Origin of the sequence: Pseudomonas sp. p21 (genome assembly GCF_001642705.1) — a bacterium.
In the GTDB taxonomy this organism is placed as follows: domain Bacteria; phylum Pseudomonadota; class Gammaproteobacteria; order Pseudomonadales; family Pseudomonadaceae; genus Aquipseudomonas.
On the sequence record NZ_LWBV01000001.1, the window covers coordinates 1 to 56,496 of the forward strand.

Below are 56,496 nucleotides of genomic sequence, written 5' to 3' on the forward strand. Positions count from 1 at the left end.
AGTTGTTGAATCTCCTCAAGGATGGCCGGTTCCATTCCGGAGAAGCTCTGGGGGCAGCTCTCGGGGTGAGTCGCAGCGCCGTTTGGAAGCAGCTGCAGCACCTGGAGAGCGAGCTGAACCTCACCATTCACAAGGTTCGTGGGCGCGGCTACCAGCTGGCAGCGCCACTGGCTTTGCTCGATGCCCAGGCGATCGCCGGGTTTGCCGAAGGCGAGCAGTGGCCCGTTTTCATCCATGAAACCATCGATTCGACCAACGCCGAAGGCCTGCGGCTCGCCGGGGAAGGGCAGACCGCTCCATTTTTGGTCCTGGCCGAGCGCCAGAGCGCTGGCCGTGGCCGGCGCGGTCGGCAGTGGGTCAGCCCGTTTGCCGAAAACCTTTATTACAGCCTGGTACTCCGTGTGGATGGCGGCATGCGCCAGCTTGAGGGCTTGAGTCTGGTGGTGGGGCTGGCGGTAATGCGTACCCTACAGGCGTTCGGGGTAAAGGATGTGGGACTCAAATGGCCCAACGATGTCCTCGTTCGGGGGCAGAAGATCACCGGGATTCTCCTGGAGTTGGTGGGCGACCCGGCAGATGTCTGTCATGTGGTGCTGGGTATCGGCATCAATGTGAACATGCAGGCCAACGACCAGGTCGACCAGGTGTGGACCTCGATGCGGCGTGAAGTGGGTGCGACAATCGACCGTAACCGGCTGGTAGCGTTGCTCAGTCAGCAGTTGCAGCACGAATTGGCACGGCATCGTCGCTACGGTTTTGCCGCATTCCAGGAAGAATGGGAGCAGGCGCACCTCTGGCAGGGGTGCAAGGTTTCTCTGGTTGCAGGTAGCACGCGCATTGATGGCGTGGTTCTTGGCGTCGACGGGCAGGGCGGCTTGCGCCTTGAGGTGGACGGGGTGGAAAAGAGCTTCAGTGGTGGTGAGCTCAGTTTGAGGTTGCGTGATGATTCTTGAGCTCGATTGCGGTAACAGCTTCATCAAGTGGCGGGTGATCCATGTTGCTGATGCAGCGATTGAAAGCGGCGGTATCGTCGACTCCGATCAGGCGCTGGTGGCCGAAGTGGCTGCACTGGCTTCGGTGCGTCTTACCGGCTGCCGCATTGTCAGTGTGCGCAGTGAGGAAGAGAACGAGGCACTTTGCGCGATGATTGCCCGGGCGTTTGCGGTGCAGGCGCGTGTGGCGCACCCGGCCCAGGAAATGGCAGGTGTGCGCAATGGCTATGACGACTACCAGCGCCTGGGCATGGACCGTTGGTTGGCGGCGCTGGGAGCATTTCATCTGGCCAAGGGCGCCTGCCTGGTGATTGATCTGGGGACCGCTGCAAAAGCGGATTTCGTTGCGGCGGATGGCGAGCACCTGGGGGGCTACATCTGCCCGGGTATGCCATTGATGCGTAGCCAGTTGCGTACGCACACCCGGCGTATCCGTTATGACGACGCCTCCGCCGAGCGTGCATTGGCCAGCCTGGCGCCAGGGCGCTCGACTGTCGAGGCCGTCGAGCGCGGCTGCGTGTTGATGCTCCAGGGCTTTGCGCGTACCCAGCTCGAGCAGGCGCGTGCGTTGTGGGGGGAGGATTTCACGGTATTCCTCACAGGTGGCGATGCGCCGCTGGTGAGGGAGGCCGTACCACAGGCGCGTGTCGTGCCTGACCTGGTTTTCGTAGGCCTGGCCATGGCCTGCCCATTGGATTGAGGTGCCTATGCGTTGGTTGTTTCTGCTGTTACTGGTGCTCAACGTCTTCTATTACGTGTGGCACCAGCAGGAAGCCCCGCTGAAGGTCAAGGAAGTCGCACCCCTGTCGCTGTACAAGGGGAGTCAGCAAGAAATTCGCCTGTTGCGTGAAACGGGTGTGTCGGCGCCCCCCAAACGCCGGGATGAGTGCCTGGTAGTCGGCGGTGTAATGGGGCAGGGCCAGCTCGATGCGCTGCGTCAGCGCCTGTTGAGCCTGGATATTGCCACGCTGCCGGTAGTGGGGCAGCTACCTGGGGCGGATGGTCGTTGGCTCAAGGTTGCCCCGGAAAGCGAGCGTTTGCTGGACCAAACCGTCCTCGCAAGTCTTTCCAACGATTTCAAAGACTTAAAACAGAAAATTATTTTCTGCCAGGGTATTGCAACTGGCGAATAGCTTGATAGAATGGCGCCCGCTTCACAGGGAACACCACTCAGGTGGTAGAACTGGAAGCGGTGTCAAAGCAGCTAAGTTTCAGATTTGATTGAAAAAATTTGAAAAAACGCTTGACACTAGGACGGCAGACAAATAGAATGCCGGCCACATCTGGAGGGATTCCCGAGCGGTCAAAGGGGACGGACTGTAAATCCGTTGCGAGAGCTTCGAAGGTTCGAATCCTTCTCCCTCCACCAGTTTTAGCGAGAGCCGCAAGCTCCGCGGGTATAGTTTAGTGGTAGAACCTCAGCCTTCCAAGCTGATGATGCGGGTTCGATTCCCGCTACCCGCTCCAAGTTTGCTGGATTTTGCACAAAGTGTTTCGCTCTTGTAGCTCAGTTGGTAGAGCACACCCTTGGTAAGGGTGAGGTCAGCGGTTCAAGTCCGCTCAAGAGCTCCATATAAACAAGGCAGATATGAAAATATCTGCCTTTGTTTTATCAGCGCAAGACTATTTCTTCTGCGGAGGATTGTATCGATGGCTAAGGAAAAGTTTGATCGTTCCCTTCCCCACGTTAACGTCGGCACTATCGGCCACGTTGACCACGGTAAGACCACTCTGACCGCAGCTCTGACTCGCGTCTGCTCCGAAGTTTTCGGTTCGGCAGTCGTTGAGTTCGACAAGATCGACTCGGCTCCGGAAGAAAAAGCGCGCGGTATCACCATCAACACCGCTCACGTCGAGTACAACTCGAACATTCGTCACTACGCTCACGTTGACTGCCCAGGTCACGCTGACTACGTGAAGAACATGATCACCGGTGCTGCCCAGATGGACGGCGCGATCCTGGTTTGCTCGGCCGCCGATGGTCCGATGCCACAAACCCGTGAGCACATCCTGCTGTCCCGTCAGGTAGGCGTTCCTTACGTTCCCTTCCCCACGTTAACGTCGGCACCCTCGGCCACGTTGACCACGGTAAGACCACTCTGACCGCAGCTCTGACTCGCGTCTGCTCCGAAGTTTTCGGTTCGGCAGTCGTTGAGTTCGACAAGATCGACTCGGCTCCGGAAGAAAAAGCGCGCGGTATCACCATCAACACCGCTCACGTCGAGTACAACTCGAATATTCGTCACTACGCTCACGTTGACTGCCCAGGTCACGCTGACTACGTGAAGAACATGATCACCGGTGCTGCCCAGATGGACGGCGCGATCCTGGTTTGCTCGGCCGCCGATGGTCCGATGCCACAAACCCGTGAGCACATCCTGCTGTCCCGTCAGGTAGGCGTTCCTTACATCGTGGTCTTCCTGAACAAGGCTGACCTGGTAGACGACGCTGAGCTGCTGGAACTGGTCGAGATGGAAGTTCGCGACCTGCTGTCCACCTGCACCGGTGTCGAAATGTTCCGCAAGCTGCTGGACGAAGGCCGTGCTGGCGAGAACTGCGGCGTTCTGCTGCGTGGTACCAAGCGTGACGACGTTGAGCGTGGCCAGGTTCTGGTCAAGCCAGGTTCGGTCAAGCCGCACACCAAGTTCACCGCAGAAGTCTACGTTCTGTCGAAGGAAGAAGGCGGTCGTCACACTCCGTTCTTCAAAGGCTACCGTCCTCAGTTCTACTTCCGTACCACTGACGTGACCGGTAACTGCGAACTGCCGGAAGGCGTTGAAATGGTAATGCCAGGTGACAACATTCAGATGACTGCCACACTGATCAAGACAATCGCAATGGAAGACGGTCTGCGCTTCGCTATCCGTGAAGGCGGTCGTACCGTCGGCGCCGGCGTCGTAGCAAAAATTATTGAATAAGTAGTTGATTTACTTGATCAGGCCGGTATAATGGCCGGCCTGATACAGCGTTACAGGTCAGTAGCTCAATTGGCAGAGCGACGGTCTCCAAAACCGTAGGTTGGGGGTTCGATTCCCTCCTGACCTGCCATTTCACCTCGGTGTGATGGCTTTCTTCTCACAGGATCCTCCTCGATGACTCCCAAAACTGAAGCCCAAGAATCGCGTTTTGATCTGTTCAAGTGGCTGGCTGTAGTGGCTTTGGTGGTTGTCGGCGTAGTGGGTAATCAATATTACTCCGCCTCCCCGATCCTGTATCGCGTGCTCGCACTTCTCGTCCTGGCTGCTGTCGCGGGCTTTGTAGCTCTGCAGACTGCGAAGGGCAAGTCGTTCTTTGCGCTGGCGAAGGAAGCTCGTACCGAGATTCGTAAAGTCGTGTGGCCGACCCGCCAGGAAACCACCCAGACCACGCTGATTGTCGTGGCTGTCGTGCTGGTTATGGCACTGCTGCTGTGGGGTCTTGATTCCCTGCTCGGCTGGGCGGTCTCCTTGATCGTTGGCTAAAGGTGTCCCGTGGCTAAGCGTTGGTATGTTGTGCATGCTTACTCGGGTTACGAGAAGCATGTAATGCGCTCCCTGATCGAGCGCGTCAAGCTGGCTGGCATGGAAGACGGTTTCGGCGAGATCCTGGTCCCGACCGAAGAAGTCGTCGAAATGCGCAACGGCCAGAAGCGCAAGAGTGAGCGCAAATTCTTCCCTGGCTATGTACTGGTCCAGATGGAGATGAACGAAGGGACTTGGCACTTGGTCAAGGACACCCCTCGAGTGATGGGCTTTATTGGTGGCACTGCAGACAAGCCTGCACCGATCACCGATAAAGAAGCTGAGGCTATTCTGCGTCGCGTTGCCGACGGTAGCGACAAGCCGAAGCCGAAGACGCTGTTCGAGCCAGGTGAAGTGGTTCGAGTCATTGATGGTCCGTTCGCTGACTTCAATGGTAGTGTCGAAGAGGTTAACTACGAAAAGAGTCGCCTGCAGGTGGCGGTGCTCATTTTCGGTCGCTCTACTCCGGTGGAGCTCGAGTTCAGCCAGGTCGAAAAGGTCTAGGCGGACGAAGCATCCCATACCCCGCAGCCCTGTGTGCTGCGGGGTTTTGTCGTCACTGGGATAAAACGCAAGTCATCCGGGGAGCCATCAGGCGTTCGTACCCGATTTTGGAGTAGCTCATGGCTAAGAAGATTCAGGCTTACATCAAGCTGCAAGTTAAGGCCGGCCAGGCCAACCCAAGCCCACCCGTTGGTCCAGCACTGGGTCAACACGGTGTGAACATCATGGAATTCTGCAAGGCCTTCAACGCCCGTACCCAGGGTCAAGAAGCCGGCCTGCCGACTCCTGTGATCATCACTGTCTACAGCGACCGTAGCTTCACCTTCGAGACCAAGAGCACCCCTGCCTCGGTTCTGCTGAAGAAAGCTGCTGGCCTGACCAGTGGTTCGGCTCGCCCGAACACCGTTAAAGTCGGTACCGTTACCCGTGCTCAGCTGGAAGACATCGCCAAAGCTAAACAGGCTGATCTGACTGCCGCTGACCTGGACGCTGCTGTACGCACCATCGCTGGCTCTGCCCGCAGCATGGGCCTGAACGTGGAGGGTGTGTAATGGCTAAGCTGACCAAACGCCAAAAGGCAATCGCCGAGAAAATCGAAGCAGGCAAGGCCTACAACTTCGAAGAAGCGGCCACTCTGCTGGCTTCGCTGCCGGCTGCCAAGTTCGTAGAGTCCTACGACATCGCCGTTAACCTCGGTGTTGACCCGCGTAAATCCGACCAGGTCGTACGTAGCGCTACCGTGCTGCCACACGGCACTGGCAAGACCGTTCGCGTTGCCGTCTTCACCCAGGGTCCAGCTGCTGAAGCCGCTCTGGCTGCCGGCGCTGACCGCGTAGGTATGGACGATCTGGCTGCCGAAATGAAAGGCGGCGACCTGAACTATGACGTTGTCATCGCATCGCCTGATGCCATGCGCGTTGTAGGTCAGCTGGGTCAGGTTCTGGGTCCTCGCGGCCTGATGCCTAACCCGAAAGTTGGTACCGTGACCCCAGACGTAGCCGGCGCCGTCAAGAACGCCAAGGCTGGTCAGGTTCGCTACCGTACCGACAAGAACGGTATCATCCACACCTCCGTTGGCAAGGTCGGCTTCGAAGCTGGCAAGCTGAAGGAAAACGTTGAAGCCCTGATCGCTGACCTGAAGCGTATCAAGCCAGCTTCCTCGAAAGGTATCTACGTCAAGCGCGTTACCCTGAGCACCACCATGGGCCCAGGTCTGGTCATCGATCAGAGCTCGCTGAACGTGTAAGAACATGGTGGCGCGACCTGTCGCGCCACCAGCAAAAATTGGGGTCCCTGCCTGGCGGGGGCTATCCAAGACCGTAGGCGGCGCAAGCCTTAAAACACCAGCCCACGCAGATGGTGCTCCCGATTCGTTACCGAATCAGACACCAAAACGACATCCGGCTTCGGCCAGATGAAACGGTAAAAACCAGGAGTAAACCCGTGGCAATTAAACTCGAAGACAAGAAGGCCATCGTCGCTGAAGTCAACGAGGCTGCCAAAGTCGCTCTGTCCGCTGTCGTGGCTGATGCCCGTGGTGTGACTGTAGGCGCAATGACCGGACTCCGTAAAGAGGCCCGCGAAGCTGGCGTTTACGTACGTGTCGTACGTAACACCCTGCTGAAGCGCGCTGTTGAAGGCACCGAATTCTCGATCCTCAACGACGCGTTCAAAGGCCCGACCCTGATTGCTTTCTCCAACGAACACCCGGGCGCTGCTGCTCGTCTGTTCAAAGAGTTCGCCAAGGGTCAGGACAAGTTCGAGATCAAGGCAGCTGCGTTTGACGGCAAGTTCCTTGCCGCTAACCAGATCGACGTGCTGGCAACCCTGCCAACTCGCGACGAGGCTATCGCACAGCTGATGAGCGTAATCCAAGGTGCAACCAGCAAGCTGGCTCGTACCCTGGCAGCTCTGCGCGACCAGAAAGAAGCTGCTGCTGCCTAAGGCGCGCGCAACTCTTTCAAAATCATACGTTTAATTTGATGGCTGCGTAGGCTGTCACCCCAATACAGGATTTAAGTCATGTCTCTGACTAACGAACAAATCATCGAAGCGATCGGCCAGAAAACTGTTCTGGAAATTGTTGAACTGATCAAAGCGATGGAAGAAACCTTCGGCGTTACCGCTGCTGCCGCTGTTGCCGCTGGCCCAGCTGTTGCTGCCGCTGCTGCTGAAGAGCAGACCGAGTTCAACGTCGTTCTGACCGAAGCTGGCGACAAGAAAGTAAACGTGATCAAGGCCGTTCGTGAACTGACCGGTCTGGGCCTGAAAGAAGCCAAAGAGAAAGTCGACGGCGCTCCTCAGGTTATCGCTGAAGGCGTTTCGAAAGAAGCCGCTGAAGACGCGAAGAAGAAGCTGGAAGAAGCTGGCGCTAAAGTCGAGCTGAAGTAATCTCGACCTTGCGACTCCAGTCCGAGCGTTGAGCGAAGGGCTGATGGCTGGTGGCTTATGCCACCGGCCTTTTTCCGTTATTGGTGGCCGGTCAGGCCGGCCCCGATAACAAGCTGCAAGACACCCATGTGGGTGGCGCAAACCAAGGGGTTTGCACGATTTTCTGGCTGCTCCCGCCGGGAGAAGCCAAACAAGCAGGTGACCAAGCTGGGGAACGCTGATGGCTTACTCATACACTGAGAAAAAACGTATCCGCAAGGACTTTAGCAAGTTGCCGGACGTCATGGATGTGCCTTACCTCCTGGCCATCCAGCTGGATTCGTATCGCGAATTCCTGCAAGCGGGAGCATCCAAGGATCAGTTCCGCGACGTCGGCCTGCACGCGGCCTTCAAATCGGTATTTCCGATCATCAGCTACTCCGGCAATGCTGCCCTGGAGTACGTAGGCTATCGCCTGGGCGAACCCGCCTTCGATGTGAAGGAATGTGTCCTGCGTGGCGTGACCTTCGCGGTCCCACTGCGGGTCAAGGTGCGCCTGATCATCTTCGACAAGGAATCGTCGAACAAAGCGATCAAGGACATCAAAGAGCAAGAAGTCTACATGGGTGAAATCCCCCTGATGACTGAGAACGGTACCTTCGTTATCAACGGTACCGAGCGTGTGATCGTTTCCCAGCTGCACCGTTCGCCTGGTGTGTTCTTCGACCACGACCGTGGCAAGACTCACAGCTCCGGCAAGCTGCTGTACTCCGCTCGCATCATCCCTTACCGCGGTTCCTGGCTGGACTTCGAGTTCGACCCGAAGGACTGCGTGTTCGTACGTATCGACCGTCGCCGCAAACTGCCGGCCTCGGTACTGCTGCGTGCCCTGGGTTACAGCACTGAAGAAGTGCTGAACACCTTCTACACCACCAACGTCTTCCACATTTCCGGCGAGAAACTCAGCCTGGAACTGGTGCCGCAGCGTCTGCGTGGTGAGGTTGCGGTCATGGATATCCATGACGAAACCGGTAAAGTCATCGTCGAGCAGGGCCGCCGTATTACCGCGCGCCACATCAACCAGCTCGAGAAGGCCGGCGTCAAGCAGCTGGACGTTCCTATGGAATACGTTCTGGGCCGCACTACCGCCAAGGCCATCGTGCATCCGGCTACCGGCGAGATCCTGGCCGAATGCAACACCGAGATGACCACCGAACTGCTGATCAAGGTCGCCAAGGCTCAGGTCGTCCGTATCGAGACCCTGTACACCAACGACATCGATTGCGGTCCGTTCATCTCCGACACCCTGAAGATCGACACCACCAGCAACCAGCTGGAAGCTTTGGTCGAGATCTACCGCATGATGCGTCCTGGCGAGCCGCCAACCAAGGATGCTGCCGAGACCCTGTTCAACAACCTGTTCTTCAGCGCCGAGCGTTACGACCTGTCCGCCGTCGGTCGCATGAAGTTCAACCGTCGTATCGGTCGTACCGAGATCGAAGGTTCGGGCGTGCTGAGCAAGGAAGATATCGTCGAGGTTCTCAAGACCTTGGTCGACATCCGTAACGGCAAAGGCATCGTCGACGACATCGACCACCTGGGTAACCGTCGCGTACGTTGCGTCGGCGAGATGGCCGAGAACCAGTTCCGCGTTGGCCTGGTGCGTGTCGAGCGCGCGGTCAAGGAACGCCTGTCGATGGCGGAAAGCGAAGGCCTGATGCCGCAAGACCTGATCAACGCCAAGCCGGTTGCGGCGGCGGTGAAAGAGTTCTTCGGCTCCAGCCAGTTGTCCCAGTTCATGGACCAGAACAACCCGCTCTCCGAGATCACCCACAAGCGCCGCGTCTCCGCACTCGGCCCAGGCGGTCTGACCCGTGAGCGTGCCGGCTTCGAAGTCCGTGACGTACACCCGACCCACTACGGCCGTGTGTGCCCGATCGAGACCCCTGAAGGTCCGAACATCGGTCTGATCAACTCCCTGGCAGCCTATGCCCGCACCAACCAGTACGGCTTCCTGGAAAGCCCGTACCGCGTGGTGAAGGAAGGCGTGGTCAGCGACGACATCGTGTTCCTGTCGGCCATTGAAGAAGCGGATCACGTCATCGCCCAGGCTTCGGCCGCGATGAACGAGAAGAAGCAGCTGATCGATGAGCTGGTAGCTGTTCGTCACCTGAACGAATTCACCGTCAAGGCGCCGGAAGACGTCACCCTGATGGACGTTTCGCCGAAGCAGGTTGTTTCCGTCGCTGCGTCGCTGATTCCGTTCCTCGAGCACGACGACGCCAACCGTGCATTGATGGGTTCGAACATGCAGCGTCAGGCTGTACCGACCCTGCGCGCCGACAAGCCGCTGGTAGGTACCGGCATGGAGCGCAACGTTGCCCGTGACTCCGGTGTCTGTGTGGTCGCTCGCCGCGGTGGTGTGATCGACTCCGTCGACGCCAGCCGTATTGTTGTTCGCGTTGCCGACGACGAAGTGGAAACCGGCGAAGCAGGTGTGGATATCTACAACCTGACCAAGTACACCCGTTCGAACCAGAACACCTGCATCAACCAGCGTCCGCTGGTGAGCAAGGGTGACAAGGTTCAGCGAGGCGACATCATGGCCGACGGCCCGTCCACCGACATGGGTGAACTGGCACTGGGTCAGAACATGCGCATCGCGTTCATGGCGTGGAACGGCTTCAACTTCGAAGACTCCATCTGCCTGTCCGAGCGTGTGGTTCAGGAAGACCGCTTCACCACCATCCACATCCAGGAACTGACCTGTGTGGCGCGTGACACCAAGCTTGGCCCAGAGGAAATCACTGCGGACATCCCGAACGTGGGTGAAGCCGCACTGAACAAGCTGGACGAAGCCGGTATCGTCTACGTGGGTGCCGAAGTCGGCGCTGGCGACATCCTGGTCGGCAAGGTAACGCCAAAAGGCGAAACCCAGCTGACTCCGGAAGAAAAACTGCTGCGCGCAATCTTCGGTGAGAAGGCCAGCGACGTTAAGGACACCTCCCTGCGCGTGCCAACCGGCACCAAGGGTACCGTCATCGACGTACAGGTCTTCACCCGTGATGGCGTCGAACGCGACAGCCGCGCCCTGGCCATCGAGAAGATGCAGCTGGACGAGATCCGCAAGGACCTCAACGAAGAGTTCCGCATCGTCGAAGGTGCGACCTTCGAGCGTCTGCGTTCTGCCCTGAACGGCCAGGTGGTCGACGGTGGCGCGGGCCTGAAGAAAGGCACCGTGATCACTGACGAAGTGCTGGACGGTCTGGAGCACGGCCAGTGGTTCAAACTGCGCATGGCCGAAGATGCACTGAACGAGCAGCTGGAAAAGGCTCAGCAGTACATCGTCGATCGTCGCCGTCTGCTGGACGACAAGTTCGAAGACAAGAAGCGCAAGCTGCAGCAGGGCGATGACCTGGCACCGGGCGTACTGAAGATCGTCAAGGTCTACCTGGCAATCCGCCGTCGCATCCAGCCGGGTGACAAGATGGCCGGTCGTCACGGTAACAAGGGTGTTGTCTCGGTAATCATGCCGGTTGAAGACATGCCGCACGACGCCAACGGTACTCCGGTCGATGTCGTACTGAACCCGCTGGGTGTACCTTCGCGTATGAACGTCGGTCAGATCCTCGAAACCCACCTGGGCCTGGCGGCCAAGGGTCTGGGCGAGAAGATCGACCGCATGATCGAAGAGCAGCGCAAGGCCGCTGAACTGCGCGTGTTCCTGACCGAGGTCTACAACGAGATCGGCGGTCGTCAGGAAAACCTGGACGAGTTCACCGACGAAGAGATCCTGGCCCTGGCCCACAACCTGAAGAAGGGCGTGCCAATGGCTACCCCTGTCTTCGACGGTGCCAAGGAGCGCGAGATCAAGGCCATGCTGAAGCTGGCCGACCTGCCAGAGAGCGGCCAGATGGTGCTGTTCGATGGCCGTACCGGCAACAAGTTCGAGCGTCCTGTGACCGTTGGTTACATGTACATGCTCAAGCTGAACCACTTGGTGGACGACAAGATGCACGCGCGTTCCACTGGTTCCTATAGCCTGGTTACCCAGCAGCCGCTGGGTGGTAAGGCGCAGTTCGGTGGTCAGCGTTTCGGGGAGATGGAAGTGTGGGCGCTGGAAGCATACGGCGCGGCATACACCCTGCAAGAAATGCTCACAGTGAAGTCGGACGACGTGAACGGCCGTACCAAGATGTACAAGAACATCGTGGATGGCGATCACCGTATGGAGCCGGGCATGCCCGAGTCCTTCAACGTGTTGATCAAAGAGATCCGTTCGCTCGGTATCGATATCGATCTGGAAACCGAATAACACGTGACGCGAAGGGGAGTGGGGCAGGTAATGCCCGCTCCCTGCTCCGCCAGGAGGAAAGGCCTTGAAAGACCTACTGAATTTGCTGAAAAACCAGGGTCAAGTCGAAGAGTTCGACGCCATCCGCATCGGTCTGGCGTCGCCTGAAATGATCCGTTCGTGGTCGTTCGGTGAAGTTAAGAAGCCGGAAACCATCAACTACCGTACGTTCAAGCCTGAGCGTGACGGCCTGTTCTGCGCCAAGATCTTTGGCCCAGTCAAGGACTACGAGTGCCTGTGCGGCAAGTACAAGCGCCTCAAGCACCGCGGCGTGATCTGCGAGAAGTGCGGCGTTGAAGTTGCCCTGGCAAAAGTTCGTCGTGAGCGCATGGCGCACATCGAACTGGCCTCGCCGGTTGCCCACATCTGGTTCCTGAAGTCGCTGCCGTCCCGTATCGGCCTGCTGATGGACATGACCCTGCGTGACATCGAGCGCGTACTCTACTTCGAGAGCTACGTCGTTATCGATCCGGGCATGACCACCCTGGAAAAGGGCCAGCTGCTGAACGACGAGCAGTACTTCGAAGCGCTGGAAGAGTTCGGTGACGACTTCGACGCCCGCATGGGTGCCGAGGCTGTCCGCGAGCTGCTGCACGCTATCGACCTGGAGCACGAGATCGGTCGCCTGCGTGAAGAAATTCCGCAGACCAACTCGGAAACCAAGATCAAGAAGCTGTCCAAGCGCCTGAAGCTGATGGAAGCGTTCCAGGGCTCGGGCAACCTGCCTGAGTGGATGGTCCTGACCGTCCTGCCAGTGCTGCCGCCGGACCTGCGTCCGCTGGTTCCGCTGGATGGTGGCCGCTTCGCGACCTCCGACCTGAACGATCTGTATCGTCGGGTGATCAACCGTAACAACCGTCTGAAGCGCCTGCTGGATCTGTCGGCGCCGGACATCATCGTGCGCAACGAAAAGCGCATGCTGCAGGAAGCGGTCGACGCCCTGCTGGACAACGGCCGTCGCGGTCGCGCCATCACTGGCTCGAACAAGCGTCCGCTGAAGTCCCTGGCCGACATGATCAAAGGTAAGCAAGGTCGCTTCCGTCAGAACCTGCTCGGTAAGCGTGTGGACTACTCCGGCCGTTCGGTAATTACCGTAGGCCCGACCCTGCGTCTGCACCAGTGCGGTCTGCCGAAGAAGATGGCTCTCGAGCTGTTCAAGCCGTTCATTTTCGGCAAGCTGGAAATGCGTGGTCTGGCGACCACCATCAAGGCTGCCAAGAAGATGGTCGAGCGCGAGCTGCCAGAGGTGTGGGACGTGCTCGCCGAGGTGATTCGCGAACACCCCGTGCTGCTCAACCGTGCACCGACCCTGCACCGTCTGGGTATCCAGGCCTTTGAACCGGTTCTGATCGAAGGTAAGGCTATCCAGCTGCACCCGCTGGTCTGTGCCGCGTACAACGCCGACTTCGACGGTGACCAGATGGCCGTTCACGTGCCGCTGACCCTGGAAGCCCAGCTCGAAGCGCGCGCGCTGATGATGTCGACCAACAACATCCTGTCGCCAGCCAACGGTGAGCCAATCATCGTTCCGTCGCAGGACGTGGTACTGGGTCTGTACTACATGACCCGTGAAGCCATCAACGCCAAGGGCGAAGGTCGCGTGTTCGCCGACCTGCAGGAAGTCGACCGCGTATTCCGCGCCGGCGAGGCTGCCCTGCACGCGAAAATCAAGGTTCGTATCAACGAAACCGTGAAAGAGCGTGACGGTTCCGTGGTCAAGAACACCCGCATCGTCGACACCACTGTCGGCCGTGCGCTGCTGTTCCAGGTTGTACCGGCAGGCCTGCCGTACGACGTGGTCAACCAGCCGATGAAGAAGAAGGCGATCTCCAAGCTGATCAACCAGTGCTACCGCGTGGTTGGTCTGAAAGAGACCGTTATCTTCGCTGACCAGTTGATGTACACCGGTTTTGCTTACTCGACCATTTCCGGCGTTTCCATCGGTGTTAACGACTTCGTTATCCCGGACGAGAAAGCCCGCATCATCGGTACCGCTACCGACGAAGTGAAGGAAATCGAGAGCCAGTACGCCTCCGGCCTGGTAACCCAGGGCGAGAAGTACAACAAGGTCATCGACTTGTGGTCGAAGGCGAACGACGAAGTGTCCAAGGCGATGATGGCCAACCTCTCGAAAGAGAAGGTCATCGACCGCGAGGGCAAGGAAGTCGAGCAAGAGTCCTTCAACTCGATGTACATGATGGCTGACTCGGGTGCGCGGGGTTCCGCAGCCCAGATCCGTCAGCTGGCCGGTATGCGTGGCCTGATGGCCAAGCCGGACGGCTCCATCATCGAGACGCCGATCACCGCGAACTTCCGTGAAGGTCTGAGCGTTCTGCAGTACTTCATTTCGACCCACGGTGCTCGTAAGGGTCTGGCGGATACCGCACTGAAGACTGCTAACTCCGGTTACCTGACTCGTCGTCTGGTAGACGTTGCCCAGGATCTGGTGGTTACCGAGATCGACTGCGGCACCGACCAGGGCCTGCTGATGACCCCGCACATCGAAGGCGGCGACGTTGTAGAGCCGCTGGGTGAGCGTGTACTGGGTCGTGTCATCGCCCGTGACGTGTTCAAGCCAGGCACCGAGGACGTCATCGTTCCGGCCGGTACCCTGGTTGACGAGAAGTGGGTCGAGTTCATCGAGCTGAACAGCATCGACGAAGTGGTCGTGCGTTCGCCGATCAACTGCGAAACCCGCTACGGCATCTGCGCCAAGTGCTACGGTCGTGATCTGGCTCGCGGTCACCAGGTGAACATCGGTGAAGCCGTCGGCGTTATCGCTGCACAGTCGATCGGTGAGCCGGGTACCCAGCTGACCATGCGTACGTTCCACATCGGTGGTGCTGCGAGCCGTACCTCGGCTGCCGACAGCGTCCAGGTGAAGAACGGCGGTATGGTGCGTCTGCACAACCTGAAGCAGGTAGAGCGTGCCGATGGCAACCTGGTTGCCGTGTCGCGTTCGGGCGAGCTGGCCATTGCCGACGAATTCGGTCGTGAGCGTGAGCGCTACAAGCTGCCTTACGGTGCGGTGATTTCGGTCAAGGAAGGTGACAAGGTCGAAGCTGGCGCCATCGTCGCCAAGTGGGACCCGCACACCCACCCGATCGTTACCGAACTGAAAGGTACCGTGACCTTCGTGGGCATGGAAGAAGGCATCACCATCAAGCGTCAGACCGACGAATTGACCGGTTTGACCAACATTGAAGTTCTGGACGTCAAGGATCGCCCTGCCGCTGGTAAGGAAATCCGTCCGGCGATCAAGATGGTCGACGCTTCTGGCAAGGACCTGTACCTGCCAGGTACCGACGTACCTGCCCAGTACTTCCTGCCGGCCAACGCCCTCGTCGGTGTGGCTGACGGTGCCCAGATCGGTGTTGGTGACGTTATCGCGCGTATCCCGCAAGAAACGTCGAAGACCCGTGACATCACCGGTGGTCTGCCGCGCGTTGCCGACCTGTTCGAAGCACGCCGTCCGAAAGAAGCCTCGATTCTGGCTGAAGTCAGCGGCACCATCGCGTTCGGTAAGGAGACCAAGGGCAAGCGTCGTCTGGTCATCACCCCGACCGACGGTAGCGATCCGTACGAAGAGCTGATTCCGAAGTGGCGCCACCTGAACGTCTTCGAAGGCGAACAGGTAAACCGCGGCGAAGTTATCTCCGACGGCCCGAGCGATCCGCACGACATCCTGCGTCTGCTGGGTGTGAGCGCGCTGGCGAAGTACATCGTCAACGAGATCCAGGACGTTTACCGTCTGCAAGGCGTTAAGATCAACGACAAGCACATCGAGACCATCCTGCGTCAGATGCTGCGCAAGGTCGAGATCTCCGAGTCGGGCGATTCCAGCTTCATCAAGGGCGACCAGATGGAACTGACCCAGGTACTGGTAGAGAACGAGCGTCTCGCCGCCGAGGACAAGTTCGTCTCCAAGTTCACCCGCGTGCTGCTGGGTATCACCAAGGCGTCGCTGTCGACCGAGTCGTTCATCTCCGCGGCTTCCTTCCAGGAAACCACCCGCGTACTGACCGAAGCGGCGGTAACCGGCAAGCGCGACTACCTGCGCGGCCTGAAAGAGAACGTGGTCGTGGGTCGTCTGATCCCGGCCGGTACTGGTCTGGCCTACCACAGCGAGCGCAAGCGTCGCCGTGATGCCGACAAACCGCTGCGTGTGAGCGCCAGTGAGGTGGAAGCCGCACTGACCGAAGCGCTGAATTCCAGCGGTAACTAAGTACAGGGCAGGGCCCCGGCAAGCCCCGAACGGTCATCGACGACATGAAATGTTGCCGATGATCGGACGGGGAGGGCCGGGGCCTCGTCTTGACTGGGTGCAAGATCCTCTTTAGACTTTTGTACCCTTAAATTTGGTGAGGCTCCGTCTCGCCAATTTTTGGCTTTCTTGCAAGACAATAGAGTCGCAAGACAATCAGTGGAGCTAGTAGATGGCAACTATCAACCAGCTGGTACGTCAGCCGCGTAAGCGTTCGGTCGAGAAGTCCGACGTTCCTGCGCTGCAGAACTGCCCGCAGCGTCGTGGCGTGTGCACCCGCGTGTACACCACCACGCCGAAAAAACCTAACTCGGCACTGCGTAAAGTATGCCGTGTGCGTCTGACCAACGGTTTCGAGGTTTCCTCGTACATCGGTGGTGAAGGCCACAACCTGCAAGAGCACAGCGTCGTCCTGATCCGTGGCGGCCGTGTAAAAGACTTGCCAGGTGTTCGTTACCACACCGTTCGCGGCTCTCTGGATACTTCGGGCGTTAAAGGCCGTAACCAGGGTCGTTCGAAGTACGGTACCAAGCGTCCGAAGTAATCGGTCGTTTGCAGACATCCATTTATTTGAGTCGATAAGAGTAAGGTCGGGCAGGGGTCGAAAGACCTGGTCCCGGGCTAACCTGAAGACCGTTTGAGGGCTTATCATGCCAAGACGTCGTGTAGCAGCAAAACGTGAGATCCTTGACGATCCGAAGTACGGATCCCAGATTCTCGCCAAGTTCATGAACCACGTGATGGAAAGCGGCAAGAAGGCTGTAGCCGAGCGCATCGTTTACGGTGCCCTGGATACCGTCAAAGCACGCAAGAACAGCGACCCCCTGGAAATCTTCGAGAAAGCTCTCGACGCCATCGCTCCGCTGGTCGAAGTTAAGTCCCGTCGTGTCGGCGGTGCCACTTACCAGGTTCCGGTTGAAGTTCGTCCATCCCGTCGTAACGCTCTGGCAATGCGCTGGCTCGTAGACTACGCCCGCAAGCGCGGCGAGAAGTCGATGGCTCTGCGCCTGGCCGGCGAGCTGCTGGATGCTGCTGAAGGCAAGGGTGCTGCAGTCAAGAAGCGTGAAGACGTGCACCGTATGGCCGAGGCCAACAAAGCGTTCTCGCACTACCGCTTCTAATTCAAGCATCAATCATTTTGCGAGGGCTTTATGGCTCGTACTACAGCAATTAACCGCTACCGTAACATCGGTATCTGCGCCCACGTTGACGCGGGCAAGACTACCACTACCGAGCGGATCCTGTTCTACACAGGTCTGAGCCACAAGATGGGCGAGGTGCACGACGGCGCCGCGACCACCGACTGGATGGTGCAGGAGCAGGAGCGCGGTATCACCATTACCTCCGCTGCCGTTACCACCTTCTGGAAAGGTTCCCGTGGTCAGTATGACAACTACCGCGTAAACGTCATCGATACCCCCGGCCACGTTGACTTCACCATTGAAGTAGAGCGTTCGCTGCGTGTACTCGACGGCGCGGTCGTTGTGTTCTGCGGTACCTCCGGCGTTGAGCCGCAGTCCGAAACCGTATGGCGTCAGGCCAACAAGTACGGCGTTCCACGTGTTGTTTACGTGAACAAGATGGACCGTGCTGGTGCCAACTTCCTGCGCGTTGTCGGCCAGATCAAGAACCGCCTGGGTCACACCCCGGTTCCGGTCCAGCTGGCTATCGGTGCAGAAGACGACTTCCAGGGTCAGGTTGACCTGATCAAGATGAAAGCCATCTACTGGAACGAAGACGACAAGGGCACCACCTACCGCGAGGAAGAAATTCCTGCGGATATGGTCGACCTGGCTAACGAATGGCGCAACAACATGGTTGAAGCTGCCGCCGAAGCCAACGAAGAGCTGATGAACAAGTACCTTGAAGAAGGTGACCTGTCCGTCGAAGACATCAAGGCCGGTCTGCGCGCGCGTACCCTGGCCAGCGAGATCGTTCCGGCTGTCTGCGGTTCGTCGTTCAAGAACAAGGGCGTTCCCCTGGTTCTCGACGCCGTTATCGACTTCCTGCCTGCTCCGACCGAGATTCCTGCGATCAAGGGTATCCACCCTGATCTGGCCGAAGTGCCGAAGGATGAAATCACCGAAGCGCAGCAGGACGAGCGTCACGCTGACGACGCAGAGCCGTTCTCGGCCCTGGCGTTCAAGATCGCTACCGACCCGTTCGTAGGTACCCTTACCTTCGTTCGCGTTTACTCGGGCGTTCTGACCTCTGGTGACTCGGTCATCAACTCGGTCAAAGGCAAGAAAGAGCGCGTTGGTCGTATGGTGCAGATGCACGCCAACCAGCGTGAAGAGATCAAGGAAGTGCGCGCTGGCGACATCGCGGCCCTGATCGGCATGAAGGACGTTACCACTGGTGAAACCCTGTGCGACGCTGACAAGCCAATCATCCTTGAGCGCATGGACTTCCCGGAGCCAGTGATTTCGCTGTCTGTCGAGCCGAAGACCAAGCAGGACCAGGAAAAGATGGGTATCGCTCTGGGCAAACTGGCTCAGGAAGACCCGTCGTTCCGCGTCAAGACCGACGAAGAGACTGGCCAGACCATCATCTCCGGTATGGGTGAGCTGCACCTGGACATCATCGTTGACCGCATGAAGCGTGAATTCAACGTTGAGGCCAACATCGGCAAGCCGCAGGTTTCGTACCGCGAGAAGATCACCAAGTCCGGCGTCGAGATCGAAGGCAAGTTCGTTCGCCAGTCGGGCGGTCGTGGTCAGTTCGGTCACTGCTGGATCCGTTTCTCGGAGCCAGAGCAGGACGACAAGGGCAACATCACCGAAGGTCTGGTGTTCTCCAACGAAGTTGTTGGTGGTGTAATTCCTAAGGAATACATCCCTGCGATCCAGAAGGGTATCGAAGAGCAGATGAAAAACGGCGTTGTTGCCGGTTATCCTCTGATCGGCCTGAAGGCCGCGGTATTCGATGGTTCGTACCACGACGTCGACTCCAACGAAATGGCGTTCAAGATCGCCGCTTCGATGGCAACCAAGCAACTGGCCCAGAAGGGCGGTGGCGTGGTTCTCGAGCCGATCATGAAGGTCGAAGTTGTAACCCCGGAAGACTACCTGGGTGACGTGATGGGTGACCTGAACCGTCGTCGTGGTCTGGTCCAGGGTATGGATGAGTCGGTCTCTGGCCGTGTCGTCCGCGCTGAAGTTCCGCTCGGAGAGATGTTCGGTTACGCAACCGACGTTCGTTCCATGTCTCAGGGTCGCGCAAGCTACTCCATGGAATTCTCCAAATACGCCGAAGCTCCGTCGAACATCGTCGAAGCACTCGTTAAAAAACAAGGCTAATCCCCTTTAGGCAAGAGGTTCACTGTCGTGGCTAAAGAAAAATTTGATCGTTCCCTTCCCCACGTTAACGTCGGCACCATCGGCCACGTTGACCACGGTAAGACCACTCTGACCGCAGCTCTGACTCGCGTCTGCTCCGAAGTTTTCGGTTCGGCAGTCGTTGAGTTCGACAAGATCGACTCGGCTCCGGAAGAAAAAGCGCGCGGTATCACCATCAACACCGCTCACGTCGAGTACAACTCGAACATTCGTCACTACGCTCACGTTGACTGCCCAGGTCACGCTGACTACGTGAAGAACATGATCACCGGTGCTGCCCAGATGGACGGCGCGATCCTGGTTTGCTCGGCCGCCGATGGTCCGATGCCACAAACCCGTGAGCACATCCTGCTGTCCCGTCAGGTAGGCGTTCCTTACATCGTGGTCTTCCTGAACAAGGCTGACCTGGTAGACGACGCTGAGCTGCTGGAACTGGTCGAGATGGAAGTTCGCGACCTGCTGTCCACCTACGACTTCCCGGGCGACGACACCCCGATCATCATCGGTTCGGCTCGTATGGCCCTGGAAGGCAAAGACGACAACGAAATGGGTACTACCGCTGTCAAGAAGCTGGTAGAAACTCTGGATGCCTACATCCCTGAGCCAGTTCGTGCCGTTGACCAGCCGTTCCTGATGCCGATCGAAGACGTATTCTCGATCTCGGGTCGTGGTACCGTTGTTACCGGTCGTATCGAGCGTGGTATCGTCCGCGTTCAGGATCCGCTGGAAATCGTTGGTCTGCGTGACACCACCACCACCACCTGCACCGGTGTTGAGATGTTCCGCAAGCTGCTGGACGAAGGTCGTGCTGGCGAGAACTGCGGCGTTCTGCTGCGTGGTACCAAGCGTGACGACGTTGAGCGTGGCCAGGTTCTGGTCAAGCCAGGTTCGGTCAAGCCGCACACCAAGTTCACCGCAGAAGTCTACGTTCTGTCGAAGGAAGAAGGCGGTCGTCACACTCCGTTCTTCAAAGGCTACCGTCCTCAGTTCTACTTCCGTACCACTGACGTGACCGGTAACTGCGAACTGCCGGAAGGCGTTGAAATGGTAATGCCAGGTGACAACATTCAGATGACTGTTACCCTGATCAAGACCATCGCAATGGAAGACGGTCTGCGCTTCGCTATCCGTGAAGGCGGTCGTACCGTCGGCGCCGGCGTCGTAGCCAAAATCATCGAGTAATCACTCGACCGATTGAAAAAACCCCCGCTCAGCGGGGGTTTTTTTTATTGGGTTGACACTAAATGGGGGCGTCTATAGAATCACGCCTCCTTTTAGCGGGCGTAGTGCGTCCGTTGGGAACAGCCTGGAGTCTGAAATCCAATGCAAAATCAGCAAATCCGTATCAGGTTGAAGGCTTTCGACCATCGCCTGATCGACCAATCCACCCAGGAAATCGTGGAAACCGCGAAACGTACTGGTGCACAAGTGCGTGGTCCAATTCCACTGCCTACCCGCAAAGAGCGTTTCACCGTTCTGGTTTCCCCGCACGTCAACAAAGACGCGCGTGACCAGTACGAGATTCGCACTCATAAGCGTGTTCTGGACATCGTCCAGCCAACGGATAAAACCGTTGATGCGCTGATGAAGCTTGATCTGGCGGCAGGTGTGGAAGTACAGATCAGCCTCGGCTAAGACTTCGGTCTAGTCGTGTAACGCTCTGAAATGGGCGGCCATAGCGGGTGAAAGCCCCGTACACTCATGAGGTTTACAACATGACTATTGGTGTAATCGGTCGCAAGTGCGGTATGACCCGCATTTTCACCGAAGAAGGTGTCTCCATTCCGGTCACGGTCATCGAGATCGAGCCGAATCGTGTCACCCAGTTCAAAACTGAAGAAACCGATGGCTACCGTGCAGTGCAAGTCACTGTCGGCGAGCGTCGTGCTTCGCGTGTGACTGCCGCTCAGGCAGGTCACTTCGCCAAGGCCAACGTTGCCGCTGGTCGCGGTGTCTGGGAGTTCCGTCTTGAAGAAGGCGATTTCCAGGCTGGCGATCTGATCAAAGCTGAACTCTTCACTGCAGGCCAGCTGGTAGACGTTACTGGTCAGTCCAAAGGTAAAGGCTTCGCCGGTACCATCAAGCGCTGGAACTTCCGTGGCCAGGACAACACCCACGGTAACTCCGTGTCGCACCGTGTCCCAGGTTCCATCGGCCAGTGCCAGACTCCTGGTCGTGTGTTCAAGGGCAAGAAAATGTCCGGTCACATGGGCGCCGAGCGCGTGACTGTTCAGTCCCTGGAAGTAGTTCGCGTAGACGCTGAACGCAACCTGCTGCTGGTCAAAGGTGCCGTTCCAGGCGCTACTGGCGGCGACGTGGTTGTACGTCCAGCTGTCAAGGCTCGCGGTTAAGGGGAAACTGACATGCAACTCAATGTAAATGACGCTCAGGCGATCGAAGTTTCCGAACTGACTTTCGGTGGCGAATTCAACGAGACGCTGGTACACCAAGCAGTCGTGGCCTACATGGCCGGCGGCCGTCAGGGCACCAAGCAGCAGAAGACCCGTTCCGACGTGGCTGGTGGCGGTAAGCGCCCATGGCGTCAGAAGGGTACTGGCCGTGCTCGTGCTGGTACCACTCGTGGTCCGATCTGGCGTGGCGGTGGTGTAACCTTCGCAGCTCGCCCTCAAGATCACTCGCAGAAGCTCAACAAGAAGATGTACCGCGCAGCCCTGCGCTCCATCCTCGCTGAGCTGGTGCGTAGCGACCGTCTGGTCGTGGTTCAGGACTTCGCTGTTGAAGCACCGAAAACCAAAGATCTGCTGAACAAGCTGAACGGCATGGGTCTGAACGACGTACTGATCGTTTCCGACGCTGTTGATCAGAACCTGTACCTGGCTGCTCGCAACCTGCCGCACGTCGACGTACGTGACGTACAAGGTTCCGACCCGGTCAGTCTGATCGCATACGAGAAAGTGTTGATCACTGTCTCGGCCGTGAAGAAATTCGAGGAGCTGCTGGGATGAACCAGGAACGCGTATTCAAAGTCCTCCTTGGCCCGCACGTTTCCGAGAAGGCTACCGTTCTGGCTGAGAAAAAAGGCCAGTTCGTATTCAAGGTTGCTACCGACGCAACCAAGCTGGAAATCAAGAAAGCTGTCGAAGGCCTGTTCAACGTAAAAGTTGAAAACGTGTCGACTGTTAACGTTCTGGGTAAAACCAAGCGTACCGCACGTGGTCTGGGCAAGCGTAATGACTGGAAGAAGGCGATCGTCTCCCTTCAGCCAGGCCAAGATCTCGATTTCAGCAGCAGTGCTGAGTAAGGAAGGGGTGCATCATGGCAATCGTTAAATGCAAACCGACTTCCCCTGGCCGCCGTTTCGTGGTCAAGGTGGTCAACCAGGAGCTGCACAAAGGCGCTCCTCACGCACCGCTGATCGAGAAAAAATCGAAGTCTGGTGGTCGTAACAACAATGGCCGCATTACCACTCGTCACGTTGGTGGTGGTCACAAGCAGCATTACCGTCTGGTCGACTTCCGTCGCAACGACAAAGATGGCATCCCAGCCACTGTCGAGCGTATCGAATACGACCCGAACCGTACTGCTCACATCGCCCTGCTGTGCTATGCAGACGGTGAGCGTCGCTACATCATCGCCCCTAAAGGCGTGAGCGCTGGCGACCAGCTGATCGCAGGTGCCCTGGCCCCAATCAAGGCCGGTAACTCCCTGCAGCTGCGTAACATCCCAGTAGGTAGCACCATTCACGGCATCGAACTGAAGCCGGGTAAAGGTGCTCAGATCGCTCGTTCCGCTGGTGCCTCGGCTCAGCTGATCGCTCGCGAAGGTGTCTACGTGACCCTGCGTCTGCGCTCTGGTGAAATGCGTAAAGTCCTGGCTGAGTGCCGTGCGACCCTGGGCGAAGTCTCGAACTCCGAGCACAGCCTGCGTTCGCTGGGTAAAGCTGGTGCCAAACGCTGGCGCGGCGTTCGCCCAACCGTTCGTGGTGTTGCCATGAACCCGGTTGACCACCCGCATGGTGGTGGTGAAGGTCGTACCTCCGGTGGTCGTCATCCGGTATCGCCATGGGGCTTCCCAACCAAGGGTGCGAAGACCCGTGGTAATAAGCGTACCGACAACATGATCGTCCGTCGTCGCAAGTAACTAGAGGGATACGACAGTGCCACGTTCTCTGAAAAAAGGTCCTTTTATCGATCTTCACCTGTTGAAGAAGGTCGAAGTGGCGGTGGAGAAGAACGATCGCAAGCCAGTTAAAACCTGGTCGCGTCGCTCGATGATCCTGCCACAAATGGTCGGTCTGACCATCGCGGTTCACAACGGTCGCCAGCATGTTCCAGTTCTCGTGAACGAAGACATGGTCGGCCACAAACTGGGCGAGTTCGCCGGTACCCGCACCTATCGCGGGCACGTGGCTGACAAGAAAGCCAAGCGTTAAGGGGTAAGGAAATGGAAGTAGCCGCTAAGTTGTCGGGCGCTCGCATCTCCGCCCAGAAAGCCCGCTTGGTCGCCGACCAGATCCGCGGGAAGAAGGTGGGCGAAGCGCTCAACCTGTTGGCCTTCAGCAGCAAAAAAGCCGCTGAAATCATGAAGAAAGTCCTCGAGTCGGCCGTAGCCAACGCCGAACACAACGAAGGCGCAGACGTTGATGACCTGAAGGTCTCCACCGTCTTCGTCAACGAAGGGCGTTCGCTGAAGCGCATCATGCCACGTGCCAAAGGCCGTGCTGATCGCATCGTCAAGCGGTCTTGCCATATCACTGTCAAGGTTGCGGACAAGTAACGGAGTCGATCAGATGGGTCAGAAAGTACATCCCACTGGCATTCGCCTGGGAATCGTCAAGGAGCACACCTCCGTCTGGTACGCAGACGGTGCTACTTACGCAGATTACCTGTTGAAGGATCTGAAAACGCGTGAGTACCTCCAGGACAAACTAAAAAGCGCGTCCGTAAGCCGTATCGATATTCATCGTCCGGCTCAAACTGCACGCATCACCATCCACACCGCTCGTCCAGGTATCGTTATCGGGAAGAAAGGTGAAGATGTCGAGAAGCTGCGTCAGGACCTGACCAAGCAGATGGGTGTGCCTGTGCACATCAACATCGAAGAGATCCGCAAGCCGGAACTCGACGCTATGCTGGTTGCGCAGAGCGTAGCTCAGCAGCTGGAACGCCGCGTAATGTTCCGTCGCGCCATGAAGCGCGCCGTACAGAACGCCATGCGTATTGGTGCCAAGGGCATCAAGATCCAGGTGAGCGGTCGTCTCGGCGGTGCTGAGATTGCTCGTACCGAGTGGTATCGCGAAGGTCGTGTGCCTCTGCACACCCTGCGTGCCGATATCGACTACAACACCTACGAAGCTCACACCACTTACGGTGTGATCGGTGTGAAGGTTTGGATCTTCAAAGGCGAAGTTATTGGTGGTCGCCAAGAAGAACTGAAACCACAAGCACCAGCGCCTCGTAAAAAAGCTGCTAAGTAAGGGGTACGCCAAATGTTGCAACCAAAGCGTACAAAATTCCGCAAGCAGATGACTGGCCACAACCGTGGTCTGGCACTGCGCGGTAGCAAAGTCAGCTTCGGCGAATTCGCCCTGAAAGCTGTTGCTCGCGGTCGCCTCACCGCTCGCCAGATCGAGTCCGCACGTCGTGCGCTGACCCGTCACGTAAAACGTGGCGGTAAGATCTGGATCCGTGTGTTCCCGGACAAGCCGATCTCCAAGAAGCCTCTCGAGGTTCGTATGGGTAAAGGTAAGGGCTCCGTGGAATACTGGGTTGCCCAGATTCAGCCAGGCAAAGTCCTGTATGAAATCGAGGGTGTTTCTGAAGAGCTGGCGCGCGAAGCTTTCGCCCTGGCTGCTGCAAAGCTGCCTCTCGCCACCTCCTTTGTTAAGCGGACGGTGATGTGATGAAAGCGAATGAACTTCGTGAAAAATCGGCACAGCAACTGAATGAGCAACTGCTCGGCTTGCTGCGCGACCAGTTCAATCTGCGTATGCAGAAAGCAACTGGCCAGTTGGGGCAGTCGCACCTGCTCTCGCAAGTTAAGCGTGACATCGCTCGCGTGAAAACTGTGCTCAACCAGCAGGCAGGTAAGTGATCATGGCTGAAGCTGAAAAAACCGTCCGTACGCTGACTGGCCGTGTCGTCAGCGACAAAATGGACAAGACCATCACCGTTCTGATCGAGCGTCGCGTAAAGCACCCGATCTACGGTAAATACGTTAAGCGTTCGACTAAGCTGCACGCGCACGACGAAGCCAACCAGTGCAAGATCGGCGACAAGGTTTCCATCCGTGAAACCCGTCCGCTGGCCAAGACCAAGTCCTGGGCACTGGTTGAAGTCCTCGAACGCGCTGTTGAAGTCTAAGGGCTAGGGGTCGGAGAAATTTTATGATTCAGACTCAATCCATGCTCGATGTGGCCGATAACAGCGGCGCTCGTCGCGTCATGTGCATCAAGGTGCTCGGCGGTTCGCACCGCCGTTACGCCGGCATCGGTGACATCATCAAGGTAACCGTCAAGGAAGCAATTCCGCGCGGTAAGGTCAAGAAAGGCCAAGTGATGACTGCTGTTGTCGTGCGCACCCGTCACGGTGTTCGTCGCGCTGACGGTTCCATCATTCGTTTCGACGGCAACGCTGCTGTTCTGCTGAACAACAAGCAAGAGCCGATCGGCACTCGCATCTTCGGGCCAGTGACCCGTGAACTTCGTACCGAGAAGTTCATGAAGATCGTCTCGCTCGCCCCTGAAGTGCTGTAAGGAGATCCGACATGCAAAAGATTCGTCGTGACGACGAGATCATCGTGATCGCCGGCAAAGACAAAGGTAAGCGCGGTAAGGTGCTGAAGGTTCTGGCTGACAACCGTCTGGTTGTTGGTGGCGTGAACCTGGTCAAGCGTCATACCAAGCCTAACCCGATGGCGGGCGTACAGGGCGGTATCGTCGAAAAAGAAGCGCCTCTGCACGCTTCCAACGTTGCCATCTTCAACGGCGAAACCAACAAGGCTGACCGCGTTGGTTTCAAAGTAGAAGACGGTAAAAAAATTCGTGTCTTCAAGTCGACCCAAAAAGCGGTTGATGCTTGAACACTGCTAGGTAGAAGACCATGGCACGACTGAAAGAGATTTACCGGAACGAAATCGCTCCTAAGCTTAAGGAAGAACTTAAGCTGTCGAACGTGATGGAAGTTCCGCGCGTTACCAAGATCACCCTGAACATGGGTCTGGGCGAAGCGATCGGCGACAAGAAAGTCATCGAGCACGCTGTTGCCGACCTGGAAAAGATCACCGGTCAAAAGCCGGTCGTGACTTTCGCTCGTAAATCCATCGCGGGCTTCAAAGTCCGTGAAGGCTGGCCGATCGGCGTCAAGGTGACCCTGCGTCGCGACAAGATGTACGAATTCCTGGACCGCCTGCTGGCGATCTCCCTGCCTCGGGTTCGCGACTTCCGCGGCCTGAATGCCAAGTCCTTCGATGGCCGTGGCAACTACAGCATGGGCGTGAAAGAGCAGATCATCTTCCCGGAAATCGATTACGACAAGATCGATGCTCTGCGCGGTTTGGACATCACCCTGACCACCACTGCTCGTTCGGACGACGAAGGCCGCGCTCTGCTGCGTGCTTTCAAGTTCCCGTTCCGCAACTGATTGGAGTAGGAAAATGGCCAAGAAGAGCATGAAAAACCGCGAGCTGAAGCGTCAGCTCACGGTAGCCAAGTACGCCAAAAAGCGTGCCGAGCTGAAAGCGACCATCGTCAACCTGAACGCCTCTCCTGAAGAGCGTTTCGCTGCCGTTGTCGCCCTGCAGAAGCAGCCACGTGATGCCAGCGCCTCGCGTCTGCGCAACCGTTGCCGCCTGACCGGTCGTCCTCACGGTGTATACCGTAAGTTCGGCCTGGGCCGTAACATGCTGCGTCAAGCTGCAATGCGCGGTGACGTACCAGGTCTGGTCAAGGCCTCCTGGTAATCGCTGCAGGCTGGATCCCGGCGGAAGGGGAGCAATCTTCCGACCGCCGGTGACCTCGCCAACAAACAAGCCCCTATATGGGGCTTGTTTCGTTTCTACCTTGTGTCTAGAATGACCGGCTCACCTGAGCCTGGGTTTTTTGCCCTGTCCGCTCGGGTGGTTGTGATAGCCGCAAGGCTAATAATTCTTGTATCAGGAGCATCTAGCCCATGAGTATGCAGGACCCGTTAGCGGACATGCTAACTCGCATCCGTAATGCCCAGATGGCTGAAAAGTCCGTCGTAAGCATGCCTTCCTCCACCCTGAAGGTCGCGGTTGCCAAAGTTCTGAAAGACGAAGGTTACATCGCCGGCTACCAGGTAACTGGTGAGGCCAAGCCTTCCCTGTCGATCGAACTGAAGTACTTCGAAGGCCGTCCGGTCATCGAGGAACTGAAGCGCTCCAGCCGTCCAGGCCTGCGCCAGTACAAGTCCGTCGCAGAACTGCCGAAAGTACGTGGCGGTCTGGGCGTGTCTATCGTCTCCACCAACAAAGGTGTGATGACTGATCGCGCTGCGCGCGCTGCCGGTGTCGGCGGCGAAGTTCTGTGCACAGTGTTCTAAGGGGAGATAGGCATGTCTCGCGTCGCTAAGAACCCCGTTAAGCTGCCAGCAGGCGTCGAAGTCAAATTCGCCGGCCAGCAGCTTTCGGTGAAGGGTGCCAAAGGCACTCTCGAACTGAACGTTCACTCGTCTGTTGAAGTTACCGAAGAGTCTGGCGAGCTGCGTTTCGTCGCTCGCAACGGTGACCAGCAAGCTCGCGCCATGGCCGGTACCACCCGCGCTCTGGTGAACAACATGGTCCAGGGCGTAAGCCAAGGCTTCGAGCGCAAGCTCCAGCTGGTCGGTGTTGGTTACAAGGCGCAGGCCAAGGGCACCGTCCTGAACCTGGCCCTGGGCTTCTCGCACCCAGTGGACTACGAACTGCCAGCCGGTATCACCGCTGAAACCCCAAGCCAGACCGACATCCTGATCAAGGGTATCGACAAGCAGCTGGTGGGTCAGGTGGCCGCTGAAATCCGCGACTTCCGTCCGCCAGAGCCTTACAAAGGCAAGGGTGTGCGTTACGCGGACGAAGTAGTCCGTCGTAAAGAAGCCAAGAAGAAGTAGGGCCTAGCAAATGACCGACAAAAAAGTTACTCGACTGCGTCGCGCTCGCAAAGCACGTCTCAAGATGCACGAACTCGAAGTCGTGCGCCTGTGCGTGTTCCGCTCCTCGCAGCACATCTACGCCCAGGTCATTTCGGCCGACGGCAGCAAGGTTCTGGCAAGCGCCTCGACCTTGGACAAAGAACTGCGTGATGGCGCCACTGGCAACATCGACGCGGCCACTAAGGTTGGCAAGCTGGTAGCTGAGCGTGCGAAAGCCGCCGGTGTATCTCAAGTTGCCTTTGACCGTTCCGGCTTCAAGTACCATGGCCGCGTCAAAGCGCTGGCTGATGCTGCTCGTGAAGGCGGGCTGGAGTTCTAAGTTATGGCAAATAACGATCAAAAGCGCGACGAAGGCTACATCGAGAAGCTGGTTCAAGTTAACCGCGTTGCCAAAACCGTAAAAGGCGGCCGTATCTTCACCTTCACCGCGCTGACCGTGGTAGGTGATGGTAAAGGTCGTGTTGGCTTCGGCCGTGGCAAGTCGCGCGAAGTACCTGCCGCGATCCAGAAAGCCATGGAAGCTGCTCGCCGCAACATGATCCAGGTTGACCTGAAGGGCACCACCCTGCAGTACGCCACCAAGGCTGCCCACGGCGCCTCGAAGGTTTACATGCAGCCTGCCTCGGAAGGTACCGGTATCATCGCCGGTGGCGCAATGCGTGCTGTCCTGGAAGTTGCTGGTGTTCAGAACGTTCTGGCCAAGTGCTACGGTTCGACCAACCCAGTGAACGTGGTTTACGCCACCTTCAAGGGTCTGAAAGCCATGCAATCTCCTGAATCCATTGCTGCCAAGCGCGGCAAGAGCGTCGAGGAGATCTTCTGATCATGGCAACCGTAAAAGTAACGCTGATCAAGAGCGTCTCGGGCCGTCTGCCTAACCACAAGCTGTGCGTTAAAGGCCTGGGTCTGCGTCGCATCGGTCACACTGTAGAAGTCCAGGATACTCCCGAAAACCGCGGGATGATCAACAAGGCTTACTACATGCTGAAGGTCGAGGGTTAATCGATGAAACTCAATGATCTGAGTCCAGCGCCGGGTTCCCGTCGCGAGAAGCATCGTCCAGGTCGTGGTATCGGTAGCGGTCTGGGTAAGACCGGCGGCCGTGGCCACAAAGGTCAGACTTCCCGTTCGGGTGGTTCGATCGCTCCTGGCTTCGAAGGCGGTCAACAGCCGCTGCACCGTCGTCTGCCGAAGTTCGGCTTCGTTTCGCTGAAAGCCATGGACCGCGCCGAAGTGCGTCTGTCCGAGCTGGCCAAGGTGGAAGGCGACGTGATCTCCGTGCAATCCCTGAAGGATGCCAACGTGATCGGCCAGAACGTACAGCGCGTGAAAATCATGCTGTCTGGCGAAGTCACTCGCGCAGTCACCATCAAGGGTATCGCAGCCACCAAGGGTGCGCGTGCGGCTATCGAAGCAGCTGGCGGCAAGTTCGAGGAATAAATGGCTAAGCAAGGTGCTCTCTCTTCGCTCGGTAAGGGCGGGATGTCGGAACTCTGGGCTCGTCTGCGCTTTCTGTTCATGGCGATCATCGTCTATCGGATAGGTGCGCATATCCCGGTTCCTGGCATCAATCCGGACCGTCTGGCGGATCTGTTTCGGCAGAATGAGGGGACCATTCTTAGCTTGTTCAACATGTTTTCCGGTGGCGCGCTCGAGCGCATGAGCATCTTTGCACTGGGGATCATGCCGTACATCTCGGCATCGATCATCATGCAGCTGATGACGGCGGTCAGCCCGCAACTGGAGCAGTTGAAGAAGGAAGGTGAAGCTGGCCGTCGCAAGATCAGCCAGTACACCCGCTACGGCACCGTTATCCTGGCACTGGTTCAAGCCATTGGCATGTCCATTGGCCTGGCCAACCAGGGCGTGGCGTTTTCTGTAGGTCTGGGCTTCCATGTCGTCGCCGTCTCCACCTTCGTGGCAGGCGCGATGTTCATGATGTGGCTGGGCGAGCAGATCACCGAGCGCGGTGTGGGCAACGGTATCTCGATGTTGATCTTCGCAGGTATCGTTGCCGGTCTTCCGAGAGCAATCGGGCAGTCTTTCGAGTCTGCGCGCACAGGCGATATCAATATTTTCGCCCTGGTCGCTATCGGTTTGCTGGCAGTAGCGATTATCGGTTTCGTGGTGTTCATTGAGCGTGGTCAGCGTCGTATCGCCGTTCACTACGCCAAGCGTCAGCAGGGCCGCAAGGTCTTCGCTGCGCAGACCAGCCACTTGCCGTTGAAAGTGAACATGGCGGGGGTCATCCCGGCCATTTTCGCGAGCAGCATTCTGCTGTTCCCGGCTTCGCTGGGTGCCTGGTTCGGTCAGTCCGAAGGTATGGGCTGGCTGCAGGACATCTCGCAGTCGATCGCTCCTGGTCAGCCGTTGAACATTCTGCTGTTTAGTGCAGGGATCATTTTCTTCTGCTTCTTCTACACAGCGCTGATGTTCAACCCGAAAGACGTAGCGGAAAACCTGAAGAAGTCCGGTGCCTTTATTCCGGGTATCCGTCCTGGTGAGCAGTCGGCACGCTACATTGATGGCGTTCTGACCCGTCTGACCATGTTCGGTGCTCTTTACATGATGGCCGTCTGCCTTCTGCCCCAGTTCCTGGTGGTGGCAGCAAATGTGCCGTTCTACCTTGGCGGGACCTCGTTGCTGATTGTGGTAGTGGTTGTGATGGACTTCATGTCCCAAGTACAATCGCACCTCGTTTCGCACCAGTACGAATCCCTGATGAAGAAAGCCAACCTGAAAGGCTACGGTGGCAGCGGTCTGCTGCGCTGATACGCCCCTAAGGTTCGAGGAGTCGGTAATGAAAGTTCGTGCATCGGTGAAAAAGCTGTGCCGTAACTGCAAGATCATCCGTCGCGAAGGCGTCGTACGAGTGATCTGCAGCGCGGAACCGCGTCACAAACAGCGCCAAGGCTGAGTGTGATCTGCGCTTCAAACCCAGCAGCTAGTGTGCTGCTGGGTTGATTATTCGTTTCTACAGCGATATTATCTCGCGCCCTATTTCTTGGCTTCCGGGGCGTAGGTAGCTGTCAATTGGAGTCCCACTGAATGGCCCGTATTGCAGGCGTCAACATTCCAGATAACAAGCATGCTGTTATCTCGCTGACCTACATCTATGGTGTCGGTCGCACTACTGCACAGAAGATCTGTGCAGACGCTGGTGTAAACCCAGCCGCTAAGATCAAGGATCTGAGCGACGAGCAAATCGAAACCCTGCGTGGCGAAGTCGCGAAGTTCACCACCGAAGGTGACCTGCGTCGTGACATCAACATGAAGATCAAGCGCTTGATGGACCTGGGTTGCTACCGCGGCCTGCGTCATCGTAAAGGTCTGCCGGTTCGCGGTCAGCGCACCAAGACCAACGCACGCACCCGTAAGGGCCCGCGTAAGCCGATCCGCAAGTAATCGCCCAGGAATATAGACATGGCAAAACCTGCTGCTCGTCCTCGTAAGAAAGTCAAAAAGACAGTGGTTGATGGCATCGCCCACATCCATGCCTCTTTCAACAACACCATCGTGACCATCACCGACCGTCAGGGCAACGCTTTGTCCTGGGCGACCTCCGGTGGTTCGGGTTTCCGTGGTTCGCGCAAATCCACCCCGTTCGCAGCCCAGATCGCTGCTGAGCGTGCTGGTCAAGCTGCGCTGGAATACGGTCTGAAGAACCTCGACGTAAACGTCAAGGGTCCAGGTCCAGGTCGTGAGTCCGCCGTTCGTGCACTGAACAGCTGCGGCTACAAGATCGCCAGCATCACCGACGTGACGCCAATCCCGCACAACGGGTGCCGTCCGCCGAAGAAGCGTCGCGTGTAATCAGGAGACAGATAAATGGCACGTTACATTGGTCCAAAATGCAAACTGTCTCGTCGTGAAGGCACTGACCTGTTCCTGAAGAGTGGCGTTCGCGCTCTGGAATCGAAGTGCAACATCGAAGCAGCCCCAGGTATCCACGGCCAGCGCCGTGGCCGTCAGTCCGACTACGGTACCCAGCTGCGCGAGAAGCAAAAAGTTCGTCGTATCTACGGTGTTCTGGAGCGTCAGTTCCGCGGTTACTACCAGGCTGCAGCCTCGAAAAAAGGCGCAACCGGTGAAAACCTGCTGCAACTGCTCGAGTGCCGTCTGGATAACGTCGTCTACCGTATGGGCTTCGGCTCGACTCGTTCCGAGTCCCGTCAGCTGGTTTCGCACAAAGCGATCAGCGTCAACGGTAAGACTGTAAACATTCCATCCTACCAAGTTCGTCCGGGTGACGTGGTCGCGGTTCGCGAGAAGTCGCTGAACCAGCTGCGCATTGTTCAAGCCCTTGAACTGTGCGCCCAGCGTGGCCGCGTTGAGTGGGTTGACGTGGATGCTGCTAAAAAGTCGGGCGTTTTCAAGAACGTTCCTGCTCGCAGCGACCTGTCTGCCGACATCAACGAGAACCTGATTGTCGAGCTCTACTCCAAGTAAGGGCTAGAAAATAGGTGCATCCATGCAGATTTCGGTAAATGAGTTCCTGACTCCCCGCCACATTGATGTGCAGGTAGTCAGTCCGACCCGCGCCAAGATTACGCTCGAGCCTCTCGAGCGTGGTTTCGGCCATACCCTGGGCAACGCGCTGCGCCGCATCCTGTTGTCCTCCATGCCTGGCTGTGCAGTAGTCGAGGCCGAGATCGACGGCGTACTCCACGAGTACTCCGCGATCGAAGGTGTTCAGGAAGACGTAATTGAAATCCTGTTGAACCTGAAAGGCCTGGCTATCAAACTGCACGGTCGTGACGAAGTTACGCTGACCTTGTCGAAAAAGGGTTCGGGGGTGGTTACCGCTGCCGATATTCAGCTGGATCACGATGTCGAGATCGTCAACCCCGATCACGTAATCGCGAACCTGGCGTCGAACGGCGCCCTGAACATGAAGCTCACCGTAGCTCGTGGTCGTGGTTACGAGCCGGCCGACTCCCGTCAAACCGACGAAGACGAAAGCCGTAGCATTGGCCGTCTGCAGCTGGACGCTTCGTTCAGCCCGGTGCGTCGTATCGCCTATGTGGTCGAGAACGCCCGTGTTGAACAGCGTACCAACCTGGACAAGCTGGTCATTGATCTGGAAACCAACGGCACCCTGGATCCTGAAGAGGCTATCCGCCGCGCTGCGACCATCCTGCAACAGCAGCTGGCCGCGTTCGTCGACCTCAAAGGTGACAGCGAGCCTGTCGTAGTCGAGCAGGAAGACGAGATCGATCCGATCCTGCTGCGTCCGGTTGACGACCTGGAACTGACTGTACGTTCGGCCAACTGCCTCAAGGCGGAGAACATCTACTACATCGGCGACCTGATTCAGCGTACCGAAGTAGAGCTGTTGAAGACTCCTAACCTGGGCAAGAAGTCCCTGACTGAAATCAAGGACGTCCTGGCCTCTCGTGGTCTGTCTCTCGGCATGCGCCTCGACAACTGGCCGCCTGCAAGTCTTAAGAAAGACGACAAGGCGACCGCCTGATCGTCGTAATCACCGAACGTAGTGTTTGGTAAGGAATGAATCATGCGTCATCGTAAAAGTGGACGTCACCTGAGCCGTACCAGCTCTCACCGCAAGGCTATGTTCCAGAACATGGCAGTGTCGCTGATCGAGCACGAGCTGATCAAAACCACCCTGCCGAAAGCCAAGGAACTGCGCCGCGTTGCCGAGCCGCTGATCACCCTGGCCAAGGAAGACAGCGTAGCTAACCGCCGTCTGGCCTTCGATCGTACCCGTTCGAAGTCCGCTGTTGGCAAGCTGTTCAACGACCTGGGCAAGCGTTACGCCACCCGTCAGGGCGGCTACCTGCGCATCCTGAAGTGCGGTTTCCGCGCTGGCGACAACGCCCCTATGGCGTACGTCGAGCTGGTTGATCGTCCGGTCGGCGGTGCTGTAGAAGCTGCTGAGTAAGACGTTCTGTCTGCTACAAAGAACCGGGCCTAGTGCCCGGTTTTTTGTCGCTACATGCATTGTTAATTTCTATTGATGCAAGTCATGTAATGAATTTGTTCTTGTAACCTTGCTCGTCAATACTCTCTCCAAAGCCGATTAGCCGGCGCTTGAAGACCGATAAGGAGAGCCCATGAGCAAGATTCTCACCACCGCCAGCGGTGCACCTGTAGCCGACAACCAGAATTCCCGTTCCGCCGGCCCGCGCGGCCCGCTGCTGCTCGACGACTTCCACCTGATCGAGAAGCTTGCCCATTTCAACCGCGAGAACATTCCTGAGCGCCGCGTGCACGCCAAGGGCTCGGGCGCCTACGGTACCTTTACCGTTACCCGCGATATCACGGGTTACACCAGTGCCAAGCTGTTTGAGCAGGTTGGCAAGCAGACCGAAACTTTCCTGCGTTTCTCCACCGTCGGTGGCGAGCGTGGCTCTGCCGATACCGAGCGCGACCCGCGTGGTTTTGCCGTTAAGTTCTACACCGAAGAAGGCAACTGGGACATCGTTGGCAATAACACGCCAGTGTTCTTCATCCGCGACCCGCTGAAGTTCCCGGATTTTATCCACACCCAGAAGCGCCACCCGCAATCCAACCTGAAGAACGCCCAGATGATGTGGGACTTCTGGTCGCACTCCCCCGAGGCGCTGCATCAGGTCACCATCCTGTTCTCCGATCGCGGCATCCCGGACGGCTACCGTCACATGCACGGCTTCGGCAGCCATACCTACAGCCTGATCAACGCCGAGGGTGAGCGCACCTGGGTCAAATGGCACTTCAAGACTCAGCAAGGCATCAAGAACCTCGCCCCGGCAGATGCCGCGCGCCTGGCAGGTACAGACCCGGACTACGCCCAGCGCGACTTGTTCGAGGCCATCGAGCGTGGCGATTACCCGCGCTGGACCGTATGCATCCAGGTCATGAGCGAAACCGAGGCTGCCAGCCGCGACGAAAACCCCTTCGACGTGACCAAGACCTGGTCGCAGAAGGACTACCCGTTGATCGAGGTGGGCGTGCTGGAGCTCAACCGTAACCCGCTCAACTACTTTGCCGAGGTCGAGCAGGCTGCATTTGGCCCGAGCAACATGGTGCCCGGTGTCGGCCTGTCGCCAGACCGCATGCTGCAAGGGCGTGTATTCGCCTACGCTGACGCGCACCGCTACCGTGTGGGCACCAACCACCAGCAACTGCCGGTGAACGCACCACGCTGCCCGGTTAACAGCTATCAGCGTGATGGTTCCATGGCTGCTGGCAGTTACGGCAGTGCACCGAACTATGAGCCCAACAGCTACAGCGATGCACCGAAGCAGTCGCCGCGCCATGCCGAGCCTGCACTGGCCCTGAATGGTTCGGCTGACCGCTACGATCACCGTGAAGACACCGACTACTACAGCCACGCCGGCGCGCTATTCCGTCTGATGAACGATGAGCAGAAAGCCCTGCTGATCAACAACATTGCCGGCACCATGGCAGGTGTCAGCCAAGACGTGGTCCAGCGCCAGCTGCAGTACTTCTTCAAGGCCGATCCGGCCTACGGCGAAGGGGTCGCCAAGGCCCTGGGCGTCAATCTCGCTTAAGTCGAAGTGATAAGAAGAACCGCCCTCATTTGGGCGGTTTTTCAATGAATATCACTACTGTTTGACCGATTTTTTGCGTCTGATTGCGCGTTTTTCAGTGACCGCTGGCAAAAGCTGGTTCACACTATGTGGCATAGACGTTTTCACATGGAGAAGCAGGGCGATGCAAGGTCACCCGGACGTAATCAACTACCTCGTTACGCTGCTGAAGGGCGAACTGGCGGCGCGCGACCAGTACTTCATTCACTCGCGGATGTACGAAGACTGGGGCCTGTCCAAGCTCTACGAGCGCATCAACCACGAAATGGAAGAAGAGACGCAGCACGCCGATGCCCTGATGCGTCGCATCCTCATGCTCGAAGGCACCCCTGACATGCGCGCGGACGACCTGGAAGTGGGCAGCACCGTGCCGGAAATGATCGAGGCTGACCTCAAGCTCGAGTACAAGGTGCGCGGCGCGCTATGCAAAGGTATTGAGCTGTGCGAACTGCACAAGGACTACATCAGCCGCGACATCCTGCGTGCCCAGCTGGCTGACACCGAAGAAGATCACACCTACTGGCTGGAGAAGCAGCAGGGGCTGATCAAGGCCATCGGCCTGGAAAACTACCTGCAATCGCAGATGTAAAAGCTGGGGCTGCTTTGCAGCCCTGTCGCGACACAAGGCCGCTCCCACAGCGAAATGCACTCCTCCTGTGGGAGCGGCCTTGTGTCGCGACAGGGGCGCAAAGCGCCCCCAAGGCCTCACGCCCGATCCCGCTCCAGCAGCGGTTTCAGATAATGCCCGGTATAAGACTGCTTCATCTCGCTCAGTTCTTCCGGCGTACCGCAGGCAATGATCTGCCCACCTTTCGAGCCACCCTCCGGCCCCAGATCCACCAGCCAGTCCGCGGTCTTGATCACATCCAGGTTGTGCTCGATCACCACCACGGTATTGCCGTGGTCGCGCAGGCGATGCAGCACGTCCAGCAACTGCTGGATATCGGCAAAGTGCAGGCCCGTGGTCGGCTCGTCGAGGATATACAGGGTCTTGCCGGTGTCACGCTTGGACAGTTCGCGCGACAGCTTCACTCGCTGTGCCTCGCCGCCCGACAGCGTGGTCGCCGACTGCCCCAGTTTGATGTACGACAGCCCCACATCCATCAGCGTCTGCAGCTTGCGTGCCAGCGCCGGCACTGCATCGAAGAACTCGCGGGCATCCTCGATGGTCATCTCCAGCACCTCGTGGATGTTTTTGCCCTTGTACTTGATCTCCAGGGTTTCGCGGTTGTAGCGCTTGCTCTTGCACACGTCGCACGGCACGTAGATGTCCGGCAGGAAGTGCATCTCCACCTTGATCAGGCCATCGCCCTGGCAGGCCTCGCAACGGCCACCCTTGACGTTGAACGAGAAGCGCCCCGGACCATAGCCGCGCGAACGCGATTCCGGCACACCGGAGAACAGCTCGCGGATCGGCGTGAAGATGCCGGTGTAGGTCGCCGGGTTCGAGCGAGGGGTGCGGCCGATCGGGCTCTGGTCGATATCCACTACCTTGTCCAGGTGCTGCAGGCCATCCATGCTGGCATGCGGCGCCGCTTCAAGGTTGCTTGCACCATTCAGGGCGGTGGCGGCCAGTGGGAACAGGGTGTTGTTGATCAGCGTCGACTTGCCCGAGCCGGATACCCCGGTCACGCAGGTCAGCAGGCCGATCGGGACTTCCAGGTCGACGTTTTGCAGGTTGTTGCCACGCGCGCCCTTGAGCTTGAGTTGCAGCTTCTTGTTGCGCGGCGTGCGCTTGGCCGGCACGACGATCTTCTTGCGCCCGGAAAGGTACTTGCCGGTCAGCGAGTCGGGGTGGGCCATGACTTCCTGCGGCGAGCCCTCGGCGACGATCTGCCCGCCGTGTACGCCGGCCCCCGGGCCGATGTCCACCACGTAGTCGGCCAGGCGGATGGCGTCTTCGTCGTGTTCCACCACGATCACCGTGTTGCCCAGGTCGCGCAGGTGGTTGAGGGTGGCCAGCAGGCGGTCGTTGTCGCGCTGATGAAGGCCGATGGACGGCTCATCGAGGATGTACATCACTCCCACCAGGCCAGCGCCGATCTGGCTGGCCAGGCGGATACGCTGAGCTTCGCCACCGGACAGGGTATCGGCGCTGCGGTCGAGGGTGAGATAGTCGAGACCGACGTTGACCAGGAACTGCAGGCGCTCGCAGATTTCCTTGAGGATCTTCGCCGCAATTTCGCCACGGCGGCCGGTCAGGGTCAGTTCGCCGAAGTAGTTGCTGGCTTCACCGATCGGCAGGTTGGTCACCGCCGGCAGGGTCTTCTCGCCCACCCACACATGTCGTGCCTCACGGCGCAGGCGCGTGCCGCGACAGTCCGGGCAGGGCTGGGTGCCAAGGAACTTGGCCAGTTCTTCACGCACGGTGGCCGACTCGGTCTCGCGGTAGCGACGCTCCAGGTTCGGCACGATGCCTTCGAACGGGTGCGAGCGCTTGACGATGTCGCCACGGTCGTTGAGGTACTTGAAGTCGATACTCTGTTTGCCGCTACCCTGCAGGATCACTTTCTGGTGCTCGGCCGACAGCTGGCCGAACGGCTCCTCCAGGCTGAAGCCGTAATGCGCGGCCAGCGAACCGAGCATCTGGAAGTAGTACACGTTACGCCGGTCCCAGCCGCGGATCGCGCCTTCGGCCAAGGTGAGTTCGGCATTGACCAGGCGCTTGGTGTCGAAGAACTGCTTCACCCCCAGGCCATCGCAGGTCGGGCAGGCGCCCGCGGGGTTGTTGAAGGAGAACAGCTTCGGCTCCAGCTCGCTGATGGCATGGCCACAGACCGGGCAGGCGAAGCGCGCGGAGAAGATCGTCTCTTCGCCTTGTCCATCATCCATCGGTGCCACCAGGGCGATGCCGTCGGCCAGCTTGAGCGCGGTCTCGAACGACTCGGCCAGGCGCTGTTGCAGGTCGGCGCGGACCTTGAAGCGGTCCACCACCACATCGATGCTGTGCTTTTTCTGCTTGTCCAGCTTGGGCAGTTCGTCGAGCTCGTAGAGCTTGCCGTTGACCCGGGCACGCACAAAGCCTTGGGCACGCAATTCGTCGAACACCGCCAGGTGCTCGCCCTTGCGCTCGCGCACCACCGGCGCCAGCAACATCAGTTTGCTGCCTTCCGGGCGCTCCAGCACCAGGTCGACCATCTGGCTGATCGTTTGCGCCTCCAGCGGGATATCGTGGTCCGGGCAGCGTGGGGTACCGACGCGGGCGTACAGCAGGCGCAGGTAGTCGTAGATTTCGGTGATGGTGCCGACCGTGGAGCGGGGGTTATGCGAGGTCGACTTCTGCTCGATGGAAATAGCCGGCGACAGGCCTTCGATGGTGTCGACGTCAGGCTTTTCCATCATCGACAGGAACTGCCTGGCGTAGGCCGACAGCGATTCGACATAGCGGCGCTGGCCTTCAGCGTACAGGGTGTCGAACGCCAGGGACGACTTGCCGGAACCGGACAGGCCGGTGATCACGATGAGCTTGTCCCGGGGCAGGGTCAGGTCGATGTTCTTCAGGTTGTGGGTGCGTGCCCCACGAATCAGGATCTTGTCCACTGCGGCCTCGCTCGGCGGGCATAAACAAGGAAGTATACGGCGCCCTGCCAGTACGCGGCAAAGCGTCGCGTAGATGCCGTCACGCTGTCGGACTGATAGAATCGCCGCCGGTTCACACGAGGTTAATCCATGCACGACACCCACAACGAGCGCATGAGTGGCGGCGAAACCCGCGCCGCTGGCGGCCTGGCCCTGGTCTTTGCCTTTCGTATGCTGGGCATGTTCATGGTCTTGCCGGTGCTGGCCACCTACGGCATGGACCTGGCCGGTGCCACACCTGCGCTGATTGGCCTGGCCATTGGTGCCTATGGCCTGACCCAGGCCGTTTTGCAGATCCCGTTCGGGATGATTTCCGACCGCATCGGCCGCCGGCCGGTGATTTACCTGGGGCTGGTGATCTTTGCCCTGGGCAGTGTATTGGCGGCCCAGGCCGACTCCATCTGGGGTGTGATCGCCGGGCGTATCCTGCAGGGGGCCGGGGCGATTTCCGCTGCGGTCATGGCGCTGCTGTCCGACCTTACCCGCGAGCAGCACCGGACCAAGGCCATGGCCATGATCGGCATGAGCATCGGCCTGTCGTTTGCCGTCGCCATGGTCGTCGGCCCATTGCTGACTCGTGCCTTTGGCTTGTCAGGATTGTTCCTCGCCACGGCAGGACTTGCCCTGGTCGGCATCCTGCTGATCGCCTTTGTCGTGCCCAATACCCACAGCATCCTGCAGCACCGTGAGTCGGGTGTGGCGCGCCAGGCCATCGGCCCGACCCTGCGCCATCCGGACCTTCTGCGCCTGGACGCGGGCATCTTCATCCTCCACGCCATCCTCATGGCCAGCTTCGTCGCGCTGCCACTGGCCTTCGTCGAGCGCGGCGGCCTGCCCAAGGAGCAGCACTGGTGGGTGTACCTGACCGCGTTGTTCATCTCATTTTTTGCAATGGTCCCGTTCATCATCTACGGCGAAAAAAAGCGCAAGATGAAACGTGTGCTGGCCGGGGCGGTCAGTGTGTTGCTACTGGTGGAGGTGTTCTTCTGGCAGTGGGCTGACGGTTTGCGCGGACTGGTGATCGGCACCGTGGTATTCTTTACTGCATTCAACCTGCTGGAGGCATCGCTGCCTTCGCTGGTCAGCAAGGTGTCGCCTGCAGGTGGCAAGGGGACGGCAATGGGGGTTTACTCCACCAGCCAGTTCCTCGGTGCTGCCCTGGGAGGAATCCTCGGTGGCTGGTTGTTCCAGCACGGCGGGCTGAACATGGTGTTCCTCGGTTGTGCGGTGCTGTGTGCCATCTGGTTGGTCGTCGCCTTGCGCATGAACGAGCCGCCCTATGTGACCAGCCTGCGCATGCCGCTGACGCCAGAGGCAGTCCGGGAAGCCGGCCTGACCGAGCGCCTGATGGCCGTGCCGGGTGTGACCGACGCCGTCGTGGTGGCGGAAGAAGCCGCCATCTATATCAAACTGGATACGAAAATTTTGGACCGTACGACCCTCGAGCGCCTGGTGAACCCGGCCTCTTCGGCGTGCGAAGCCTAGGAGAACGTTATGGCCCGTGGGGTTAACAAAGTCATTCTGGTCGGCACCTGTGGCCAGGATCCCGAAGTCCGCTACCTGCCCAACGGTAACGCCGTGACCAACCTGAGCCTGGCTACCAGCGAGCAGTGGACCGACAAGCAGTCGGGCCAGAAGGTCGAGCGTACCGAGTGGCACCGTGTGTCGCTGTTCGGCAAGGTTGCCGAAATCGCCGGCGAATACCTGCGCAAGGGTTCGCAGTGCTACATCGAAGGCAAGCTGCAGACCCGCGAGTGGGAAAAAGACGGCATCAAGCGCTACACCACCGAGATCATCGTCGACATCAACGGCACCATGCAGCTGCTCGGCGGCCGTCCGCAGGGCCAGCAGCAGGGCGGTGACCCGTACAACCAGGGTGGCGGCAACTACGGTGGCGGCCAGCCGCAACAGTACAACCAGGCTCCGCGCCAGCAGGCCCCGCGCCCGCAACAGGCTCCTCAGCGCCCGGCACCGCAGCAGCCAGCCCCGCAGCCGGCGGCTGACTTCGACAGCTTCGATGACGATATTCCGTTCTGATCGGAGCGGTCAGGCGTCTAGCAAGACCAGAAGCCCAGGGCAGTTGCCCTGGGTTTTTTTATGGGCAGCCATCCTGGCAAAGCATCCAACACGGTGCATGGCACCGGCTGTGCCGGTGTTCGCGGCTAAAGCCGCTCCCACAGGTCCCTGCTAATTCAAAGAGTATATGAGAGCAAAGCCGTCAGCGCTTCAATAGAACAGCCGCGGCTCCGGCGAGTCCAGCAGGCTGACCAGCTTGGTCAGGGCAAAGCCCAGTTCCTGGCGGCTGGGGGCCATCAGGGCGATGCGCACGCCGCAGGTTGCGTGGCTGCGTTCTGGCAGGAACTGGCTGCCACTGACTACCGTGACGCCGTTGTTGCGTGCCAGGTTGGCGAATTCGTCGCTGGTCCACGGCTCCGGCAACTCCAGCCAGATGTGAAAGCTGTTGGGCTGGCTGCGGATCTTGTACTTGCCAAGGATCTCCTGGGCCATTTGCTGGCGCGTGGCCGCCTCGTCCTGCTGTACCCGCACCAACTGGTCGGCCATGCCGTTGTTGATCAGGTTGCTGGCCAGTTGCGCCATCAACGGCGATGGCATCCAGACGCTGCTGCGTACCATCGACGATAACCGCGAGAGGGTTTGCGGTGGCGCGTACAGGTAACCGATGCGCAGCGCCGGCAGCACACTTTTGGACAGGCTGGTGAGGTACACCGAGCGTTCGGGCGCATAGGCGGCCAATGGCTTGTAATCCGGCGCGGGCTCGAGAAAACCGTAGATATCGTCATCGACGATGAACAGGTCGAACTCGCGGGCTATCTCGGCGATGGCCTGGCGCCGTGCGTGGGGCATGATCGAGTTGGTCGGGTTCTGGTGGGTGGTGACGCACACCAGCAGGGAAGGGCGGTGCTCCAGGCAGGCCGCGCGCAATGCCTCCGGAATCAGGCCGTGCTCGTCCATGGCCACGCCGCGCAGGCGGCGGCCCATGCTGTGGGCCAGGGAGATGATGCCTGGGTAGCAGAACGATTCGCACAGCACCACATCTTCGCTCTTCGACAGGCTGCTGATGGCCACCAATAGTCCATGCTGGGCGCCAGAGGTCAGTACAACCTGTTGCCAGCGAGCATCAGGCAGCCAGCGCTGAATCCAGGCTGCCCCTGCTTGTTTGTGGGAGGTGTGACCACCCTCTGTCACATAGTCGAGTACCTGCCCCAGGTCCGGAGAAGTGGCCAGCTCGCTGATCGCCGCACCCAGCCACTCACTCATGTGGGCATCGTTGGGTTTGATGATCGAGAGATCGATCTGGCTGCTTTCGCCAGTAACGGGTGCAGGCACCGACGGGGTGGATAACCGCTGTCGCAACTGCCTGACAAATGTGCCACGGCCCACCTCTCCAACCACCAGGCCGCGCTTGGCGGCTTCGTCGTAGGCTCTTCCAACGGTGCCTGGGGTTACATTGAGTGCCTCGGCAAGGTCTTTGAGGGTGGGCAAACGATCGCCTGCTGCAAGCCGACCACTTTCGATGTCCTGTTCAAGGGCATTAGCGATCATCAGGTAAACCGGCTGGGCTTGATCGCCGTATTGAGGGACCCACATGGAAATGGCACCAGATTCTGCAATTGCGCGCAAGCCTAACATGAAAGCCAAAATGCGGGTAATGATGGTAATCGCCTCCATTGAGTCGATTTAATTTGATATTGCATCGATTCAATTTTTGTAATTACAATCACCGCGCTGGTTGGGACATGCACACTTGCGTTGTGCTTGGCAGGACACTCCACTGGATAGACTTTAATATGGAAGTTCTGGGCGCTTTCTGGGCGGAACACTGGTTGCTGGCGGTCCTCATGCTCGGGGCTATCGCCTTCGTTGCCGGTTTCGTCGACAGCATTGCCGGTGGCGGCGGGCTGTTCCTGGTGCCGGGCTTTCTGCTGGTTGGCATGCCACCCCAAGTGGCCCTCGGCCAGGAAAAACTGGTCAGCACCCTCGGCACGCTGGCGGCCATTCGCAACTTCCTGGCCAACAGCAAGATGGTCTGGCAGGTGGCGCTGGTCGGCGTGCCGTTCTCGTTGCTCGGTGCCTACCTGGGGGCCCACCTGATCGTGTCGATCTCCCAGGAAACCGTGGGCAAGATCATCCTGGCGCTGATCCCCTTCGGCATCCTCATCTTCCTCGCCCCCAAGGACCGCCCGGTCGAAGAGCGCGAACTGTCATCGCGCATGCTGTTCACCGTGGTCCCGCTGACCTGCCTGGCCATCGGCTTTTATGACGGCTTCTTCGGACCCGGTACCGGCAGCATGTTCATCATCGCGTTCCATTACCTGCTGCGCATGGACCTGGTCTCCAGCTCGGCCAACTCCAAAACCTTCAATTTCGCGTCCAATATCGGCGCCCTGGTGGCCTTCGTCATTGCCGGCAAGGTCGTCTACCTGCTGGCGTTGCCGCTGGTGGCCTGCAACATCCTCGGTAACCACCTGGGCAGCGCGCTGGCCCTGCGCAAGGGCAACGAGGTGGTGCGCAAGGCGCTGGTGTTTTCGATGCTCTGCCTGTTCACCAGCCTGGGCGTGAAGTACCTGGCCTGACCCTTCCATAGGAGACAACTGATGAAAACCGCATTCGTAACCGGCGCCTCCTCGGGCTTTGGCCGCGCCATCTGCCGTACCTTGATCGGCAAAGGCTACCGCGTGATCGGTGGCGCCCGGCGTATGGACAAGCTGCAAGCGCTGGAAGCCGAACTGGGCGCCAACTTCACTCCGCTGGCGTTGGATGTCACCGACCCGGTATCGCTCGAGACGGCGGTCGAGAAGATTCGCGATGCTTCGCTGCAGATCGACCTGCTGGTCAATAATGCCGGGCTGGCGCTGGGCGTGGACCGTGCCCAGGCCAGTAGTGCGGAAAACTGGCAGCGGATGATCGACACCAACATCACCGGCCTGGCCATGGTCACCCACAAGATCCTGCCGCAGATGGTGGAAGCCGACAGCGGCATGATCATCAACATCGGCTCGATCGCCGGCACCTACCCCTACCCGGGCGGTAACGTGTATGGCGCCAGCAAGGCCTTCGTCCGCCAGTTCAGCCTCAACCTGCGCGCCGACCTGGCGGGCACCCGCGTGCGGGTGAGCAACATCGAGCCGGGGCTGTGCTCGGGTACCGATTTCTCGGTGGTGCGCCTGAACGGTGACCTGGATGCCGTGCAGGCGCTGTATAGGGATGTGGAGGCCATTCTGCCCGAGGACATCGCGGCCACGGTGGCCTGGATTGCCGAGCAGCCGGCGCATGTGAATATCAATACCATCGAGATCATGCCGGTGGCGCAGAGCAGCGCGGCGCTGAACGTGGTGCGCAACCTGCCGCTTTGCTGATCGGCCGGTGGTGGATGGCACCGGCGTTGCCGGTGTTCGCGGGCACGCCCGCTCCCACATTCGGGCAGGTGCAGTACCTGTGGGAGCGGGTTCACCCGCGAATCAGGCAACACAGCGCCTTCAGCTGACCCATGTCATCGCACCTTCGCGATTCTTGGCTAGTCTTACCTGTTGGCGGCCATCAATTGGCCGCCACCGTGACTACCAAGAGGCGCCGGCCATGTTCCGTGCGTCCACCACCTGATCAGGAGTGCACGATGGACCTGAACCGTCGGCAGTTCTTCAAGGTCGCCGCCGTCGGCCTTGGAGGCTCGAGCCTTGCGGCGTTGGGCATGGCCCCGACACCCGCATTCGCCGAGCAGGTGCGTCACTTCAAGCTGGCGCATACCAAAGAAACCCGTAACACCTGCCCCTACTGCTCGGTCGGCTGCGGCCTGATCATGTACAGCCAGGGCGATGCGGGCAAGAACGTCAAACAGAACATCATCCATATCGAAGGTGACGCCGACCACCCGGTCAACCGCGGCACCCTCTGCCCGAAAGGTGCCGGCCTGCTGGACTTCATCCACAGCCCGAGCCGCCTGCAGTACCCCGAGGTACGCAAGCCGGGCAGCAAGGAGTGGGTGCGGGTCAGCTGGGACGAGGCGCTCGATCGCGTCGCCGACCTGATGAAGCAGGACCGCGACGCCAACTTCATCGAAAAGAACGCCCAGGGGCAAACGGTCAACCGCTGGCTCACCACCGGTTTTCTCGCTGCTTCCGCCGCCTCCAGCGAGGCCGGCTACCTGACCCACAAGGTCATCCGCGCAACAGGCATGCTGGGGTTCGATAACCAGGCTCGTGTCTGACATGGCCCGACGGTGGCAAGTCTTGCCCCGACGTACGGCCGTGGCGCCATGACCAACCACTGGTCCGATATCGCCAACGCGAATCTGGTCCTGGTGATGGGTGGCAACGCAGCAGAAGCGCATCCGTGCGGCTTCAAGTGGGTGACCGAGGCCAAGGCGCACAACAAGGCGCGGCTGATCGTGGTCGACCCGCGGTTTACCCGTACCGCTTCGGTGGCGGACTACTACGCACCGATTCGTACCGGTACCGACATCGCCTTCATGGGCGGGCTGATCAATTACCTGCTGAGTAACGACAAGATCCAGCACGAGTACGTGCGCAACTACACCGACGTGTCGTTCATCGTCAAAGAGAACTATGGCTTCGAGGATGGCCTGTTCAGCGGCTATGACGAGGCCAAGCGTGTGTATGCCGACAAGTCCGGCTGGGGTTATGAACTGGGTGAGGACGGTTTTGCCAAGGTCGACCCGACCTTGCAGCACCCGCGCTGCGTGTTCCAGCTGATGAAGCAGCACTACAGCCGCTATACCCCGGAACTGGCGAGCATGACCTGTGGCATGCCGCAGGACGCCATGCTGAAGATCTGGGAAGAGATCGCCACCTGCTCGGTACCGGGCAAGACCATGACGATCCTCTACGCGCTCGGCTGGACGCAGCACTCGATCGGCGCACAGATCATCCGCAGTGCGGCCATGGTCCAGTTGCTGCTTGGCAACGTCGGCATGCCCGGTGGCGGGGTCAACGCCTTGCGCGGGCACTCCAACATCCAGGGCCTGACCGACCTCGGTCTGCTGTCCAACTCGCTACCGGGTTACCTGACCTTGGCTGGCGATGCCGAGCAGGACTACGCCGCCTACATCGACAAGCGCGCCTCCAAACCGCTGCGCCCAGGGCAACTGTCGTACTGGCAGAACTACGGCAAGTTCCACGTCAGCCTGATGAAGGCCTGGTATGGCGCCAACGCTACGGCAGAAAACAACTGGGGCTACGACTGGCTGCCCAAGCTCGACGTGCCGGCCTACGACGTGCTGCGCATGTTCGAGATGATGGGCCAGGGCAAGGTCAACGGCTACATGTGCCAGGGCTTCAACCCGATTGCCGCGCTGCCGGACAAGAACCGCGTCACCGCAGCCCTGGGCAAGCTCAAGTGGCTGGTGATCATGGACCCGCTGGCCACCGAGACCTCGGAGTTCTGGCGCAACGTCGGGCCGTTCAACGATGTCGACACGGCCAACATCCAGACCGAAGTGATCCGCCTGCCCACCACCTGCTTCGCCGAGGAAGACGGCTCGCTGGTCAACAGCAGCCGCTGGCTGCAGTGGCACTGGAAGGGCGCCGACGGCCCGGGCGAGACCCGCACCGACGTGCACATCATGAGCGAGCTGTTCCTGCGCCTGCGCCGACGCTACCAGGCCGAGGGCGGTGCCTACCCTGACGCGCTGATGAACATCAACTGGCCATACAAGATCCCTGAAGAGCCATCCCCGGAGGAACTGGCCAAGGAAATGAACGGCTGGGCGGTGACTGACCTCACCGACCCGACTGGCGCAGTGCTCAAGGCCGGCCAGCAACTGGCGGGCTTTGGCCAGCTCAAGGACGATGGCAGCACCGCGTCCGGCTGCTGGATCTTCGCCGGCAGCTGGACCGAGCAGGGCAACCAGATGGCCCGCCGCGACAACAGCGACCCATACGGCATGCACCAGGTGCAGAACTGGGCCTGGGCCTGGCCGGCCAACCGCCGCATCCTCTACAACCGTGCTTCCAGCGACCCGCAAGGCAAACCCTGGGACCCGGAGAAGAAGCGCCTGGTATGGTGGAACGGCAAGGCCTGGACCGGTACCGACGTGCCCGACTTCAAGGTCGACTCGCCACCCGAGGCGGGGATGAACCCGTTCATCATGAACCCCGAAGGCGTGGCGCGGTTCTTCGCCATCGACAAGATGGCCGAAGGCCCGTTCCCCGAGCACTACGAGCCGTTCGAGACGCCGATTGGCATCAACCCGCTGCACCCGCAGAACAAGAAGGCCACCAGCAACCCGGCCGGGCGGGTCTTCGACTCGGTGTGGGACACCTTGGGCAAGCACGACGAGTTCCCGTACGCGGCGACCACGTACCGGCTGACCGAGCACTTCCACTTCTGGAGCAAGCATTGCCGGCTCAACGCCATTGCCCAGCCCGAGCAGTTCGTCGAAATCGGCGAGGTGCTGGCCAACGAGAAGGGTATCAAGGCCGGTGACCGGGTGCGGGTGTCGAGCAAGCGCGGGCATATCGAGGCGGTGGCGGTGGTGACCAAGCGGATTCGCCCGCTCAAGGTCAACAACCAGACCGTGCACCAGATCGGCATCCCGCTGCACTGGGGCTTCACCGGGGCTACGCGGCATGGCTACCTGACCAACACCCTGGTGCCTTTCCTGGGTGACGGCAATACCCAGACGCCAGAGTCCAAGTCGTTCCTCGTCAAAGTGGAGAAACTCTGATGGCCAGCCAAGACATCATCGCCCGCTCGGCCACCACCACCGTACCGCCTTCGGTACGCCAGCAGCAGGAAGTCGCCAAGCTGATCGACACCACCAAGTGCATCGGCTGCAAGGCCTGTCAGGTGGCGTGTTCGGAGTGGAACGAACTGCGTGACGAGGTCGGCCACAACCATGGCACCTACGACAACCCCCAGGACCTCACCGCCGAGACCTGGACCCTGATGCGCTTTACCGAGAACGAGCGCGACGACGGCAACCTGGAGTGGCTGATTCGCAAGGACGGCTGCATGCACTGCGCCGAGCCAGGTTGCCTGAAGGCCTGCCCGAGCCCGGGGGCGATCATCAAGCACGCCAACGGCATCGTCGACTTCAACCAGGACCACTGTATCGGTTGCGGCTACTGCATTACCGGCTGCCCGTTCAACATCCCGCGCATCTCGCAGAAGGACCACAAGGCGTACAAGTGCACCCTGTGTTCCGACCGCGTGACCGTGGGCCTGGAGCCGGCCTGCGTGAAAACCTGCCCGACCGGGGCGATCGTGTTCGGCAGCAAGGACGAGATGAAAGTGCATGCCGCCGAGCGCATCGTCGACCTCAAGTCGCGCGGCTATGACAACGCCGGGCTGTACGACCCGGACGGTGTCGGTGGCACCCATGTGATGTATGTGCTGCACCATGCCGACACGCCGAAACTGTACGCCGGCCTGCCGGATCAGCCGGTGATCAGCCCGCTGGTGGGGCTGTGGAAAGGCTTCACCAAGCCGCTGGCGCTGCTGGCCATGGGCGCGGCGGTGCTGGCCGGGTTCTTCCACTATGTGCGGGTCGGGCCACAGCGGGTGGAGGAGGACGAACGCCCGACACCGCCGGATGAAAGCGTGCATCAGGTGGACCCGTCGGTCCATGTCTATGATCCGGCCAAGCCCGGTGGGCAAGGGGAGCAGCGACCATGAACGACAACAAACCCATCCTGCGTTACAACGCCAACGAGCGCAGCAACCACTGGGTCGTCGCGATCCTGTTCATCCTGGCTGGCCTGTCGGGGCTGGCGCTGTTCCATCCGGCGCTGTTCTGGCTCAGCAACCTGTTCGGCGGTGGGCCGTGGACACGCATCCTGCACCCCTTCATCGGGGTGGCGATGTTCGTGTTCTTCCTCGGCCTGGTGCTGCGTTTCTGGCGCGCCAACTTCATCACCGCCAACGACCGCCTGTGGCTGCGCCGCGTGGACCGGGTGATGCTCAACAAGGAGGAGGGTGTGCCGCCGATCGGCAAGTACAACGCCGGGCAGAAGCTGTTGTTCTGGACCCTGCTGGCGTGCATGCTGGTTCTGCTGGTCAGCGGTGTGGTGATCTGGCGCGCCTACTTCAGCCATTGGTTCGGCATCGAGGTCATTCGCCTGTCCGCGCTGCTCCACGCCCTGGCGGCGTTCGTGCTGATCCTCAGCATCATCGTGCACATCTACGCCGGCATCTGGATCAAGGGCTCGATCGGCGCCATGCTGCATGGCTGGGTCAGCCGCGCCTGGGCGCGCAAGCACCATGAGTTGTGGTACCGCGAAGTGACCGGTGACAAGACGCCGGGCAATCACGGACGAAAAGAAGGATGAGCGCTTGAGCACGATACTCGAACCCGGGCAGATCGAAGCGTCGGCGGTGATGCCGCCGTTTCTGCACCTGCCCCCCGCCAACCTGTTCGAACTGCGGGCCGCGCGCCTGGAGCAGCTGGCCGAGGGCAATGCCCTTGGCGAATACCTGAAGCTGGTGGCCCGCTTGTGCCGCATCCAGCAGCAGCTTGTGGATAACCCGCCCGCTGGCATGCCTGTGGCCGAGGAGCGTCAACGCCTGTGCATAAGTCATGGTTTGCCGCCGCTGGCGGCGGATAGCCTGGTGCGTGAAGGGCCGTGGCTGGTCTGGTTGCAGGCCTTGCTCGAGCACTTCAGCGCGCAAACCAGCGGTCCGTTGGGTGAGGCACTGCAAGCCCTGCGTGGCAGCGACGACAATCAGCGCAAGGGCTGGGGCATTGCCTTGCTCGCCGGCCAGTACGATGCAGTGCCCGCAGCGCTGGTGCCGTTCATTGGGGCGGCCTTGCAGGCGGCCTGGTCCAGTTGGTTGCTGGCGCTGCCCGCGCCAGAGCTCAAGCCCGCCGGCAGCCTGGCCCAGTGCCCGGCCTGCGGCTCGCCGGCGATGGCCGGAGTGGTGCGCAACCGTGGCAAGCACAATGGCCTGCGCTACCTGGCCTGTTCGCTGTGTGCCTGTGAATGGCATGTAGTGCGGGTCAAGTGCGTCTACTGCGAGTCGAGCAAGGACCTGCGCTACACCAGCCTCGACGATGACCGCCATGCGCCGGGCAAGGCGCCGCTGCGTGCCGAGTGCTGCCCGGCGTGCGAAAGCTACCTGAAGCAGAACTACCTGGAAAACGATGCGGCGGCCGAGCCGCTGGCCGACGACCTGGCCAGCCTGGCGCTGGACATTCGCCTGGACGAGGAGGGCTTCCATCGGTTGGCACCGAACCTGATGCTCGCGCCCGGGTAGTGGGTGAGTGTCTACACTGTAAGACCGAGTCGCCTTCTTCGCGGGTAAACCCGCTCCCACAGGTACCGCGCAAGCTTCAAAAGCTGCGCGGGCCTTGTGGGAGCGGGTTCACCCGCGAAGAGGCCAGTACAGACAACGGATCAGTCCAAGGTAGTACCGCATGTCCTCCAGCCTAGCCAGCGACACCCCACGCCTGCCCTCCATCGACACCCTTTTGCGCCACCCGGCCTGCCTCCCGCTGATCGACCGCCATGGCCGCGACGCGGTCCTTGCCACCTTGCGCCAACTGCTCGACGACCTGCGCGACCCCGCCCGTACCGGCCAGCTCAGCGCCGCCGAACTGGCCGCTGAAGTCCTGCTGGGCCGCACCGGCGAACGCCTGGCCACCCAGCAACGCAGCCAGGTCCGCCGCGTGTTCAACCTCACCGGCACCGTCCTGCACACCAACCTCGGCCGCGCCCTGTTGCCAGAGGAGGCCATCGAGGCCATGCAGACCGCCGCCCGCTATCCGCTCAACCTGGAATTCGACCTAGCCACCGGCAAGCGTGGCGACCGTGACGACCTGATCGAAGGCCTGATCCGCGAGCTGACCGGCGCCGAAGCCGTCACCGTGGTCAACAACAACGCCGCCGCCGTGCTGCTGGCGCTCAACAGCCTGGGCGCGCGCAAGGAGGGCATCATCTCCCGCGGTGAACTGATCGAGATCGGCGGTGCCTTCCGCATTCCCGACATCATGGCCCGCGCTGGCGTGAAGCTGCACGAAGTCGGCACCACCAACCGCACCCACGCCCGCGACTACGAGGCCGCCATCGGCCCACGCACCGGCCTGCTGATGCGCGTGCATTGCAGCAACTACAGTATCCAGGGTTTCACTACCCAGGTGCCCACCGCCGAGCTGGCGCGCATCGCCCACCAACATGACTTACCGCTGCTTGAGGACCTTGGCAGCGGTAGCCTGCTTGACCTCACCCGCTGGGGCCTGCCCGCCGAGCCGACCGTGCGCCAGGCCCTGGCTGACGGCGCCGATATCGTCACCTTCAGTGGCGACAAACTGCTGGGCGGGCCGCAAGCCGGGATCATCGTCGGGCGCAAGGACCTGATCGCCAGGATCAAGAAGAACCCGCTCAAGCGCGCGCTGCGGGTCGACAAGATCACCCTCGCCGCACTCGAAGCGGTGCTGGCGCTGTACCGCAACCCCGACCGCCTGGCCGAGCGCCTGCCCAGCCTGCGTCTGCTGACCCGCAGCCAGGCCGAAATCCAGGCCCAGGCCGAGCGCCTGGCCCCTGAGCTCAAGGCCCGCCTCGGCGAGCAATGGGCGGTCAGCGTGGAGCCGGCGTTGGGCATGATCGGCAGTGGCAGCCAACCGGTCGCCCGCCTGCCGAGCGCGGCGTTGTGCCTGCGCCCGCAGGTGTCGAAGAAGTTGCGCGGGCGCAGCCTGCATGTGCTGGAGCGGGCCTTGCGAGACCTGCCGGTGCCGGTGCTCGGCCGCATCGCCGACGACGCCCTGTGGCTGGACCTGCGCCAGCTGGATGACGAAGCCCAGTGGCTGGCGCAGTTGCCCGCCCTGCAGTTGGGGCCGGTACAGTGATCGTTGGTACCGCCGGCCATATCGACCACGGCAAGACCGCACTGCTCCAGGCCCTGACCGGCCAGGCCGGCGACCAGCGCCAGGAGGAGCGCGCCCGTGGCATGACCATCGACCTGGGCTACCGCTATGCGGCGTTGACCGAGGGGGCGGCACTGACCGGCTTCATCGACGTACCGGGCCATGAGCGCTTTATCCACAACATGCTGGCCGGCGCCCACGGCATCGACCTGGTGCTGCTGGTGGTGGCGGCCGACGACGGGGTGATGCCACAAACCCGCGAGCACCTGGCAATCATCGAGCTGCTCGGCATTCCCCAGGCCCTGGTGGCAATCAGCAAATGCGACCGGGTAGAGCCGGCACGCCTGGCCGAAGTGCAGGCACAAGTCAGCGAATTGCTGGCGCCGGGCCCTTATGCCGGTGCACGGCAGTTTCCGTTGTCGAGTGTGACCGGCGAGGGTATCGATGCCCTGCGCCAGGCGTTGCTGGCGGCGGAGCAGCGCGTGCGCCAGCGCAGCGTGCGCGGCGGTTTCCGCCTGGCCGTCGACCGTGCTTTCGCCGTTACCGGTGCGGGTGTGGTGGTCACGGGCACGGCGCTGGCCGGGCGGGTCAGTGCCGGCGACACCTTGTTGCTGGGCAAGGCTGGCAAACCGGTGCGGGTGCGTGGCCTGCATGCGCAGAACCAGGCCGCCCTGGTGGCCGAGGCGGGCCAGCGTGTGGCGCTGAACATCGCTGCCGAACGCCTGGCGGCGGAACAGGTGCATCGGGGTGACTGGCTGGTGGCCGAGTGGCTGCATGCCCCCAGCGTGCGGGTGGATATCGAACTGAAACTGTTGCCGGGCGAGACCCGGACTTTCGAACATTTCAGCGCCGTGCACGTGCACCTCGGCACCCAGGACGTAACGGCCCGGGTGGCCTTGCTCGAAGGAGAAACCCTGACGGCGGGCCAGCGCATGTTCGCCCAGTTGCTGCTCAACGCACCGCTGCAGGCGGTACACGGCGACCGCCTGGTGCTGCGCGACCAGCGTGCCCAGCGCACCCTGGGGGGCGGCAAGGTGCTCGACCCGTTTGCGCCAAGCCGTCAGCGGCGCAGCGATGAGCGCCTGCGCCAGTTGCAGGTGCTGCGTGATACCGAGGACCTGGAGCAGGCCCTGCCGGCGCTGCTCGCCAGCGCACCCGGGGGTGTCGACCCGCAGCGCCTGGAGCGGCAGTTCAATCGTCTGCGCGAAACCTGGCAGTTGCCGGAAGATGTGCTGGTGGTGGCAACACGGCAGGGCCAACTGTTGTTTGCCCGTGCCCAGTGGCAGGCGCTCAAGCGCCTGGTGCTGGAGCAGTTGGCGCGGTTCCATGAGCAGGAGCCTGACCAGCTCGGCCCGGACCGCGACCGCCTGCGCCGCTTTGCAGCCTTGCCGCTGGAGCGGCCCGCTTTTGTCAGCCTGCTGGATGAGTTGCTAGATGACGGCGCCATTGCCAGCAGCGGGCCTTGGTTGCACCTGCCCGATCACAAGGTGCAGTTGAGTGAAGCCGACAGTGCGTTATGGGCGAGTTTGCAACCGAAGTTGTTGGCGGGGCAATACGATCCGCCCTGGGTCAGGACGCTGGCGAGTGAGGAAAACCGTGCCGAAGCCGATGTGCGCCTGTTGCTGCGCAAGCTGGCCCGGTTGGGCCTGGTCCACCAGGTGGTGCGCGACCTGTTCTACCCCGAGGCGACGCTACAGCGCATGGCAGAGCTGCTGCTGGGGCAGGCCAGTGAAACGCCGATAGTGCAGGTTGCCGCGTTTCGCGATATGTTGGGCATCGGTCGCAAGCGCAGTGTGCAGATACTGGAATACTTCGACCGCATCGGTCTGACCCGGAGGGTGGCCGATCAGCGTCACATTCGCGCCGACAGCGCCCTGGCCCAGCAGCAAGCCAGGCACTGAGTTCAAGGAAGGCAATCGCGCCCGGTGGCGCGGCCGGGCTTCAAACCCGGTTGGGGACGGCAGCCGTTCCCGGGCAGGTTCGACTCCCGCTGCCTTCCGCCATTTTTTACTGGCCCATTCGCGGGCAAGCCCGCTCCCACAGGACTTCACAGCCTTCAAGGGCAGTGCTGTACCTGTGGGAGCGGGCTTGCCCGCGAATAGGCCCTGATGGGTGAAAGCTAGGCCCGCTCCCCACACAGATCCAGGGCAAACCACTGCTCAGCTGCATCCACATCCAGCCCGGCCCCCAGCAGCGCAACCATCTTGGCCAGCGCCGCCTCACGGGTCATGCCCCCACCACTGACCAGCCCGGCTCCGCGCAAGCGGTTACCCGCCGCATAGGTATCGAACACCACCGACCCCTCAGGGCACTGGCTGATAGCGGCCAGCATCACACCGCGCTGGCGCGCTGCGCTCAGCACATCCAGCAATGCCTGGTCATCCGACGGCCCGGTACCGCTGCCGTAGCACTCCAGCAGCAACCCCTGCACGCCACTGCCCAGCAGTGCCTGCAAGTGCCCGGCCTGCAGGCCCGGGAACACCGGCACTACCGCCAGGTTGACCGGCTGGCGCGGGTGCTTGTAGCCAAGCTCGGCAGGGATCGCCGTGGCGCGCTCACTGTCACGATGACGTGGCAGCGCGACAAAGGCATCGAACGCCTCGCTGCGCAGCTTCGACGCCCGGCAGCCATGCAGCAGCTGCCCATGGAAGTACAGCTGCACGCCATCTTCCAGCCCTTGTTCGAACTGGCGCAGTGCGCCGCACAGGTTGCTCCAGGCATCGCTGTCTGCGGCTCCCGCTGGCAGCATCGAGCCGGTCAGCAACACCGGCACCGGCAGGCCCAGCAGCAGGAACGACAATGCCGCAGCGCTATAGGCCAGGCTGTCGGTGCCATGCAGCACCAGCACGCCATCATGGTCAGCAACCTCTACCGCTGCGACGATGGCATCGCGCATCGCCAGCCAGTTGTGCTGTTGCATGTTGGCGCTATCCAGCAGCGGGTCCAGTTCCTGCAGGGTCCATCGCAGTTGTGGCGCATCGGGCATGTGGGCGAAGTGTTCGCGCATGCGCGCTTCGAAACCACCGGCCGGCGCCAGGCCTTCGGGGGTTTCGAGCATGCCGATGGTGCCCCCGGTATAGAGAACGAGGAGATTGTTTACTGCTCGCATGGGAAGCATCCGTAGCGGTGAGCGGAGAAAAGGTAAGCCGCCCACGGACGGGGCGGCTGGAAGGGAGGATATCAGCGCTGCGTCTGGACTTCGCCGACTGCTTTGTCAGTGGCTGTTTCCGCCTGCGGATTGGCAGGCCAGGCATTGCGGTCCAGGTCCAGGTCGGCGAACTTGGCCGAGTCGAACACTGGCTGGTCGACACCCGCCTTGCGCTGCTCGTCGTAGTCGCGCATCACCCGCAGACCGACCTTGAACAGCAGGGCCAGGGCCACCAGGTTGACGAAGGCCAGGCAGGTCATGGTGATATCGGCAAAGGCGAACACGGTCGACAGGTCCTGCAACGAACCCCATACCACCAGTGCCAGTACCAGGCCACGGAACACCATCAGTACCACGCGATTGCGGCTGAGGAACTGCAGGCTGTTCTCGCCCAGATAGTAGTTGTAGAGGATGCAGGTGAACACGAACAGCGACAGCGCGACGCTGACGAACACGCGGCCCCAGTCACCAACCACGGCGGCCAGCGAGTTCTGGGTCAGGACGATACCGTCACCTTCGAAGCCCGGGGTGTAGAAGCCCGACAGCAGGATCAGCAGCGCGGTGCAGGTGCAGATCACGAAGGTGTCGAGGAACACGCTGAAAGCCTGGACCACGCCCTGGGCACCCGGGTGTTTCACGGCGGCCACGGCGGCGACGTTCGGCGCACTGCCCAGGCCCGCTTCGTTGGCGAACACACCACGCTTCACGCCCATGACGATGGCGCTGCCGAGCAGGCCGCCGAACGCCGGGTCGAGGCCGAAGGCGCTCTTGAAGATGGTTTCCAGCATGGCTGGCACGTGCTCGATCTGGGTGCCGATCACGTACAGGGTCACGCCGATGTAGGCCAGGGTCTTGACCGGTACCAGCAGGTCCGACACCGCGGCGATGCGCTTGATGCCGCCAATGAAGGTGATGGCCAGCAGCACGGCGAGGACGATGCCGGTGT

General features: G+C 60.1%; 59 protein-coding genes, 5 tRNA genes and 2 pseudogenes (1 of these 66 only partly in view). 62 read left to right on the forward strand and 4 right to left on the reverse strand.

The genetic code is table 11. The annotated features are described in order from the left end of the window. The first annotated feature begins 2 nt into the window (after positions 1-2). The 51 genes and pseudogenes from birA to bfr all read left to right on the forward strand — a co-directional run bounded on the left by birA (position 3) and on the right by bfr (position 36,574). The gene (birA, locus tag A4C63_RS00005) at positions 3-953 is read left to right on the forward strand and encodes a bifunctional biotin--[acetyl-CoA-carboxylase] ligase/biotin operon repressor BirA (protein WP_082888223.1); all 951 of its coding nucleotides are present in this window, start codon (positions 3-5) and stop codon (positions 951-953) included. Then, positions 943-1,692 (forward strand): pantothenate kinase, encoded by a 750-nt coding sequence (locus tag A4C63_RS00010; protein ID WP_063911033.1) that lies wholly within the window; start codon positions 943-945, stop codon positions 1,690-1,692. The genes birA and A4C63_RS00010 overlap by 11 nt, the downstream gene beginning before the upstream one ends. Before the next feature lie 7 nt (positions 1,693-1,699). Beyond that, positions 1,700-2,125, forward strand: coding sequence for a hypothetical protein (locus A4C63_RS00015; RefSeq protein ID WP_063911034.1), 426 nt, complete (start codon positions 1,700-1,702; stop codon positions 2,123-2,125). A 152-nt stretch (positions 2,126-2,277) separates the two neighbouring features. Continuing rightward, a tRNA-Tyr gene (locus A4C63_RS00020) sits at positions 2,278-2,361 on the forward strand. Positions 2,362-2,385: 24 nt separating this feature from the next. Then, positions 2,386-2,459: transfer RNA gene (locus tag A4C63_RS00025), tRNA-Gly, on the forward strand. A 29-nt stretch (positions 2,460-2,488) separates the two neighbouring features. Continuing rightward, positions 2,489-2,564 (forward strand) — tRNA-Thr (locus A4C63_RS00030). A gap of 78 nt (positions 2,565-2,642) precedes the next feature. Further along, positions 2,643-3,035: pseudogene (locus A4C63_RS00035) on the forward strand (GTP-binding protein); the annotation flags it as partial. Further along, positions 3,032-3,910: pseudogene (locus A4C63_RS00040) on the forward strand (GTP-binding protein); the annotation flags it as partial. The pseudogenes A4C63_RS00035 and A4C63_RS00040, both read left to right, overlap by 4 nt. Before the next feature lie 54 nt (positions 3,911-3,964). Next, positions 3,965-4,040 (forward strand) — tRNA-Trp (locus A4C63_RS00045). Between the two features lie 44 nt (positions 4,041-4,084). Then, the gene (secE, locus tag A4C63_RS00050; protein WP_003257081.1) at positions 4,085-4,453 is read left to right on the forward strand and encodes a preprotein translocase subunit SecE; all 369 of its coding nucleotides are present in this window, start codon (positions 4,085-4,087) and stop codon (positions 4,451-4,453) included. A gap of 9 nt (positions 4,454-4,462) precedes the next feature. Then, complete coding sequence (gene nusG, locus A4C63_RS00055; protein WP_003255501.1) at positions 4,463-4,996, forward strand: transcription termination/antitermination protein NusG; 534 nt, start codon at positions 4,463-4,465, stop codon at positions 4,994-4,996. A 119-nt stretch (positions 4,997-5,115) separates the two neighbouring features. Further along, entirely contained in the window at positions 5,116-5,547 is a 432-nt protein-coding gene (rplK, locus tag A4C63_RS00060) for a 50S ribosomal protein L11 (protein ID WP_003255500.1), read from the forward strand. Beyond that, positions 5,547-6,242: a 50S ribosomal protein L1 gene (gene rplA, locus A4C63_RS00065; RefSeq protein WP_013970629.1), complete on the forward strand. Its 696-nt coding sequence runs from the start codon at positions 5,547-5,549 to the stop codon at positions 6,240-6,242. The genes rplK and rplA overlap by 1 nt, the downstream gene beginning before the upstream one ends. Positions 6,243-6,439: 197 nt before the next feature. After that, complete coding sequence (rplJ, locus tag A4C63_RS00070) at positions 6,440-6,940, forward strand: 50S ribosomal protein L10 (protein ID WP_003257082.1); 501 nt, start codon at positions 6,440-6,442, stop codon at positions 6,938-6,940. Positions 6,941-7,018: 78 nt separating this feature from the next. Next, positions 7,019-7,387 carry a 50S ribosomal protein L7/L12 gene (rplL, locus tag A4C63_RS00075; RefSeq protein WP_011531883.1) on the forward strand — a complete coding sequence of 123 codons (369 nt, stop codon included), beginning with the start codon at positions 7,019-7,021 and terminating at the stop codon, positions 7,385-7,387. Positions 7,388-7,607: 220 nt separating this feature from the next. After that, on the forward strand, positions 7,608-11,681 hold the full coding sequence (rpoB, locus tag A4C63_RS00080; protein ID WP_013970631.1) for a DNA-directed RNA polymerase subunit beta: 4,074 nt from the start codon (positions 7,608-7,610) through the stop codon (positions 11,679-11,681). A gap of 64 nt (positions 11,682-11,745) precedes the next feature. Next, the gene (rpoC, locus tag A4C63_RS00085; RefSeq protein ID WP_063911036.1) at positions 11,746-15,945 is read left to right on the forward strand and encodes a DNA-directed RNA polymerase subunit beta'; all 4,200 of its coding nucleotides are present in this window, start codon (positions 11,746-11,748) and stop codon (positions 15,943-15,945) included. A 211-nt stretch (positions 15,946-16,156) separates the two neighbouring features. Continuing rightward, complete coding sequence (rpsL, locus tag A4C63_RS00090) at positions 16,157-16,528, forward strand: 30S ribosomal protein S12 (RefSeq protein WP_003255492.1); 372 nt, start codon at positions 16,157-16,159, stop codon at positions 16,526-16,528. Between the two features lie 106 nt (positions 16,529-16,634). Further along, the gene (gene rpsG, locus A4C63_RS00095) at positions 16,635-17,105 is read left to right on the forward strand and encodes a 30S ribosomal protein S7 (RefSeq protein WP_003246741.1); all 471 of its coding nucleotides are present in this window, start codon (positions 16,635-16,637) and stop codon (positions 17,103-17,105) included. A 30-nt stretch (positions 17,106-17,135) separates the two neighbouring features. Beyond that, entirely contained in the window at positions 17,136-19,283 is a 2,148-nt protein-coding gene (fusA, locus tag A4C63_RS00100) for an elongation factor G (protein WP_061551336.1), read from the forward strand. A gap of 27 nt (positions 19,284-19,310) precedes the next feature. Next, complete coding sequence (gene tuf / locus A4C63_RS00105; protein WP_013970626.1) at positions 19,311-20,504, forward strand: elongation factor Tu; 1,194 nt, start codon at positions 19,311-19,313, stop codon at positions 20,502-20,504. Between the two features lie 141 nt (positions 20,505-20,645). Next, positions 20,646-20,957, forward strand: a complete 312-nt coding sequence (gene rpsJ, locus A4C63_RS00110) for a 30S ribosomal protein S10 (protein WP_003186070.1) — start codon at positions 20,646-20,648, stop codon at positions 20,955-20,957. A gap of 80 nt (positions 20,958-21,037) precedes the next feature. Further along, the gene (rplC, locus tag A4C63_RS00115; RefSeq protein ID WP_003257089.1) at positions 21,038-21,673 is read left to right on the forward strand and encodes a 50S ribosomal protein L3; all 636 of its coding nucleotides are present in this window, start codon (positions 21,038-21,040) and stop codon (positions 21,671-21,673) included. A 12-nt stretch (positions 21,674-21,685) separates the two neighbouring features. Further along, entirely contained in the window at positions 21,686-22,288 is a 603-nt protein-coding gene (gene rplD / locus A4C63_RS00120) for a 50S ribosomal protein L4 (protein WP_008089819.1), read from the forward strand. Then, the gene (rplW, locus tag A4C63_RS00125) at positions 22,285-22,584 is read left to right on the forward strand and encodes a 50S ribosomal protein L23 (RefSeq protein ID WP_003255484.1); all 300 of its coding nucleotides are present in this window, start codon (positions 22,285-22,287) and stop codon (positions 22,582-22,584) included. The genes rplD and rplW overlap by 4 nt, the downstream gene beginning before the upstream one ends. 14 nt (positions 22,585-22,598) lie before the next feature. Further along, complete coding sequence (rplB, locus tag A4C63_RS00130) at positions 22,599-23,423, forward strand: 50S ribosomal protein L2 (protein ID WP_015268750.1); 825 nt, start codon at positions 22,599-22,601, stop codon at positions 23,421-23,423. Between the two features lie 16 nt (positions 23,424-23,439). Continuing rightward, positions 23,440-23,715, forward strand: coding sequence for a 30S ribosomal protein S19 (rpsS, locus tag A4C63_RS00135; protein WP_003255482.1), 276 nt, complete (start codon positions 23,440-23,442; stop codon positions 23,713-23,715). Between the two features lie 11 nt (positions 23,716-23,726). Then, on the forward strand, positions 23,727-24,059 hold the full coding sequence (gene rplV / locus A4C63_RS00140; RefSeq protein ID WP_003103908.1) for a 50S ribosomal protein L22: 333 nt from the start codon (positions 23,727-23,729) through the stop codon (positions 24,057-24,059). 13 nt (positions 24,060-24,072) lie between these two features. Beyond that, entirely contained in the window at positions 24,073-24,759 is a 687-nt protein-coding gene (rpsC, locus tag A4C63_RS00145) for a 30S ribosomal protein S3 (RefSeq protein WP_003255481.1), read from the forward strand. Between the two features lie 12 nt (positions 24,760-24,771). Next, entirely contained in the window at positions 24,772-25,185 is a 414-nt protein-coding gene (gene rplP / locus A4C63_RS00150) for a 50S ribosomal protein L16 (protein WP_003255479.1), read from the forward strand. Continuing rightward, positions 25,185-25,376: a 50S ribosomal protein L29 gene (rpmC, locus tag A4C63_RS00155; RefSeq protein ID WP_002555481.1), complete on the forward strand. Its 192-nt coding sequence runs from the start codon at positions 25,185-25,187 to the stop codon at positions 25,374-25,376. Before rplP ends, rpmC begins: the two co-directional genes overlap by 1 nt. Positions 25,377-25,378: 2 nt before the next feature. Next, positions 25,379-25,645, forward strand: coding sequence for a 30S ribosomal protein S17 (gene rpsQ / locus A4C63_RS00160; RefSeq protein WP_003255478.1), 267 nt, complete (start codon positions 25,379-25,381; stop codon positions 25,643-25,645). Between the two features lie 23 nt (positions 25,646-25,668). Then, positions 25,669-26,037 carry a 50S ribosomal protein L14 gene (gene rplN, locus A4C63_RS00165; protein WP_002555479.1) on the forward strand — a complete coding sequence of 123 codons (369 nt, stop codon included), beginning with the start codon at positions 25,669-25,671 and terminating at the stop codon, positions 26,035-26,037. An 11-nt stretch (positions 26,038-26,048) separates the two neighbouring features. Then, positions 26,049-26,363, forward strand: coding sequence for a 50S ribosomal protein L24 (gene rplX, locus A4C63_RS00170; RefSeq protein WP_013970637.1), 315 nt, complete (start codon positions 26,049-26,051; stop codon positions 26,361-26,363). A gap of 20 nt (positions 26,364-26,383) precedes the next feature. Next, positions 26,384-26,923: a 50S ribosomal protein L5 gene (gene rplE / locus A4C63_RS00175; RefSeq protein ID WP_003257095.1), complete on the forward strand. Its 540-nt coding sequence runs from the start codon at positions 26,384-26,386 to the stop codon at positions 26,921-26,923. 13 nt (positions 26,924-26,936) lie between these two features. After that, on the forward strand, positions 26,937-27,242 hold the full coding sequence (gene rpsN / locus A4C63_RS00180) for a 30S ribosomal protein S14 (protein WP_013970638.1): 306 nt from the start codon (positions 26,937-26,939) through the stop codon (positions 27,240-27,242). 209 nt (positions 27,243-27,451) lie between these two features. Then, positions 27,452-27,844: a 30S ribosomal protein S8 gene (gene rpsH, locus A4C63_RS00185; protein WP_009681971.1), complete on the forward strand. Its 393-nt coding sequence runs from the start codon at positions 27,452-27,454 to the stop codon at positions 27,842-27,844. 12 nt (positions 27,845-27,856) lie between these two features. Further along, positions 27,857-28,390: a 50S ribosomal protein L6 gene (gene rplF / locus A4C63_RS00190; protein WP_009681972.1), complete on the forward strand. Its 534-nt coding sequence runs from the start codon at positions 27,857-27,859 to the stop codon at positions 28,388-28,390. A 10-nt stretch (positions 28,391-28,400) separates the two neighbouring features. Beyond that, the gene (gene rplR / locus A4C63_RS00195; RefSeq protein ID WP_009397496.1) at positions 28,401-28,751 is read left to right on the forward strand and encodes a 50S ribosomal protein L18; all 351 of its coding nucleotides are present in this window, start codon (positions 28,401-28,403) and stop codon (positions 28,749-28,751) included. A 3-nt stretch (positions 28,752-28,754) separates the two neighbouring features. After that, positions 28,755-29,255: a 30S ribosomal protein S5 gene (gene rpsE / locus A4C63_RS00200; RefSeq protein ID WP_003255465.1), complete on the forward strand. Its 501-nt coding sequence runs from the start codon at positions 28,755-28,757 to the stop codon at positions 29,253-29,255. A gap of 2 nt (positions 29,256-29,257) precedes the next feature. Beyond that, a complete protein-coding gene (rpmD, locus tag A4C63_RS00205) occupies positions 29,258-29,434 on the forward strand; it encodes a 50S ribosomal protein L30 (RefSeq protein ID WP_003255463.1) in 177 nt (58 codons plus the stop codon). Between the two features lie 3 nt (positions 29,435-29,437). Continuing rightward, positions 29,438-29,872, forward strand: a complete 435-nt coding sequence (rplO, locus tag A4C63_RS00210; RefSeq protein WP_003257107.1) for a 50S ribosomal protein L15 — start codon at positions 29,438-29,440, stop codon at positions 29,870-29,872. Beyond that, positions 29,873-31,204, forward strand: coding sequence for a preprotein translocase subunit SecY (gene secY, locus A4C63_RS00215; protein ID WP_003257108.1), 1,332 nt, complete (start codon positions 29,873-29,875; stop codon positions 31,202-31,204). A gap of 28 nt (positions 31,205-31,232) precedes the next feature. After that, a complete protein-coding gene (rpmJ, locus tag A4C63_RS00220; protein ID WP_002555468.1) occupies positions 31,233-31,349 on the forward strand; it encodes a 50S ribosomal protein L36 in 117 nt (38 codons plus the stop codon). Between the two features lie 131 nt (positions 31,350-31,480). Further along, positions 31,481-31,837, forward strand: a complete 357-nt coding sequence (gene rpsM / locus A4C63_RS00225; RefSeq protein WP_003257112.1) for a 30S ribosomal protein S13 — start codon at positions 31,481-31,483, stop codon at positions 31,835-31,837. An 18-nt stretch (positions 31,838-31,855) separates the two neighbouring features. Further along, positions 31,856-32,245, forward strand: coding sequence for a 30S ribosomal protein S11 (rpsK, locus tag A4C63_RS00230; protein ID WP_003255454.1), 390 nt, complete (start codon positions 31,856-31,858; stop codon positions 32,243-32,245). A 15-nt stretch (positions 32,246-32,260) separates the two neighbouring features. Further along, the gene (gene rpsD, locus A4C63_RS00235; RefSeq protein ID WP_003257114.1) at positions 32,261-32,881 is read left to right on the forward strand and encodes a 30S ribosomal protein S4; all 621 of its coding nucleotides are present in this window, start codon (positions 32,261-32,263) and stop codon (positions 32,879-32,881) included. 22 nt (positions 32,882-32,903) lie between these two features. Further along, on the forward strand, positions 32,904-33,905 hold the full coding sequence (gene rpoA / locus A4C63_RS00240; RefSeq protein ID WP_003255452.1) for a DNA-directed RNA polymerase subunit alpha: 1,002 nt from the start codon (positions 32,904-32,906) through the stop codon (positions 33,903-33,905). 42 nt (positions 33,906-33,947) lie between these two features. After that, a complete protein-coding gene (gene rplQ / locus A4C63_RS00245) occupies positions 33,948-34,334 on the forward strand; it encodes a 50S ribosomal protein L17 (RefSeq protein WP_003255451.1) in 387 nt (128 codons plus the stop codon). Between the two features lie 172 nt (positions 34,335-34,506). Then, a complete protein-coding gene (locus A4C63_RS00250) occupies positions 34,507-35,946 on the forward strand; it encodes a catalase (protein WP_063911037.1) in 1,440 nt (479 codons plus the stop codon). A 163-nt stretch (positions 35,947-36,109) separates the two neighbouring features. After that, positions 36,110-36,574 (forward strand): bacterioferritin, encoded by a 465-nt coding sequence (bfr, locus tag A4C63_RS00255; RefSeq protein WP_003257116.1) that lies wholly within the window; start codon positions 36,110-36,112, stop codon positions 36,572-36,574. Between the two features lie 116 nt (positions 36,575-36,690). On the opposite strand, the gene uvrA is transcribed toward bfr, so the two are convergent. Next, positions 36,691-39,525 carry an excinuclease ABC subunit UvrA gene (gene uvrA, locus A4C63_RS00260; protein WP_063911038.1) on the reverse strand — a complete coding sequence of 945 codons (2,835 nt, stop codon included), beginning with the start codon at positions 39,523-39,525 and terminating at the stop codon, positions 36,691-36,693. A 129-nt stretch (positions 39,526-39,654) separates the two neighbouring features. Here uvrA and A4C63_RS00265 point away from each other — a divergent pair, with 129 nt between their 5' ends. Then, a complete protein-coding gene (locus tag A4C63_RS00265) occupies positions 39,655-41,049 on the forward strand; it encodes an MFS transporter (RefSeq protein ID WP_063911039.1) in 1,395 nt (464 codons plus the stop codon). A gap of 9 nt (positions 41,050-41,058) precedes the next feature. Continuing rightward, positions 41,059-41,601, forward strand: coding sequence for a single-stranded DNA-binding protein (locus A4C63_RS00270; RefSeq protein ID WP_063911040.1), 543 nt, complete (start codon positions 41,059-41,061; stop codon positions 41,599-41,601). A gap of 189 nt (positions 41,602-41,790) precedes the next feature. On the opposite strand, the gene A4C63_RS00275 is transcribed toward A4C63_RS00270, so the two are convergent. Further along, positions 41,791-43,173, reverse strand: a complete 1,383-nt coding sequence (locus tag A4C63_RS00275) for a PLP-dependent aminotransferase family protein (RefSeq protein ID WP_063911734.1) — start codon at positions 43,171-43,173, stop codon at positions 41,791-41,793. Between the two features lie 200 nt (positions 43,174-43,373). Here A4C63_RS00275 and A4C63_RS00280 point away from each other — a divergent pair, with 200 nt between their 5' ends. The 9 genes from A4C63_RS00280 (at position 43,374) to A4C63_RS00325 (ending at position 54,405) form a co-directional block, all read left to right on the forward strand. Beyond that, entirely contained in the window at positions 43,374-44,159 is a 786-nt protein-coding gene (locus A4C63_RS00280) for a TSUP family transporter (RefSeq protein ID WP_063911041.1), read from the forward strand. 21 nt (positions 44,160-44,180) lie between these two features. Further along, on the forward strand, positions 44,181-44,942 hold the full coding sequence (locus A4C63_RS00285; protein ID WP_063911042.1) for an SDR family NAD(P)-dependent oxidoreductase: 762 nt from the start codon (positions 44,181-44,183) through the stop codon (positions 44,940-44,942). A 257-nt stretch (positions 44,943-45,199) separates the two neighbouring features. Beyond that, positions 45,200-48,268, forward strand: coding sequence for a formate dehydrogenase-N subunit alpha (fdnG, locus tag A4C63_RS00295; protein ID WP_156510838.1), 3,069 nt, complete (start codon positions 45,200-45,202; stop codon positions 48,266-48,268). Next, a complete protein-coding gene (fdxH, locus tag A4C63_RS00300) occupies positions 48,268-49,218 on the forward strand; it encodes a formate dehydrogenase subunit beta (protein WP_063911044.1) in 951 nt (316 codons plus the stop codon). The genes fdnG and fdxH overlap by 1 nt, the downstream gene beginning before the upstream one ends. Next, entirely contained in the window at positions 49,215-49,871 is a 657-nt protein-coding gene (locus tag A4C63_RS00305; RefSeq protein WP_063911045.1) for a formate dehydrogenase subunit gamma, read from the forward strand. The genes fdxH and A4C63_RS00305 overlap by 4 nt, the downstream gene beginning before the upstream one ends. A gap of 4 nt (positions 49,872-49,875) precedes the next feature. Then, a complete protein-coding gene (gene fdhE / locus A4C63_RS00310; protein ID WP_063911046.1) occupies positions 49,876-50,796 on the forward strand; it encodes a formate dehydrogenase accessory protein FdhE in 921 nt (306 codons plus the stop codon). 160 nt (positions 50,797-50,956) lie between these two features. Further along, positions 50,957-52,384, forward strand: coding sequence for an L-seryl-tRNA(Sec) selenium transferase (gene selA / locus A4C63_RS00315; protein WP_063911047.1), 1,428 nt, complete (start codon positions 50,957-50,959; stop codon positions 52,382-52,384). After that, the gene (gene selB, locus A4C63_RS00320; RefSeq protein ID WP_063911048.1) at positions 52,381-54,303 is read left to right on the forward strand and encodes a selenocysteine-specific translation elongation factor; all 1,923 of its coding nucleotides are present in this window, start codon (positions 52,381-52,383) and stop codon (positions 54,301-54,303) included. The genes selA and selB overlap by 4 nt, the downstream gene beginning before the upstream one ends. A 6-nt stretch (positions 54,304-54,309) precedes the next feature. Next, a tRNA-Sec gene (locus tag A4C63_RS00325) sits at positions 54,310-54,405 on the forward strand. A gap of 116 nt (positions 54,406-54,521) precedes the next feature. On the opposite strand, the gene A4C63_RS00330 is transcribed toward A4C63_RS00325, so the two are convergent. Together A4C63_RS00330 and A4C63_RS00335 are read right to left on the reverse strand one after the other, a co-directional pair. Then, a complete protein-coding gene (locus A4C63_RS00330) occupies positions 54,522-55,511 on the reverse strand; it encodes an asparaginase (RefSeq protein ID WP_063911049.1) in 990 nt (329 codons plus the stop codon). 71 nt (positions 55,512-55,582) lie between these two features. Next, positions 55,583-56,496, reverse strand: the 3' portion of a protein-coding gene (locus tag A4C63_RS00335; RefSeq protein ID WP_063911050.1) for a sodium:alanine symporter family protein. The gene runs 529 nt beyond the window's last position; the window shows 914 of its 1,443 coding nt (coding positions 530-1,443); its start codon lies off the right edge, out of view; it ends in the stop codon at positions 55,583-55,585.

Coding starts and splice junctions, on each gene's coding strand:
- A4C63_RS00010 (WP_063911033.1), top strand. CDS start 943: ATGATTCTTGAGCTCGATTGCGGTAACAGCTTCATCAAGTGGCGGGTG.
- A4C63_RS00015 (WP_063911034.1), top strand. CDS start 1,700: ATGCGTTGGTTGTTTCTGCTGTTACTGGTGCTCAACGTCTTCTATTAC.
- secE (WP_003257081.1), top strand. CDS start 4,085: ATGACTCCCAAAACTGAAGCCCAAGAATCGCGTTTTGATCTGTTCAAG.
- rplK (WP_003255500.1), top strand. CDS start 5,116: ATGGCTAAGAAGATTCAGGCTTACATCAAGCTGCAAGTTAAGGCCGGC.
- rplA (WP_013970629.1), top strand. CDS start 5,547: ATGGCTAAGCTGACCAAACGCCAAAAGGCAATCGCCGAGAAAATCGAA.
- rplL (WP_011531883.1), top strand. CDS start 7,019: ATGTCTCTGACTAACGAACAAATCATCGAAGCGATCGGCCAGAAAACT.
- rpoB (WP_013970631.1), top strand. CDS start 7,608: ATGGCTTACTCATACACTGAGAAAAAACGTATCCGCAAGGACTTTAGC.
- rpsL (WP_003255492.1), top strand. CDS start 16,157: ATGGCAACTATCAACCAGCTGGTACGTCAGCCGCGTAAGCGTTCGGTC.
- rpsG (WP_003246741.1), top strand. CDS start 16,635: ATGCCAAGACGTCGTGTAGCAGCAAAACGTGAGATCCTTGACGATCCG.
- fusA (WP_061551336.1), top strand. CDS start 17,136: ATGGCTCGTACTACAGCAATTAACCGCTACCGTAACATCGGTATCTGC.
- rpsJ (WP_003186070.1), top strand. CDS start 20,646: ATGCAAAATCAGCAAATCCGTATCAGGTTGAAGGCTTTCGACCATCGC.
- rplC (WP_003257089.1), top strand. CDS start 21,038: ATGACTATTGGTGTAATCGGTCGCAAGTGCGGTATGACCCGCATTTTC.
- rplD (WP_008089819.1), top strand. CDS start 21,686: ATGCAACTCAATGTAAATGACGCTCAGGCGATCGAAGTTTCCGAACTG.
- rplW (WP_003255484.1), top strand. CDS start 22,285: ATGAACCAGGAACGCGTATTCAAAGTCCTCCTTGGCCCGCACGTTTCC.
- rplB (WP_015268750.1), top strand. CDS start 22,599: ATGGCAATCGTTAAATGCAAACCGACTTCCCCTGGCCGCCGTTTCGTG.
- rplV (WP_003103908.1), top strand. CDS start 23,727: ATGGAAGTAGCCGCTAAGTTGTCGGGCGCTCGCATCTCCGCCCAGAAA.
- rpsC (WP_003255481.1), top strand. CDS start 24,073: ATGGGTCAGAAAGTACATCCCACTGGCATTCGCCTGGGAATCGTCAAG.
- rplP (WP_003255479.1), top strand. CDS start 24,772: ATGTTGCAACCAAAGCGTACAAAATTCCGCAAGCAGATGACTGGCCAC.
- rpmC (WP_002555481.1), top strand. CDS start 25,185: ATGAAAGCGAATGAACTTCGTGAAAAATCGGCACAGCAACTGAATGAG.
- rpsQ (WP_003255478.1), top strand. CDS start 25,379: ATGGCTGAAGCTGAAAAAACCGTCCGTACGCTGACTGGCCGTGTCGTC.
- rplN (WP_002555479.1), top strand. CDS start 25,669: ATGATTCAGACTCAATCCATGCTCGATGTGGCCGATAACAGCGGCGCT.
- rplX (WP_013970637.1), top strand. CDS start 26,049: ATGCAAAAGATTCGTCGTGACGACGAGATCATCGTGATCGCCGGCAAA.
- rplE (WP_003257095.1), top strand. CDS start 26,384: ATGGCACGACTGAAAGAGATTTACCGGAACGAAATCGCTCCTAAGCTT.
- rpsN (WP_013970638.1), top strand. CDS start 26,937: ATGGCCAAGAAGAGCATGAAAAACCGCGAGCTGAAGCGTCAGCTCACG.
- rpsH (WP_009681971.1), top strand. CDS start 27,452: ATGAGTATGCAGGACCCGTTAGCGGACATGCTAACTCGCATCCGTAAT.
- rplF (WP_009681972.1), top strand. CDS start 27,857: ATGTCTCGCGTCGCTAAGAACCCCGTTAAGCTGCCAGCAGGCGTCGAA.
- rplR (WP_009397496.1), top strand. CDS start 28,401: ATGACCGACAAAAAAGTTACTCGACTGCGTCGCGCTCGCAAAGCACGT.
- rpsE (WP_003255465.1), top strand. CDS start 28,755: ATGGCAAATAACGATCAAAAGCGCGACGAAGGCTACATCGAGAAGCTG.
- rpmD (WP_003255463.1), top strand. CDS start 29,258: ATGGCAACCGTAAAAGTAACGCTGATCAAGAGCGTCTCGGGCCGTCTG.
- rplO (WP_003257107.1), top strand. CDS start 29,438: ATGAAACTCAATGATCTGAGTCCAGCGCCGGGTTCCCGTCGCGAGAAG.
- secY (WP_003257108.1), top strand. CDS start 29,873: ATGGCTAAGCAAGGTGCTCTCTCTTCGCTCGGTAAGGGCGGGATGTCG.
- rpmJ (WP_002555468.1), top strand. CDS start 31,233: ATGAAAGTTCGTGCATCGGTGAAAAAGCTGTGCCGTAACTGCAAGATC.
- rpsM (WP_003257112.1), top strand. CDS start 31,481: ATGGCCCGTATTGCAGGCGTCAACATTCCAGATAACAAGCATGCTGTT.
- rpsK (WP_003255454.1), top strand. CDS start 31,856: ATGGCAAAACCTGCTGCTCGTCCTCGTAAGAAAGTCAAAAAGACAGTG.
- rpsD (WP_003257114.1), top strand. CDS start 32,261: ATGGCACGTTACATTGGTCCAAAATGCAAACTGTCTCGTCGTGAAGGC.
- rpoA (WP_003255452.1), top strand. CDS start 32,904: ATGCAGATTTCGGTAAATGAGTTCCTGACTCCCCGCCACATTGATGTG.
- rplQ (WP_003255451.1), top strand. CDS start 33,948: ATGCGTCATCGTAAAAGTGGACGTCACCTGAGCCGTACCAGCTCTCAC.
- A4C63_RS00250 (WP_063911037.1), top strand. CDS start 34,507: ATGAGCAAGATTCTCACCACCGCCAGCGGTGCACCTGTAGCCGACAAC.
- bfr (WP_003257116.1), top strand. CDS start 36,110: ATGCAAGGTCACCCGGACGTAATCAACTACCTCGTTACGCTGCTGAAG.
- A4C63_RS00265 (WP_063911039.1), top strand. CDS start 39,655: ATGCACGACACCCACAACGAGCGCATGAGTGGCGGCGAAACCCGCGCC.
- A4C63_RS00270 (WP_063911040.1), top strand. CDS start 41,059: ATGGCCCGTGGGGTTAACAAAGTCATTCTGGTCGGCACCTGTGGCCAG.
- A4C63_RS00275 (WP_063911734.1), bottom strand. CDS start 43,173: ATGTGGGTCCCTCAATACGGCGATCAAGCCCAGCCGGTTTACCTGATG.
- A4C63_RS00280 (WP_063911041.1), top strand. CDS start 43,374: ATGGAAGTTCTGGGCGCTTTCTGGGCGGAACACTGGTTGCTGGCGGTC.
- A4C63_RS00285 (WP_063911042.1), top strand. CDS start 44,181: ATGAAAACCGCATTCGTAACCGGCGCCTCCTCGGGCTTTGGCCGCGCC.
- fdxH (WP_063911044.1), top strand. CDS start 48,268: ATGGCCAGCCAAGACATCATCGCCCGCTCGGCCACCACCACCGTACCG.
- A4C63_RS00305 (WP_063911045.1), top strand. CDS start 49,215: ATGAACGACAACAAACCCATCCTGCGTTACAACGCCAACGAGCGCAGC.
- selA (WP_063911047.1), top strand. CDS start 50,957: ATGTCCTCCAGCCTAGCCAGCGACACCCCACGCCTGCCCTCCATCGAC.
- A4C63_RS00330 (WP_063911049.1), bottom strand. CDS start 55,511: ATGCGAGCAGTAAACAATCTCCTCGTTCTCTATACCGGGGGCACCATC.